Annotated in this window: 59 protein-coding genes (2 of these 59 only partly in view); 29 read left to right on the forward strand and 30 right to left on the reverse strand. The window is 66.5% G+C overall.

What is annotated here, in order from left to right:
* A protein-coding gene (gene rlmD, locus EJP69_RS24230; RefSeq protein ID WP_126472786.1) for a 23S rRNA (uracil(1939)-C(5))-methyltransferase RlmD crosses the window boundary here: on the forward strand, positions 1–411 show its 3' portion. It extends 1,026 nt beyond the left edge of the window; the window shows 411 of its 1,437 coding nt (coding positions 1,027–1,437); the start codon falls outside the window, past its left edge; its stop codon occupies positions 409–411.
* A 48-nt stretch (positions 412–459) separates the two neighbouring features.
* Here the strand turns inward: rlmD and EJP69_RS24235 are convergent, their stop codons facing one another.
* The gene (locus EJP69_RS24235) at positions 460–1,161 is read right to left on the reverse strand and encodes a Bax inhibitor-1/YccA family protein (protein WP_093203380.1); all 702 of its coding nucleotides are present in this window, start codon (positions 1,159–1,161) and stop codon (positions 460–462) included.
* A gap of 177 nt (positions 1,162–1,338) precedes the next feature.
* On the opposite strand from EJP69_RS24235, the gene EJP69_RS24240 reads away from it, so the two are divergent.
* Complete coding sequence (locus EJP69_RS24240; protein WP_019655898.1) at positions 1,339–1,746, forward strand: GlcG/HbpS family heme-binding protein; 408 nt, start codon at positions 1,339–1,341, stop codon at positions 1,744–1,746.
* 184 nt (positions 1,747–1,930) lie between these two features.
* Here the strand turns inward: EJP69_RS24240 and hemP are convergent, their stop codons facing one another.
* The 13 genes from hemP to bfr form a co-directional block, all read right to left on the reverse strand.
* Complete coding sequence (gene hemP, locus EJP69_RS24245; protein ID WP_019655899.1) at positions 1,931–2,143, reverse strand: hemin uptake protein HemP; 213 nt, start codon at positions 2,141–2,143, stop codon at positions 1,931–1,933.
* Between the two features lie 100 nt (positions 2,144–2,243).
* On the reverse strand, positions 2,244–2,657 hold the full coding sequence (locus EJP69_RS24250) for an ExbD/TolR family protein (RefSeq protein WP_093203378.1): 414 nt from the start codon (positions 2,655–2,657) through the stop codon (positions 2,244–2,246).
* A 5-nt stretch (positions 2,658–2,662) separates the two neighbouring features.
* Entirely contained in the window at positions 2,663–3,379 is a 717-nt protein-coding gene (locus tag EJP69_RS24255; RefSeq protein WP_093203375.1) for a MotA/TolQ/ExbB proton channel family protein, read from the reverse strand.
* Positions 3,380–3,401: 22 nt separating this feature from the next.
* A complete protein-coding gene (locus EJP69_RS24260) occupies positions 3,402–4,088 on the reverse strand; it encodes an energy transducer TonB (RefSeq protein WP_371287184.1) in 687 nt (228 codons plus the stop codon).
* Between the two features lie 113 nt (positions 4,089–4,201).
* Complete coding sequence (locus EJP69_RS24265; RefSeq protein WP_093203373.1) at positions 4,202–4,474, reverse strand: (2Fe-2S)-binding protein; 273 nt, start codon at positions 4,472–4,474, stop codon at positions 4,202–4,204.
* Between the two features lie 113 nt (positions 4,475–4,587).
* Positions 4,588–5,268: a Fe2+-dependent dioxygenase gene (locus EJP69_RS24270; RefSeq protein ID WP_126472787.1), complete on the reverse strand. Its 681-nt coding sequence runs from the start codon at positions 5,266–5,268 to the stop codon at positions 4,588–4,590.
* Positions 5,269–5,361: 93 nt separating this feature from the next.
* Entirely contained in the window at positions 5,362–7,755 is a 2,394-nt protein-coding gene (locus EJP69_RS24275; protein ID WP_093303847.1) for a catecholate siderophore receptor Fiu, read from the reverse strand.
* Positions 7,756–7,991: 236 nt separating this feature from the next.
* Positions 7,992–9,362 (reverse strand): sulfite reductase subunit alpha, encoded by a 1,371-nt coding sequence (locus EJP69_RS24280; protein WP_126472789.1) that lies wholly within the window; start codon positions 9,360–9,362, stop codon positions 7,992–7,994.
* Entirely contained in the window at positions 9,359–10,369 is a 1,011-nt protein-coding gene (locus tag EJP69_RS24285; RefSeq protein ID WP_126472791.1) for an FAD:protein FMN transferase, read from the reverse strand. The genes EJP69_RS24280 and EJP69_RS24285 overlap by 4 nt, the downstream gene beginning before the upstream one ends.
* A 38-nt stretch (positions 10,370–10,407) precedes the next feature.
* Positions 10,408–11,220, reverse strand: a complete 813-nt coding sequence (locus EJP69_RS24290) for a DUF4198 domain-containing protein (RefSeq protein ID WP_126472793.1) — start codon at positions 11,218–11,220, stop codon at positions 10,408–10,410.
* A 64-nt stretch (positions 11,221–11,284) separates the two neighbouring features.
* On the reverse strand, positions 11,285–11,785 hold the full coding sequence (locus EJP69_RS24295) for a DUF2271 domain-containing protein (protein WP_371287183.1): 501 nt from the start codon (positions 11,783–11,785) through the stop codon (positions 11,285–11,287).
* Positions 11,786–11,860: 75 nt separating this feature from the next.
* Complete coding sequence (locus EJP69_RS24300) at positions 11,861–12,508, reverse strand: PepSY-associated TM helix domain-containing protein (RefSeq protein ID WP_093203357.1); 648 nt, start codon at positions 12,506–12,508, stop codon at positions 11,861–11,863.
* A 120-nt stretch (positions 12,509–12,628) separates the two neighbouring features.
* The gene (gene bfr, locus EJP69_RS24305; protein WP_056583098.1) at positions 12,629–13,105 is read right to left on the reverse strand and encodes a bacterioferritin; all 477 of its coding nucleotides are present in this window, start codon (positions 13,103–13,105) and stop codon (positions 12,629–12,631) included.
* Between the two features lie 254 nt (positions 13,106–13,359).
* On the opposite strand from bfr, the gene ahpC reads away from it, so the two are divergent.
* The 7 genes from ahpC (at position 13,360) to EJP69_RS24340 (ending at position 21,845) form a co-directional block, all read left to right on the forward strand.
* Positions 13,360–13,932 (forward strand): alkyl hydroperoxide reductase subunit C, encoded by a 573-nt coding sequence (gene ahpC, locus EJP69_RS24310; protein ID WP_126472795.1) that lies wholly within the window; start codon positions 13,360–13,362, stop codon positions 13,930–13,932.
* 91 nt (positions 13,933–14,023) lie between these two features.
* On the forward strand, positions 14,024–15,580 hold the full coding sequence (gene ahpF / locus EJP69_RS24315; protein ID WP_093303859.1) for an alkyl hydroperoxide reductase subunit F: 1,557 nt from the start codon (positions 14,024–14,026) through the stop codon (positions 15,578–15,580).
* A gap of 159 nt (positions 15,581–15,739) precedes the next feature.
* The gene (locus EJP69_RS24320; protein WP_126472797.1) at positions 15,740–17,968 is read left to right on the forward strand and encodes a TonB-dependent hemoglobin/transferrin/lactoferrin family receptor; all 2,229 of its coding nucleotides are present in this window, start codon (positions 15,740–15,742) and stop codon (positions 17,966–17,968) included.
* A gap of 43 nt (positions 17,969–18,011) precedes the next feature.
* On the forward strand, positions 18,012–19,112 hold the full coding sequence (locus EJP69_RS24325; protein WP_126472960.1) for a hemin-degrading factor: 1,101 nt from the start codon (positions 18,012–18,014) through the stop codon (positions 19,110–19,112).
* 14 nt (positions 19,113–19,126) lie between these two features.
* The gene (locus tag EJP69_RS24330; protein WP_093304174.1) at positions 19,127–20,011 is read left to right on the forward strand and encodes a heme/hemin ABC transporter substrate-binding protein; all 885 of its coding nucleotides are present in this window, start codon (positions 19,127–19,129) and stop codon (positions 20,009–20,011) included.
* On the forward strand, positions 20,008–21,042 hold the full coding sequence (locus EJP69_RS24335) for a FecCD family ABC transporter permease (protein ID WP_126472799.1): 1,035 nt from the start codon (positions 20,008–20,010) through the stop codon (positions 21,040–21,042). Before EJP69_RS24330 ends, EJP69_RS24335 begins: the two co-directional genes overlap by 4 nt.
* Positions 21,043–21,062: 20 nt before the next feature.
* A complete protein-coding gene (locus tag EJP69_RS24340; protein ID WP_093304176.1) occupies positions 21,063–21,845 on the forward strand; it encodes a heme ABC transporter ATP-binding protein in 783 nt (260 codons plus the stop codon).
* Between the two features lie 39 nt (positions 21,846–21,884).
* Here EJP69_RS24340 and ppsR read toward each other — a convergent pair whose 3' ends face one another.
* Positions 21,885–22,706 (reverse strand): posphoenolpyruvate synthetase regulatory kinase/phosphorylase PpsR, encoded by an 822-nt coding sequence (ppsR, locus tag EJP69_RS24345; RefSeq protein ID WP_093203586.1) that lies wholly within the window; start codon positions 22,704–22,706, stop codon positions 21,885–21,887.
* Between the two features lie 183 nt (positions 22,707–22,889).
* Here ppsR and ppsA point away from each other — a divergent pair, with 183 nt between their 5' ends.
* The 7 genes from ppsA (at position 22,890) to dnaB (ending at position 29,041) form a co-directional block, all read left to right on the forward strand.
* A complete protein-coding gene (gene ppsA / locus EJP69_RS24350) occupies positions 22,890–25,283 on the forward strand; it encodes a phosphoenolpyruvate synthase (protein ID WP_126472801.1) in 2,394 nt (797 codons plus the stop codon).
* A gap of 145 nt (positions 25,284–25,428) precedes the next feature.
* Entirely contained in the window at positions 25,429–25,878 is a 450-nt protein-coding gene (locus EJP69_RS24355) for a hypothetical protein (protein ID WP_126472803.1), read from the forward strand.
* A 115-nt stretch (positions 25,879–25,993) separates the two neighbouring features.
* Complete coding sequence (gene rpsF / locus EJP69_RS24360) at positions 25,994–26,368, forward strand: 30S ribosomal protein S6 (RefSeq protein ID WP_019655917.1); 375 nt, start codon at positions 25,994–25,996, stop codon at positions 26,366–26,368.
* A 4-nt stretch (positions 26,369–26,372) separates the two neighbouring features.
* Positions 26,373–26,687, forward strand: coding sequence for a primosomal replication protein N (gene priB / locus EJP69_RS24365; protein ID WP_093203337.1), 315 nt, complete (start codon positions 26,373–26,375; stop codon positions 26,685–26,687).
* Between the two features lie 21 nt (positions 26,688–26,708).
* Positions 26,709–26,990: a 30S ribosomal protein S18 gene (gene rpsR, locus EJP69_RS24370; protein WP_007830781.1), complete on the forward strand. Its 282-nt coding sequence runs from the start codon at positions 26,709–26,711 to the stop codon at positions 26,988–26,990.
* 12 nt (positions 26,991–27,002) lie between these two features.
* Positions 27,003–27,455 carry a 50S ribosomal protein L9 gene (gene rplI / locus EJP69_RS24375; protein WP_093203335.1) on the forward strand — a complete coding sequence of 151 codons (453 nt, stop codon included), beginning with the start codon at positions 27,003–27,005 and terminating at the stop codon, positions 27,453–27,455.
* 179 nt (positions 27,456–27,634) lie between these two features.
* Positions 27,635–29,041, forward strand: a complete 1,407-nt coding sequence (gene dnaB, locus EJP69_RS24380; protein ID WP_093203332.1) for a replicative DNA helicase — start codon at positions 27,635–27,637, stop codon at positions 29,039–29,041.
* Between the two features lie 37 nt (positions 29,042–29,078).
* On the opposite strand, the gene EJP69_RS24385 is transcribed toward dnaB, so the two are convergent.
* The 8 genes from EJP69_RS24385 to EJP69_RS24420 form a co-directional block, all read right to left on the reverse strand.
* Positions 29,079–29,843 carry a helix-turn-helix transcriptional regulator gene (locus EJP69_RS24385; RefSeq protein ID WP_126472805.1) on the reverse strand — a complete coding sequence of 255 codons (765 nt, stop codon included), beginning with the start codon at positions 29,841–29,843 and terminating at the stop codon, positions 29,079–29,081.
* Complete coding sequence (locus EJP69_RS24390) at positions 29,843–30,313, reverse strand: MGMT family protein (RefSeq protein ID WP_093203327.1); 471 nt, start codon at positions 30,311–30,313, stop codon at positions 29,843–29,845. The genes EJP69_RS24385 and EJP69_RS24390 overlap by 1 nt, the downstream gene beginning before the upstream one ends.
* Positions 30,310–30,759: a GyrI-like domain-containing protein gene (locus tag EJP69_RS24395; RefSeq protein ID WP_126472807.1), complete on the reverse strand. Its 450-nt coding sequence runs from the start codon at positions 30,757–30,759 to the stop codon at positions 30,310–30,312. Before EJP69_RS24395 ends, EJP69_RS24390 begins: the two co-directional genes overlap by 4 nt.
* Before the next feature lie 13 nt (positions 30,760–30,772).
* A complete protein-coding gene (locus EJP69_RS24400) occupies positions 30,773–31,222 on the reverse strand; it encodes an EVE domain-containing protein (protein WP_126472808.1) in 450 nt (149 codons plus the stop codon).
* A 6-nt stretch (positions 31,223–31,228) separates the two neighbouring features.
* A complete protein-coding gene (locus tag EJP69_RS24405) occupies positions 31,229–31,600 on the reverse strand; it encodes a VOC family protein (protein WP_126472809.1) in 372 nt (123 codons plus the stop codon).
* A gap of 154 nt (positions 31,601–31,754) precedes the next feature.
* On the reverse strand, positions 31,755–33,533 hold the full coding sequence (locus tag EJP69_RS24410; protein ID WP_126472810.1) for a PhoH family protein: 1,779 nt from the start codon (positions 33,531–33,533) through the stop codon (positions 31,755–31,757).
* A 211-nt stretch (positions 33,534–33,744) separates the two neighbouring features.
* Complete coding sequence (locus EJP69_RS24415; RefSeq protein ID WP_019655927.1) at positions 33,745–34,221, reverse strand: peroxiredoxin; 477 nt, start codon at positions 34,219–34,221, stop codon at positions 33,745–33,747.
* A 149-nt stretch (positions 34,222–34,370) separates the two neighbouring features.
* Positions 34,371–34,754, reverse strand: coding sequence for an Mth938-like domain-containing protein (locus EJP69_RS24420; RefSeq protein ID WP_093203314.1), 384 nt, complete (start codon positions 34,752–34,754; stop codon positions 34,371–34,373).
* Positions 34,755–34,864: 110 nt separating this feature from the next.
* Here EJP69_RS24420 and EJP69_RS24425 point away from each other — a divergent pair, with 110 nt between their 5' ends.
* From EJP69_RS24425 to EJP69_RS24455, 7 genes are read left to right on the forward strand one after another with little or no spacing between them, the layout of a single operon-like run.
* Complete coding sequence (locus tag EJP69_RS24425) at positions 34,865–36,097, forward strand: pyridoxal phosphate-dependent aminotransferase (RefSeq protein ID WP_093203312.1); 1,233 nt, start codon at positions 34,865–34,867, stop codon at positions 36,095–36,097.
* Entirely contained in the window at positions 36,094–37,134 is a 1,041-nt protein-coding gene (locus EJP69_RS24430) for a DUF1176 domain-containing protein (RefSeq protein WP_126472811.1), read from the forward strand. Before EJP69_RS24425 ends, EJP69_RS24430 begins: the two co-directional genes overlap by 4 nt.
* A gap of 23 nt (positions 37,135–37,157) precedes the next feature.
* Positions 37,158–38,480 carry a homoserine dehydrogenase gene (locus EJP69_RS24435; RefSeq protein WP_126472813.1) on the forward strand — a complete coding sequence of 441 codons (1,323 nt, stop codon included), beginning with the start codon at positions 37,158–37,160 and terminating at the stop codon, positions 38,478–38,480.
* Positions 38,481–38,502: 22 nt separating this feature from the next.
* Positions 38,503–39,918, forward strand: a complete 1,416-nt coding sequence (thrC, locus tag EJP69_RS24440) for a threonine synthase (protein WP_126472815.1) — start codon at positions 38,503–38,505, stop codon at positions 39,916–39,918.
* A gap of 18 nt (positions 39,919–39,936) precedes the next feature.
* On the forward strand, positions 39,937–40,482 hold the full coding sequence (gene mobB / locus EJP69_RS24445) for a molybdopterin-guanine dinucleotide biosynthesis protein B (RefSeq protein ID WP_126472817.1): 546 nt from the start codon (positions 39,937–39,939) through the stop codon (positions 40,480–40,482).
* Positions 40,475–41,761, forward strand: a complete 1,287-nt coding sequence (locus tag EJP69_RS24450; RefSeq protein WP_126472819.1) for a molybdopterin molybdotransferase MoeA — start codon at positions 40,475–40,477, stop codon at positions 41,759–41,761. Before mobB ends, EJP69_RS24450 begins: the two co-directional genes overlap by 8 nt.
* Before the next feature lie 5 nt (positions 41,762–41,766).
* Positions 41,767–42,018, forward strand: coding sequence for a MoaD/ThiS family protein (locus EJP69_RS24455; protein ID WP_126472821.1), 252 nt, complete (start codon positions 41,767–41,769; stop codon positions 42,016–42,018).
* Here the strand turns inward: EJP69_RS24455 and dapA are convergent.
* Positions 42,005–42,901 carry a 4-hydroxy-tetrahydrodipicolinate synthase gene (gene dapA, locus EJP69_RS24460; protein ID WP_126472823.1) on the reverse strand — a complete coding sequence of 299 codons (897 nt, stop codon included), beginning with the start codon at positions 42,899–42,901 and terminating at the stop codon, positions 42,005–42,007. The genes EJP69_RS24455 and dapA overlap by 14 nt on opposite strands.
* Before the next feature lie 264 nt (positions 42,902–43,165).
* On the opposite strand from dapA, the gene EJP69_RS24465 reads away from it, so the two are divergent.
* Positions 43,166–43,642, forward strand: a complete 477-nt coding sequence (locus tag EJP69_RS24465; RefSeq protein ID WP_126472825.1) for a molybdenum cofactor biosynthesis protein MoaE — start codon at positions 43,166–43,168, stop codon at positions 43,640–43,642.
* Positions 43,643–43,651: 9 nt separating this feature from the next.
* Here EJP69_RS24465 and EJP69_RS24470 read toward each other — a convergent pair whose 3' ends face one another.
* Positions 43,652–44,644 carry a Bug family tripartite tricarboxylate transporter substrate binding protein gene (locus EJP69_RS24470; RefSeq protein ID WP_126472827.1) on the reverse strand — a complete coding sequence of 331 codons (993 nt, stop codon included), beginning with the start codon at positions 44,642–44,644 and terminating at the stop codon, positions 43,652–43,654.
* Between the two features lie 109 nt (positions 44,645–44,753).
* Between EJP69_RS24470 and clpB the strand changes: the two genes are divergently transcribed.
* The 4 genes from clpB (at position 44,754) to arfB (ending at position 49,451) form a co-directional block, all read left to right on the forward strand.
* Positions 44,754–47,375 (forward strand): ATP-dependent chaperone ClpB, encoded by a 2,622-nt coding sequence (gene clpB / locus EJP69_RS24475; protein WP_126472828.1) that lies wholly within the window; start codon positions 44,754–44,756, stop codon positions 47,373–47,375.
* A 6-nt stretch (positions 47,376–47,381) separates the two neighbouring features.
* Complete coding sequence (locus EJP69_RS24480; RefSeq protein WP_093203284.1) at positions 47,382–47,729, forward strand: hypothetical protein; 348 nt, start codon at positions 47,382–47,384, stop codon at positions 47,727–47,729.
* A gap of 124 nt (positions 47,730–47,853) precedes the next feature.
* The gene (locus tag EJP69_RS24485; protein ID WP_093303901.1) at positions 47,854–49,038 is read left to right on the forward strand and encodes an acetyl-CoA C-acyltransferase family protein; all 1,185 of its coding nucleotides are present in this window, start codon (positions 47,854–47,856) and stop codon (positions 49,036–49,038) included.
* A 5-nt stretch (positions 49,039–49,043) separates the two neighbouring features.
* The gene (gene arfB / locus EJP69_RS24490) at positions 49,044–49,451 is read left to right on the forward strand and encodes an alternative ribosome rescue aminoacyl-tRNA hydrolase ArfB (RefSeq protein ID WP_093303903.1); all 408 of its coding nucleotides are present in this window, start codon (positions 49,044–49,046) and stop codon (positions 49,449–49,451) included.
* Here arfB and EJP69_RS24495 read toward each other — a convergent pair.
* A complete protein-coding gene (locus EJP69_RS24495; RefSeq protein WP_338067656.1) occupies positions 49,420–49,812 on the reverse strand; it encodes a hypothetical protein in 393 nt (130 codons plus the stop codon). The two genes, arfB and EJP69_RS24495, sit on opposite strands and share 32 nt — an antisense overlap.
* 270 nt (positions 49,813–50,082) lie before the next feature.
* Between EJP69_RS24495 and EJP69_RS24500 the strand changes: the two genes are divergently transcribed.
* Positions 50,083–50,667 carry a DUF3299 domain-containing protein gene (locus EJP69_RS24500; protein WP_093303906.1) on the forward strand — a complete coding sequence of 195 codons (585 nt, stop codon included), beginning with the start codon at positions 50,083–50,085 and terminating at the stop codon, positions 50,665–50,667.
* Between the two features lie 10 nt (positions 50,668–50,677).
* Here the strand turns inward: EJP69_RS24500 and EJP69_RS24505 are convergent, their stop codons facing one another.
* The 4 genes from EJP69_RS24505 to EJP69_RS24520 all read right to left on the reverse strand — a co-directional run.
* Positions 50,678–51,565, reverse strand: coding sequence for a LysR substrate-binding domain-containing protein (locus EJP69_RS24505; protein ID WP_093203274.1), 888 nt, complete (start codon positions 51,563–51,565; stop codon positions 50,678–50,680).
* Between the two features lie 13 nt (positions 51,566–51,578).
* Complete coding sequence (locus tag EJP69_RS24510; protein ID WP_093203271.1) at positions 51,579–53,297, reverse strand: SulP family inorganic anion transporter; 1,719 nt, start codon at positions 53,295–53,297, stop codon at positions 51,579–51,581.
* Positions 53,298–53,389: 92 nt separating this feature from the next.
* Positions 53,390–53,854, reverse strand: a complete 465-nt coding sequence (locus EJP69_RS24515) for a DUF2501 domain-containing protein (RefSeq protein WP_093203269.1) — start codon at positions 53,852–53,854, stop codon at positions 53,390–53,392.
* Positions 53,855–53,949: 95 nt separating this feature from the next.
* Positions 53,950–54,564, reverse strand: the end of a protein-coding gene (locus EJP69_RS24520) for a M20/M25/M40 family metallo-hydrolase (RefSeq protein WP_093303907.1). The gene runs 750 nt beyond the window's last position; the window shows 615 of its 1,365 coding nt (coding positions 751–1,365); its start codon lies off the right edge, out of view; it ends in the stop codon at positions 53,950–53,952.

Here is a 54,564-nt window from a genome sequence, read left to right on the forward strand (position 1 = left end):
GACACGCTGGTGGCGCGCGCGACCGACAACTTCAAGAGAAACCAGCCGGCCACTTCGGCTCGCCGTGAGCTGTCTTCCGCGACGTTCGTGGCGCGCAACCTGTTCGAAATGACGCCGGAGATGCTGGTGGCCGACGGCAGCGCCGACAAGTGGCTGGTCGATCCGCCGCGCGAAGGGGCGTTCGCGCTGGCGAAGGCCATCGCCGATCTCCATCAGCAGCCCGAACTGCGCACCGACGGCTGGACGCCGCCGAAACGCATCGTGTACGTCAGCTGCAATCCGTCGACGCTTGCGCGCGATGCCGGTTTGCTGGTGCATCAGGCGGGCTATCGCTGCACCTATGCGGGGGTGGTCAACATGTTCCCGCACACGGCGCACGTCGAGTCGATCGCGGTTTTCGAGCAGGAATGAAAAAGGGCCCCTCGGGGCCCTTTCTGTTGGTGCGGTTGATTCGCTCTCTCAGTCGCGTTCGCCGCCGAAGATGCCCAGCAGCGCCAGCAGGCTCTGGAACACGTTGAACAGGTCGAGGTACAGGGCGAGCGTGGCGCTGATGTAGTTGGTTTCGCCGCCGTCCATGATCTGCTTCAGGTCATAGAGCATGTAGGCCGAGAAGATGCCGATGGCGGCAACCGAGATGACCAGCATGCCGGTGGTCGAGCCGACGAACACGTTGATGATCGCGCCGACCATCAGCACCAGCGCGCCGACGAACAGGAACTTGCCCATGCCCGACAGGTCGCGCTTGATGACGGTGGCCAGCGAAGCCATCACGAAGAACACGCCGGCGGTACCGCCGAAGGCCGTCATGATCAACTCGGAGCCGTTCTTGAAGCCGAGCACCATCGCGATCAGGCGCGACAGCATCAGGCCCATGAAGAAGGTGAAGGCCAGCAGCACCGGCACGCCGGCGGCCGAGTTCTTGGTTTTCTCGATGGCGAACATGAAACCGAAGGCGCCGCCGAGGAAGACGATGAGGCCGAGGCCGCCCGTAAGCGAGCGGGTGATGCCGGTGCTGACGCCGACCCAGGCGCCCAGCACGGTGGGCAGCAGGCTCAGCGCGAGCAGCCAGTAGGTGTTGCGCAGCACGCGCTGGCGTTCGGCTTGAGCCAGTGGCTGTCCGTAGCCGGAGGAAGTGTCTAGGGTGGTGACGCGGTCGTTCATGGCCGGAGCTCCTGTGGTTGCTGCATGGATGCAGTTGGGCGCATTCTAGGGGGCTGCAAGAGGGGGTATCGAAAAGACCGTATGCGGGGTGTTCCCAAGCCCCGAGGCCGTCTTGGCCGAATGGCTGCGGCATGGCCGTTATGCTCTTGGGTTTTCAGCAAGCAGAGCTCATCCATCATGAAGACCAAATCCTTTCTCGAACTCGCCGACGTCAAGGCCATCGCAGCAGCGGCCGAGGCCGAAGCCCTCAAGAACAACTGGGCGGTGACCATCGCGATCTCGGACGACGCCGGCAACCTGCTCTGGCTGCAGCGCCTGGATGGCGCCGCCGCGCTGTCCTCGCACATCGCTCCCGCCAAGGCGCATACGGCCGCCATGGGCCGCCGCGAGAGCAAGGTCTACGAAGACATCATCAACGGCGGCCGGACGGCTTTCCTGACGGCGCCCGAAGTGCAGGGCCTGCTCGAAGGCGGCGTGCCGATCGTCAAGGACGGCCACGTGATCGGCGCGGTCGGCGTGAGCGGTGTGAAGTCGAACGAAGACGCGCAGATCGCCAAGGCTGGCATCGCGGCTCTCGGCCTCTGATTCTTTTCTCTCGCACAAAGCAAAACGCCGACTTCGAGGTCGGCGTTTTTGTTTGGGCTGCTTCAGCGTGGAAAAAAAGCTTGGCTAGTCGGCGAACCGTTGGCTAGCAAAAAACGACCCTTCGGAGATGAATCTCCTTGAGTCGCCCCACGATGAAACTTGCGCGAAGGGCGGGCTGGATGACTTACTTGGTCAGGATCAGCTTGCCGAGTTTGGTGGCCTGGAGCCGATAGAGGGAGCCGTTGTGCATGATGCCCACGGTCTTGCTTCCTTTCAGAAGCTCCGTGCTTTCGAGCATCGGCACCGGACGCGTTGCCTGGATGGACGCATGGCCGCCACCCGATTGGTCGAGCGAAGGATGGTTCAGGACAGAGAAGGCATTCGGTGTGGCTGGCATCTGGAGTTCCCTTATCGAAGCGATGAGTGAATGATAATGATTCGCAACAAGAAGTCAATCGCCGCGATCAACTTTTTTTCCTTGTGCCTTTTCCTTCAGATCACTTCGCGTCGGGTTCGGTGATGAAGCCGATCTTGCGCACGCCGGCTTCCCGGGCTTCCGACATCGCCTTGGCCACGCGCTCGTAGCGGACGGCCTTGTCGCCGCGGATGTGCAGTTCGGGCTGCGGTTCCTTGGCGGCTTCCGCGGCGAGGCGGCCGGGCAGCTCGCTGTCGTCGATCTTCTGCTCGTTCCAGTAGTAGGCGCCGTCGGCCGTCACGCTGAACAGGATGTTCTGCGGCTTGGGCTGCTCGGGCTCGCTCGTGGCGCGCGGAAGGTCGATGTTGACCGCGTGCTTCATCACCGGCACGGTGATGATGAAGATGATGAGCAGCACCAGCATGACGTCGACCAGCGGCGTCATGTTGATCTCGTTCATCACCTCATCGGGTTCGTCTTGTGTTCCGAAGGCCATGATGCTCAGCCCTTCTTGAGCGGAACCACGATGGCGTCGCCGCTGCCGCTCTGGACGCGGGCGCCGGTCACGAAGTAGGCGTGCAGGTCGTGGGCGAAGGCGTTGAGCTTGGTCAGCACGAACTTGTTGCCGCGCACCAGCGCGTTGTAGCCCAGCACCGCGGGAATGGCGACGGCCAGGCCGAGTGCCGTCATGATCAGCGCTTCACCGATCGGGCCTGCCACCTTGTCGATGGTCGCCTGGCCGGCCGAGCCGATGCTCATGAGGGCGTGATAGATGCCCCAGACGGTGCCGAACAGGCCGATGAACGGAGCCGTCGAGCCGACCGAAGCCAGGATGGCGAGACCGGTCTGCAGGCGGGCGGTGAAGGCGTCGATGCCATTGCGTAGCGCGCGCGTGATCCAGTCGCTCACATCCAGTGCATCGTGCAGATGAGCCTTGGTGTTGCGGTGGTGCGCTGCCGCTTCGCGGCCTTCGAGGGCCAGTGCGCGGAAGGGGTTGCTGTCGTCCTGACCCAGCTTGTTCAGCGCGGTGGCGAAGTCTTCGCTGTGCCAGAAGTCCTGCGAGTGCTTCGCGAGGCGCTTGTAGCGGATGACGTCGAGTGCCTTGACGATGATCACGATCCACGACGCGAGCGACATGCCGATCAGCAGCACCGCCACGGCCTTGGTGACGAAGTCGCCCTGATTCCAGACGTTCATCAAGCCAAAATGGGAATCCATACGAAGTTGCTCCAGAGAAAAATTAGTTCAGGACGTAGTTGACGGGGGCGTCATAGGACATGGCCTGCACCACGCCGTTGACCTTGCCGGGAACGAACCGGCATTTCATGATGAATTCCACCGCGGCCTCGTCGAGGCGATCGAAGCCGCTGGATTTCTTGACCTCCGCGCTCTTCGGCAGGCCGTCGACGCCCACGAGCACGCGCACGATCACCTTGCCCTGTTCGCCGAGCCGCTTGCTCATGGCGGGGTAGGTGGGCTTCGGGTTTTGCAGGTAGTCGGCGTTGCTCGACGGCAGCTGCACCGCGGGCGGTGCCGGTGGTGCCGGCGGCGGAGCGGGTGGGGCCGGTGGAGCGGGGGGCGCAGGAGGCGTGGCCGGTGGCGGCGGCTCTGTGGTCCCGACGGGCGCCTGGGGAGCCGGGGTGGGCTTCGGCTCGCGAATGGCCTGGGGCCGCGGCGGAGGCGGTGCCTTGGCCTTGGGTTGAGGCGGGGGAGGGGGCGGAGGAGGCGGATCGGCCTTCGGCTTGGGCGGTTCGACGAACTGGCTCAGTATTTCGACGGGAACCACCACTTCGGCGGCGCGGCGCAGCAGGCCGCTCTGGAGCGCCCACAGCGCAGCGGCGTGAAACAGGACGACGCCGCCCGCAATGACGACATTGCGCGAAAGGCCGAAGAGGGAAGGAGGGGGGGCGAAGCGGTCAGACACGATCAACCATTCGAATGCGGGCACCGCCAAAGGTGCCCCGATTGCAGCAAAACCGCTACGAAGACGCCAATGGCGCTACTTGCGAAAGATCCACCAGACCGAACCCGCGACGAGGATCAGGCTGCCGCCGAGGGCCGAGACGAGTTCCATGCTTTGCTTTCCTTGATGGAGTTGGCAAGCTGGATCGCTCTCGGACCCGATTCGCAATTCAAGGCGGCGACCGGGTGCGAAGCGCTGCACTGCGCGACGATATCGCGCGCACAGCCTTCACATTGACCACACTGGGTGGCTACGCCAAGTTCGAACTGGACTTCGTCGAAAGTCATGCCGGCCCGCACGTGACGTGCGATTTCTCGGTCGGAGACTCGGCGGCAGACACAAACGATCATGGCGGTGAAAGCGGCAGTTGGCTGGCTGTTGGATGCGATGATTATAAATAAGAATCCATCGCATTCACAATAACTATGTGTTACTGAGTCATGCAACACCCGGGCGCCTGAAATCAGACTTCCGACCAGAGCCGCAGCAGGTTGTGGTAATGCCCGGTCAGCGCCACCGTTTCCTCGCACTCGCCCAGGCGTGCGCGCAGCTTCTGGATGTTCTGATCCAACTCAAAAAGCATGCCCCGTTGCTGATCGCTGCGCACCATGCTCTGCAGCCAGAAGAACGAGCAGACCCGCGCCCCCTGCGTCACGGGATGAACGCGGTGAAGGCTGCTCGCCGGGTAAAGAATGAGGTCGCCGGCCGGCAGCTTCACTTCATGCGAGCCGTAGGTGTCGATCACTTCCAGCTCGCCGCCCTCGTACTCTTCCGGATCGCACAAGAAAAGGGTGCATGACAGGTCCGTGCGCAGTTGCTGCCCACTGCCAGGCAAAGCCCGCACCGCCCCGTCGACATGAACGCCGTAGTGCTCGCCCCCCTCATAGCGATTGAAAAGCGGCGGTACGAAGCGCGACGGAAGCGCCGCCGAGAAGAACAGCGCGTTGCGCGCCAGCGCGGCGAGCACGATGTTGCCGAGCTCCTTGCCGATCGGTGAATGCTCCGGCAGCTGGCGGTTGCGCTTGACCTGCGCTCCCTGTGCGCCGACCGTCTCGCGTCCGTCGGTCCATTGCGTGGCGTCGAGCGCGGCGCGCAGCTCGCGCACCTGGTCGGGGCTCAGCACTTCGGGCACATGCAGCATCATTTTTCGGGAACTCCGCAATGAGAAAAGCCCCGGCGCGGGCCGGGGCTCGAGTGTCGCACCGCACCGGCCGGGGCCGGTGCGCGCAGGAAACCGTCAGAACGCGAAGTTCGCGGTGATCTTGGCCGAGCGCGGGGTACCCGGCGTGTAGCGGTAGCCGCTCTTGTTGATGGCCGCCACGTAGTCCTTGTTGAACAGGTTGTACACGTTCAGCTGGATGTCGATGTTCTTGTTGATGCGGTAGGAGGCCATCGCATCGAACACCCAGTACGAGTCGACGTACGCCGGCGTGCCCACCGCGCCGTCGGTGCCGCGCTGCAGCTTGCCGTTGTAGCGGGCGCCGCCGCCGAGCGTCAGGCCGAACGGGAACTGGTAGGTGGTCCAGAGCGTGAAGGCCTTCTTCGGCGTGTAGGCCAGGGCGGTCGAGCCGTCCGCCAGCACCGAGGGGCCGCTCAGCACGCGGGTGTTCATGGTGGTGAAGCCCGAGCTCACGCCCCAGTTGTCGGTCAGTGCGCCCGACACGCCGAGTTCGACGCCCTGCACGCGCTTCTTGCCGGTCTGGAAGTACTGCTGCGTGACCGAGTCCTGCACCACCTCGTTGCTCACGTCGGTGCGGTACAGGGCTGCCGTCAGGGCCACGCGCTTGTTCAGCACGTCCCACTTGGTGCCGACCTCGTAGGTCTTGGCCTTCTGCGGCAGGAAGTCGGTGCGCGCGGCGCTGTTGCCGGTGCCGCCGGCGGCCAGCTGGAAGTTGGCGCCGCCCGGCGGCTGGGCTGCGGTGCCGTAGGCCGCGTAGACGCTGCTGTTCTCGGTGGGCTTGTAGACCAGGCCGATCTTGCCGGAGAGCAGGTTGTCCGACAGCTTCAGGTTGGTCGGCGTGATCGTCGAGGTCTGCGGGCCGTTGCCGGTGCGAGCCAGCGTCAGCGCGGTGGCGTTGTACGTGGTCGAGTAGTGGTCGTAGCGCAGGCCGGCGGTCAGCTGCCATTGCTCGTTGAACTTCAGCGTGTCGAAGGCGTAGAGGCCGATGGTGTCGGTGCTGCCGTCCGAGCCGGTGCCGTTGGCGATGCGGTTGTAGCCGCTCACGTACGGATTCGGGTTGTACAGGTTGGCCGCAGGCCACGAACCGGCGGCGGCCAGCGTGGTGCCCACGCTTGCGTAGCCCGGCGCGTAGAAGTTGTTGGCGGTCTGCTTCTCGCGGATGAACTCGATGCCGCCGTTGAACGAGTGGCTGATGCTGCCCGTGTTGAACTTGGCCGACACGCTCGTCTGGTTGGTGAAGATCGTGTTTTCCTGGTCCTTGTTGGTGGGCAGGTTGCGCGTGATCGTCCAGCTTGCCGGGATCGTCGGGATCACGGTGTTCAGGAAGCCGGCCGTCACGGCGGGCAGGGTGCCGACGCCGTTCGTCGACGTCAGGCCGCCGCCCATGAACGACGTCAGCATGTAGTCCTGCGAGGTCTTGCCGTAGCGCGTGGTGTTGCGGATCGTGATGTCGGGCGTCAGGTCGTGCTCGATGCGAGCGGTGAACATGTCGGCCGTGACGTTGTCGAAGTCGGAGCTCGTGCCGTAGAAGTTGCTCGAATCGACGCGCTGCGCGTAGTTCAGGTAGGTGCGGCGGGCCAGGCCGCGGGTGATCGCGGTGGCGTCCGGCGTGGTGTAGCCGGGCAGGCCGATGGTGGGCACGCCGCCGTCGGGAATGTTGTTCTGCTTGACGTGCAGGTAGTCGAGGAAGATGCGCGTCGGGCTGTTCAGGCCGAGGGCCAGCGACGGTGCGATCGCCCAGCGCTTGTTCTTGACGAAGTCGCGGCCGGCAACGCCGCCGTCTTCGCTCACCGCATTCAGGCGGAAGGCCGCGCCTATGCCGTTGGCGCTGCTCAGCGACTTGTTCCAGTCGACGCTGCCGCGCTTGAAGTCGGCGCTGCCGTAGCTCAGCGAGCCCATGAAGCTGTCTTCGAGCTTGGGCTTCTTGGTAACGAGGTTGATGTAGCCGGTCGGCGAGGTGCGGCCCACGTCGGTGCCCGACGGACCCTTCACGACCTCGACCTGTTCGATGTTGAAGACGTCGCGCGACACCGAGCCCAGGTCGCGGATGCCGTCGACGAAGATGGCGCTCGAGCTGTCGAAGCCGCGCATGAAGACGGCGTCGCCCGTGTTGGTGTTGCCGTTCTCGCCGAGGAAGAAGGTGCCCACGCCGGGCGTGTTGCGCAGAGCTTCGGTCAGCGTGGTCGCGCCCTGGTCGCGAATGATCTGTTCCTTGATGACCTGGATGGTCTGGGGCGTGTTGACCAGCGGGGCCGTGAACTTGGGATTCGACGAGTTGTCGGTCTTGTAGTCGGCGGCGGTGGTGTCCTGCACGCGGACTTCGGGAAGGGCGCCTCCCGACTGGGCCAGGGCGCCGGGTGCCGCAATGGCCATCAGCGTGGCGGCGGCAGCGCCTGAGAGATGAGGAACGGCGCGCGCAACGGTGTGTTTGCGGCTCTTGATGTAGGCCATGAAGTTTTCTCCGAAAGGGGCGGGCGGCAGGACTCGACTGGCGATGTCCGGACGGCCTGCGTTCCTTGGTGGGAGAAACGAGGGGGACTGGCTGGGTGAGTCGATTCACGAAGCGTCGTAAATCGCCGCGAATGATATTGGTTCTCAATACCAAAAATACGCAGTCGAACTAAATTAATCCAAAAGTTGTGCCAGATCGTTGCTGTCACGCAACTGATGGGACCGCCGCGGCCGGTTCAGTAGACGTCGCGGCGGTAGCGTCCGCTGGCCGTCAGCTCGCTGACCAGCGTGTCGCCCGCGACCTGCCGCAGAGCGGCACCCACGCCAGACGCCATGCCTTGCAGGCTCCCGCAGACGTAGATGGCCGCCCCGTCGTCCAGCCAGTGCAGCAGGGCGTCGGCCGACTGCAGCAGCCGGTGCTGGACGTAGAAGCGCTCGGCCTGATCGCGCGAGAAGACCATGTCGAGCCGCTTCAGCACGCCATCGGCCTGCCACGCTTCGATTTCTTCGCGATAGAGGAAGTCATGGGCTGCCTGGCGCTCGCCGAACACCAGCCAGTTGTCGTGCCTGCCCGCGACTGCCCGTGCCCGAAGATGCGCGCGCAGGCCCGCGATTCCGGTTCCGTTGCCGACGAGGATCAAGGGCCGCGTCTCGTTGCCTTCCAGCCGGAAGCCCTGGTGCGGCCGCACGCGCAGGGCCACCGTGTCGCCGATGCTGAGCGTGGATGTGAGCAGGCCCGATGCGGCGCCGAGCGTGCCGTCCGGATGCTGCTCTTGCCGCACCAGCAGCTGCAGCTCGCCATCGGCGTGCACCGAGGCGATGGAATAGTCGCGCGGCCGAGTCGGATCGCTCGCCACGGCCACCTGGGCGAGGTCGCCCGAGGCCCAGGGCGGCATCGGGCCCGATTGCGGCACCAGCCCGAGGTGGAAGACCGGCCCGCCCGCGCTACCCGGATTGAGGCGCTCGCGCGCAACGAGCCGCCATTGGGCGAAGCTGTCGGCGGCCGCATCGCCAATGCCGGGTTCCGGCACTTCGCCCCATTGCGCCTGCCACGTAGCCAGCGCGGCCGGGTCGCTGTTGTCGACCTCGATGCGATCGAATTCGCGCCTGGCGCCTGCGGCCTGCAGCCACTCGTCGAGCGCGCGGCCGAAGCCGCAGAAATTGGCGTACTGCCGGTCGCCCAGGGCCAGCACCGAGTAGCTCAGCGAAGGCAGCGCAGGTGGCGAACTCGCCATCATCGTGCGCTCGACGAACACGCTGGCGCCATCGGGTGCATCGCCTTCGCCGTAGGTGCTGGCGATGAAGAGCGCGCGGCGCGTTGCGGCCAGCGTGGGGGCATCCAGTGCGTTCAGTTCCATGACGCGCGCCGGGATGCCCGCAGCGCCCAGCTGCCGGGCTGTCTGCCACGCGATGGCTTCGGCCTGGCCGGTCTGGCTGGCGAACAGCACGAGCACCGGGGGCTCGTCGCTGCTTCCTGAGAGGGTCGCCGAATCGCGCGCGGCCGCGGCTTTTCGCCTGTGCTCGCGCAGGTAGATCGACGCACAGAGCGCCGCATATGCCGCAAGGGTGGAACCCGCGCCGAGCGCGCGCCAGCCGAAGTCGTTCATGTCCCGGCCGGCGCAGGCCATGCGGGCGTGGCCTTTGCAGCGGGCGAAGGAACGCCATGGCTCACGAACAGCGCGGCAATGCCGTGTTGCCGCGCAAAGTCGAATCCTTCATCCGGGCCCAGCACCGTCAGCACCGTGGCCAGCGCATCGGCCTGCATGCATTCGGCGTGCAGCACGGTGACGCTGGCCAGCGCATGCGCGACCGGCTCGCCCGTTCGCGGATCGATGGTGTGCGACCAGCGGCGCCCTTCGTGCGAGCGCTGGTGCCACCGGTCGCCCGAGGTGGCGATGGCCATGTCGGCAAGCGCCACGCGCCTCGCCCCGGCCGGATCGCCGTCGACTAGCACCTGCCACGGTTGCCCACCGGGGCGCTTGCCCATGCCCCGCAGTTCCCCGCCGATCTCGAGAAGCGCGTCCGCGATGCCCAGTGCACGCAAGGCCTCGATACCGTGATCGACAGCGAAGCCCTTGGCAATACCCGAGAGATCCAGCGTGGCGCCCCCGGGCTGCAGCAGCGAGCCATCGGCGGCATCGAATGCCAGCCGCGACCAGCCGACGCGCTCTCGCGCCCCGGCCAGGGCATCCGCGGTGGGCAGGGCGTTTTCAGCCCCGGCTTCAGGGCCGAAGCCCCAGCAGGCGACCAGCGGGCCGACGGTCGGATCGATCGCTCCGCCGCTGGCCGTCGACCACCGGGACGCGCATCGCATCACCGTGGCGAACTCCGCCGGCAGGATGTGGCGCGACCCGGCCTGGGCGCGGTTGAATCGGCTGATGTCCGATTCAGGCTCCCAGTGGCTCATCTGCGCAATCACGCGGCCGAGCGCCGACTCGACAGCCGCGCGCACCTCCGCCAGCGGCTGCATCCGCGGGTTGTCGAAGCGCAGCGACCAGGTGGTGCCCATGGTCTCGCCGCCCAGCTGCTGCAGGGTGGCGGGATCGGCGGGGCGCGGCACGGCCGCATTGGCGTAGCCGCCGGCGCGCCAGGTACTACTGAACGAAAGGCCCAAGGTGGTCCGTCTGCTGTCGCGCAGGAAGCCTCAGGGCTTCAGGGCATCACTTCGAGGGTGGCCGCGTAGTTCAGGCGGCGTTCCTTGGCTTGCGGCACCGTGGTCTTGTTGTCCTTGGTGCTGGCGTCGAGCCAGTACATGCCGGCAGTCGGCCAGGTCACGCTGAACTGGCCCTTGTCGTCGGTCTTGAGCTTGATTTCCTCGAGCTTGTCGCGGTACTGCGTGTTGCCCGCAGTCACCGTCACTTCGAGTCCCTTGGCGGGCTGGCCGTCGAGGTTCAGCGTGAAGGTGGCCTTCTCGCCCTTGACCAGGTCGGTCGGGCTGCCGGCGGCGATGAGCTCCAGGCCCTGGCCGATCGGCTTGAGCGCGGAAGGCTTGCCGACCGTCACGAAGGTCTCGATGCGGCCGGACGACTGGGTGACCGTCACGTCCTGCGCGTCGGCCGGAATTTCCTTGCCGATGGTTTCGGCCGTGCCGCGCGCGCGCTTGGTCTGGCCCGTGGCCTTGTCCTTCCAGCTCGCGAAGGCGCCGGCGTTGATCACCGCGATGCGGTAGGTGCCGGCCTGCGCCACGCTCACGTCGAACACGTTGCGCAGCTTGAGCTTGGCTTCGGTCTCGGGCTTGACGGTGCTGCCGTCGGGCGCGGTGATCTGCAGGCCGTCGAGGCGCAGCGGCGCATGGTTGGCGACGAACAGGTCGTTCGACACGGCTGCGTCGACCGTCACGGTGTCGGCCTTGGAGAACACGGTGGAGGAGGGCAGCAGCCAGGCGTTGTGCGCCTGGGCGAGCGATGCGGCGGCCGACAGGGCAATGGCGAGGGAGGCAACGCGCAGTTTGATGAATCGGGTCATGGCAGTTCCTTGTGTGTGGAGGGCCGGCGGTGAAAGGGCCGTGCGGTACTGGGGCGGATACTGGTCAGGGCTTGAGTTCGAGCTTGATCTCGCCGAGCTCTTCCTTGCCCGTGGCGGTCGGCTGAGCCGCCGCCGTCGGAGGCCACTGGAAGGGAATGCTCACGACCTCGCGGCCGCCGACTTCGCGCGCGGCCTCGACCACGAGCTTGTAGGCGCCCGGAGCGAGCTTGGGCATCGGCGCCGTGCCTTCGGTGAAGCTCAGCTGGTGCTTGCCGGCCGGCTTGGTCGCGCCCGTCACGCCGTCGACCGGCACCGAGAGTTCGCGGCCGCCGCGGCGCCACCACTGGCGCATGTCCTTCAGCCACTTCGTGCCTTCGCCCTCGGGGTTGTTGGTCTTGGTGCGCACGTCGTACCAGACGGCCAGCGTGCCGGCGACGGTGTTGTCCGCGCGTTCGATCCAGGTCGCCACGTAGGGGCGGTGGTACTCGGAGACGTTCAGCCGGGGAATTTCGATGTTGACGGCCAGCCCCGACGCGAAGGCCGGAGCCGCGAACAGCGCCGACATGGCCAGCGGCGCGAGTGAGTAGCGAACGTGCACGGGAAACCTCTTTCCTGGATCTGGATGGATTGATGAACGAAATCAGTGAATGAACAGCAGCGCGAGCAGCACCGGCACGACCAGCCCCATGCCGACCATCGGCCAGGTGAAAGGCCGGTTGCCCGCATGCATCTTGAGAATGAAGAGGCCCGTGATCGAGAAGACCAGGGCGGCGCCCGCGAAGATGTCGATGAACCAGCTCCACGCGGCGCCGGTGTTGCGGCCCTTGTGGAGGTCGTTGAGGTAGGAGAGCCAGCCGCGGTCGGTACGCTCGTATTCGATCTCGCCGTCGGACAGGCTCAGGCGCAGCCAGGCGTCGCCGCCGGGGCGGGGGAGCGAAAGGTAGATCTCGTCGTCGGACCACTCGGCCTCGCGGCCGGAGGTGCCGATGTCCCAGTGCTTCTGCACCCAGGCCTGGAGTTCGGTGGGAAGAGGGGCCTTGCCCTTGAGGGCCTTGGCGGCGGGCAGCTGCTTTTCGAGCTGGGCGCGCAGGGCTTCGTCGATCGTGCCGTTCAGCTTGGTGACGACGGGCTTGGCCTCGATCTGGCTCGCGTGATTGAGGGTGAAGCCCGTCACGCTGAACAGGATCATGCCGATGAGGCAGATCGCCGAACTCACCCAGTGCCATTCGTGCAGGGTCTTGAGCCAATAGGCACGGCGGCGGTTGTCGGGGCGGGTGGCGGCAGTCATCGAAGGCGCGGATTTTATCCGTGCGAATGAGAATGACTGTTATTCGTGGGTGGTTAAGTTACGTAAAGCAATAAAAAACGGGACCGAAGTCCCGTCGATTGGTGAGAGGCAGGCCCCGCCTTATTCGAGTTCGCCCATCTGCGACTGCAGGTAGTTCTGCAGTCCGACCCTGTCGATCAGGTCGATCTGGGTCTCGAGGAAGTCGATGTGTTCCTCGGTGTCGTCCAGGATCTCCTGGAGCAGGTCGCGCGAGACATAGTCGCGCACCGATTCGCAATGCGCGATGCCGTCCTTGATGGTGGCCTGCGCGCCGGTCTCGGCGCCGAGGTCGCAGCGCAGCAGTTCGGGCACGTCCTCGCCGATGTTCAGCTTGCCCAGGTCCTGCAGGTTCGGCAGGCCGTCGAGCATGAAGATGCGGTCCATCAGCTTGTCGGCGTGCTTCATCTCGCCGATGGATTCCTCGTATTCCTTCTTCGCCAGCTTGTCCAGGCCCCAGTGCTTGAGCATGCGGTAGTGCAGGAAGTACTGGTTGATCGCGGTCAGCTCGTTCTTGAGCTGCGCCTGCAGATGTTCGATGACTTTGGGGTCGCCCTTCATGATTTTTTCCTTGTTCTGAAAGCGGTGATTGTCAGAGGCGCAAAGGAGCGTTTGCAAGCAAACCCATGCTGCGCCGGTCTGCATGCGTGTGATGGTGATACACGTTCGTATTGAGGCGGCTGCGAGGGTGTTCCGAAGCCATCGTGAACATAGCGACTTGCAATACTTTTAATAGATATCAACTATCAAAATTATCTGATTGGTAGTTATACTGATGGCTCGCCCTTTTCATCAGCCATCACAAGGAAGCATCAATGTCCCTGATCAATACCGAAATCGTCCCCTTCAAGGCCACCGCTTATCACAACGGCAAGTTCGTGCCCGTCAGCAACGAGAACTTCAAGGGCAAGTGGTCGGTCGTGGTGTTCTACCCGGCTGACTTTACGTTCGTGTGTCCCACCGAACTCGGCGACCTGGCCGATCACTACGCCGAATTCCAGAAGCTGGGCGTCGAGATCTATGGCGTGTCGACCGACACCCACTTCACCCACAAGGCATGGCACGACACCTCGGACACCATCGGCAAGGTCAAGTACCCGCTGATCGGCGACCCGAGCCAGCAACTGGCCCGTGCTTTCCAGGTGCTGATCGAAGAAGGCGAAGACGCCGGCCTGGCCTACCGTGGCACCTTCGTGATCGACCCCGAAGGCAAGATCAAGACCATCGAAGTGCACGACAACGGCATCGGCCGTGACGCCGCCGAACTGCTGCGCCGCGTGAAGGCTGCCCAGTACGTCGCCGCTCACCCCGGTGAAGTCTGCCCCGCCAAGTGGACCGAAGGCGCCGAAACGCTGAAGCCCTCGTTCGACCTCGTCGGCAAGATCTAAGCGCCTCCCGCGCGAAAGCCCGGGCGCTCACGAGGCCCCGGGCTTTTTTGTCCCCAGTTGATAGTTTTCCGTTATCGAAAGAGAGTCCCTCATGCTCGACGCAAGCACCAAAGCCCAATTGAAGAGTTACCTCGAACGCGCCACGCAGCCGATCGAGATCGTCGCCTCGCTCGACGACAGCAAGGCCTCGGGCGAGATGCTGTCGCTGCTGAAGGACGTCGCCGAGTCGTCCCCGCTGGTCAGGCTGACCGAAAGCCGCGACGACAACCACCGCAAGCCCTCGTTCTCGGTCAACCGCCCGAGCGAAAACCATGGCCCGCGCTTCGCCGGCCTGCCGATGGGCCACGAATTCACGTCGCTGATCCTTGCCCTGCTGCAGATCGGCGGCTATCCCCCGAAGGTCGAGCAGGCCGTGCTCGACCAGATCAAGGCGCTCGACGGCGACTTCGAGTTCGAGATCTACGTCTCGCTCACCTGCCACAACTGCCCCGACGTGGTCCAGGCACTGAACCTGATGGCCGTGCAGAACCCGCGCATCCGCACCACGATGATCGAAGGCGGCACTTTCCAGGACGAAGTCAAGGAACGCCAGATCATGGCCGTGCCGACTGTGTTCCTCAACGGCACCGAGTTCGGCCAGGGCCGCATGAGCCTGGAGGAAATCCTCGCCAAGATCGACACCAGCGGCGTCGAGCGCGAAGCGAAGAAGATCGCCGGCAAGGACCCGTTCGACGTGCTGATCGTCGGCGGCGGCCCCGCGGGCGCCGCGGCTGCCGTGTACGCCGCGCGCAAGGGCATCCGCACCGGCGTCGCCTCCGAGCGTTTCGGTGGCCAGGTGCTCGACACCATGGGCATCGAGAACTTCATCTCGATCAAGGAAACCGAAGGACCGAAGTTCGCTCACGCGCTCGAGGAGCATGTGCGCGACTACGACGTCGACATCATGAACCTGCAGCGTGCCAAGGCGCTGGTGCCGGGCAACGGCCTCATCGAAGTGCAGCTCGAGAGCGGCGCTTCGCTCAAGAGCAAGTCGGTCATCATCTCGACCGGCGCGCGCTGGCGCAACATCAACGTGCCCGGCGAGCACGAGTTCAAGAACAAGGGCGTGGCCTACTGCCCGCACTGCGACGGCCCGCTGTTCAAGGGCAAGCGCGTCGCGGTGATCGGCGGCGGCAACTCGGGCGTCGAAGCGGCGATCGACCTCGCCGGCATCGTGGGCCACGTCACTCTGATCGAGTTCGACACGCAGTTGCGCGCCGACGCGGTCCTGCAGCGCAAGCTCAGGAGCCTGAAGAACGTCGACGTGTTCACCAACGCGCAGACCACCGAGATCACTGGCGACCAGAAGGTCAACGGCCTGATCTACAAGGACCGCGCGACGGGCGAGTCGAAGACGGTCGAGCTCGAGGGCGTGTTCATCCAGATCGGCCTGGTGCCCAACACCGATTGGCTCAAGGGCACGGTCGAGCTGTCGAGGCACGGCGAGATCATCGTCGACGCGCGCGGCCAGACCTCCGTGCCGGGCGTGTTCGCGGCGGGCGATGCGACCACGGTGCCGTTCAAGCAGATCATCATCGCGGCCGGCGACGGCGCGAAGGCTGCGCTGGGTGCGTTCGACCATCTGATCCGCACATCGGCCCCAGCATAAGTAAGCATTTGGTTGTTTGGTTGAGAATTATTCTCATAAAATGACCGGCTCGGGCCCCGCAGTGCCGGGGCCCTTCAATGCCAGCCAGGTCACCATGCGCAGCCGCCTGCGCCAAGAGGTCCAGCGAGCAGTTTCTTAACTGTTTTCTGGACCTTTTTCGTGGCCGCCCAAACCAAGCTCCGTCCTTCCCATCGCATTGCCCCTCGCGTTGCTCTTCTGCCCTGCCTGATCGCCTCCGGGCTCGGCCTTGCCGCGCCCTCGTGGGCACAGCAGCGCGTCGCGGCGCTCAACGAAGTGGTGGTGAGCGGCTCGCGCTCCGAGCAGGCGAGGGACGACCTCGCGGTGAGCACCGAGGTCATCGGCCGCGACGACATCGAATCGAAGCAGATCACCGACATCCGCGATGCCGTGCGCGACCTGCCGAACGTGTCGGTCAAGCGCTCTCCCGCGCGCTTCGGCCTCGCGCAGGGCAACACCGGCCGCGATGGCAACGCCGGCTTCAACATCCGCGGCCTCGACGGCAACCGCGTGCTGCTGTTGACCGACGGCATCCGCACGCCGCGCAGCTACGTCTTCAGCGCCAACGCCTTCGGGCGCGACTACTTCGACATCGGCCTCGTCGAGCGCATCGAGATCATCAAGGGCCCCGCTTCCGCGCTCTACGGCTCCGACGGCCTCGCGGGCCTGGTGAACTTCATCACGCGCGATCCGTCGTCCTACCTGCGCGAGGGCAAGAGCTTCGGCGGCAGCGCCAGCATCGGCTATAGCGGCGACGACAACGGCACGCGCGGCGGCGTCACGCTCGCGGGCAAGGCGAACGACACGCTGCAGTGGCTCATCTCGGCCAACGTGGGCCGCTCCAGCGCGCTGGAGAACATGGGCACCAACAACGCAGCCAACGTCGACCGCACCACGCCCAACCCGCAGCGCGACCGCAACAAGGCGCTGCTCGCCAAGGTCATCCTCACGCCCAACGCCGACCAGCGCCACGGCTTCACCTTCGAGCACATCGACAAGACCAGCCGCTACGACCTGCTCTCGGGCGCCTCCAAGCCGCCCTTTTCATCCACCTCGGTCATCGGCCTCAACGCGAAGACCGACCTGCAGCGCGACCGCTTCACCTACGACGGCCGCCTGCGCCTGAACGCCGCCGTGGCCGACAACCTGCTCGCCGTGGTGAGCTACCAGAAGGCGAAGTCGCGCGAGTTCATCTACGAAGACCGCTACACCGCCGCCGACCGCACGCGCGACGTCACCTACGACGAGAGCACGTGGCAGCTCGGCCTGCAGGCCGACAAGACCATCCGCATGGGTGACTGGGCGCAGAAGATCACCTACGGCTTCGATTACACCCGCACCAACGTCGAGAATCTGCAGACCGGCCTGGTGCCGCCGACCGGCGAGAGCTACCCGCTCAAGCGCTTCCCCGACACGCGCGAGACCTCGTCGGCGTTCTACGTGCAGGACGAGTTCATCCACGACCGCTGGAGCATCACGCCCGGCATCCGCTTCGACCGCTTCTCGCTCGACGCCAAACAGGCCGGCTTCAATGCACAGGCCGTGTCGCTCTCGGGCTCGGCCGTGTCGCCCAAGCTGGGCGTGCTGTTCCGCGCCACGCCGCAGTGGAGCGTGTACGGCAACTACGCCTCGGGCTTCAAGGCGCCCAACGCCTTCCAGGTGAACAATTTCTTCGAGAACGTGATCTCGGGCTACAGGACGATTCCCAACCCGAACCTCAAGCCCGAGAAGAGCCAGAACATCGAACTCGGCCTGCGCGGGCGCACCGGCATCCTGAGCTTCGACGTGGCCGCCTTCACCGGCGACTACAAGGACCTGATCGAGAACGACCGCCAGGTCGGCGGCGTGTTCGGCTCGCGCACCAACCCGGCCACCTTCCAGTCGGTCAACATCGGGCGCGCACGCATCAGCGGCTTCGAGATCAAGGGCGAGCTCGATTTCACCAACGACGGCAACGGCTTCACTGTGCCCTTCGCCTACGGACAGACGCGCGGCCGCGACCGCACCAACAACCGGCCGCTCAATTCGATCGACCCGAGCAAGGCCAGCGTCGGCGTCAAGTACCAGGCGCCGGTGTGGAGCGTGCGCCTCGACGCCGTGAACCACGCGCGCAAGAAGTGGTCCGATATCGACGGCACCGAGGTCACGACCGGTACCCAGTTCCAGACACCCGCTGCCACCACCTTCGACCTGAGCGCGCAGTGGCGAATCCGCAAGGACCTGCGCCTGAACGCATCGATCACCAACCTCACCAACAAGCGCTACTGGATGTGGAGCGACGTGCGCGGCCTGACCTCGACGTCGAACATCCGCGACGCCTACACCCAGCCGGGGCGCAGCTTCAACGTGTCGCTGGTGGCGGACTTCTGATCGCCGCTTCGCAACGCTTTCTCCACAACAAGGAAACCCGATGATGACCGCCGAAGACATCCGAGCCCGTTTCGCCGAACTGCGTGCCAAGGGCATGCGCCACAAGGACGCCGCCGCGGCCATGGGCCTGTCCGAAGGCGCGGCGGTGGCCGCGCACGCAGGCACGCACGACAGGGCTCTGCGCGCCACGCGCCTGCGCGGGCCGTGGGTCGAACTGCTGCAGGCGCTGGAGCTGTGCGGGCCCTTGCTCGCGCTCACGCGCAACGAGACCACCGTGCACGAGAAGACCGGCGTCTACGAGAAGGTGTCGGGCAGCGAGGCGATGGGGCTCGCGCTGGGCGAGGCCATCGACCTGCGCCTGTTCTTCAGCCGCTGGCATGCGGGCTTCGCGGTGAGCGAGGCCGCCGCGAACCCTGGTGTGCCGCCTTCGCTGAGCCTGCAGTTCTTCAATACGGAGGGCGTGGCCGTGCACAAGATCTTCGTGCGCGAAGCCACCGACCGCGATGCGTTCCAGTCGGTAGTCGAAGGCTTCACCGCACCCGACGAGCCAGTGGCGTTCGCTGCGCTCGAGGAGAAGGCCGCACCGCGCGACGACAGAGCCATCGACACGACCGGCCTGTCGAAGGCCTGGCGCGGCATGCAGGATACGCACGAGTTCTTCGGCTTGCTGAAGAAGTTCGACGTCGAGCGCCAGCAGAGCTTTCGTCTCACCGAGGGCGAATTCACGCAGCGCGCCGATGCGAGTGCCATTCGCGGACTGCTGCACGAGGCCGCGTTCGACGGCACGCCGATCATGGTGTTCGTCGGCAGCCCTGGCTGCATCCAGATCCATACCGGCCCGGTGATCCGCATCGAGCCGATGGAGATGAAGAACCCCGACGAGAACGCTCCGCCAATCCGCTGGCTCAACGTGCTCGACCCGGGCTTCAACCTGCACCTGCGCGAAGACCGCATCGCCAGCGTGTGGATCGTCGAGAAGCCGACCAGCGACGGCGTGGTGACCTCGGTCGAGGCCTTCGACCAGCATGGCGAGCTGATGGCGATGTTCTTCGGCGCGCGCAAGCCCGGCGTGCCGGAGCGCGAAGAATGGCGGCGCATCGTGCGCGAGCTTCCGCGTCTTCAACCTACGGCACAGAACCAATGACCGGCTTCGACGAAATGTCCCACCGCCTTCCCCAGCGCCGCGACGTGCTGCGCCTGCTCGGCGCATCGTCGCTCAGCACCACCGTACTGCCGCTGTTCGCGCAGGATGCGAAACTGCCGAAGCTCGTGACCGTCAGCGGCGCGATCACCGAAGTCGTGTACCTGCTGGGCGCGCAGGCCCAGCTCGTCGGCACCGACACGACCAGCCTCTATCCCGCGGCCGCGCGCTCCACGCCCAAGGTAGGCTACATGCGCCAGCTCTCGGCCGAGGGCCTGCTGTCGCTCAAGCCCGACGCGATCATCGCCACCAACGAGTCGGGTCCGGCCGTGGTGCTCGACCAGGTCCGCAGCGCGGGCGTGAAGGTCGAGATCATCGAGGCCGACCACAGCTGGGGCGAGGTGCAGCGCAAGGTGCAGGCCGTCGGCCGCGCCGCTGCGCGCGAGGCGCAGGCGCGCGAACTGCAGGCACGGCTCGATGCCGAGTGGAACCAGGTGCAGCAGCGAGTGGCCGCCGCCGCTGGAAAGGGGCGCAAGCCGCGCGTGCTGTTCGTGCTCTCGCACAGCGCGAGCCCGCAGGTCTCGGGCGAAAAGACCGCCGCGCATTCGGTGATCGGCTTCGCCGGCGGCGTCAATGCGCTCGGCGGCTTCCAGGGCTACAGGCCGATGACGGCCGAGGCCATGGCCAGCGCCGCGCCGGACATCATCCTCACCAGTACGCAGAGCATCGAGGCCCACGGCGGCGTCGACAGGTTCTGGGAGCGGCCCGAGCTCGCGCTCACGCCGGCGTTCAGGAAGCGCAGCCTCATCACGCAGGACGCGCTGCTCCTGCTGGGCTTCGGCCCGCGCATGCCGTCGGCCGTTGCGGAGCTGCACGAGAAATTCCTGGCCGCGCTGGCATGACGCAGCGCTTCACGGCCCGGGCTGTGCTGGGCGGCAGCGCGCTGCTGCTCGTCGCGGCCCTCGTGGTGGGGGCGGTGTCGGGCGCCTATGCCATCAGCCTGCCGCAGCTCTGGAATGTGCTGGCGACGCTGGGGCAGGGCGCCGACAAGTCGCCCGAGCACCTCGTGTTCCTCAACATCCGCCTGCCGCGCCTCGTGCTCGGCGTGGCGGCCGGCGCGGGCCTCGGCATGGCGGGCACGCTGATGCAGGGGCTGTTCCGCAACCCGCTGGCCGATCCGGGGCTGGTGGGCATCAGCAGCGGCGCGGCGCTTGCGGCGGGCATGACGATCATCCTCGGCGCGTGGTTCTGGCCGGTGCTGCCGCGCACGCTCGGCAGCTGGACTCTGGTGCTCATGGCCTTCGGCGGCGGGCTGTCGGTGACCCTGCTGATCTACACCCTGTCGCGCAGCGAGGGCGGCACGCGCATGGCGCTGATGCTGCTCGCTGGCATTGCGGTGAATGCGCTGGCGAGCGCGGGGCTCGGTTTTCTCAGCGTGATGGCGACCGACGAGCAGTTGCGCAGCCTGCAGTTCTGGCTGCTGGGCAGCCTGGGCGGCGCGCGCTGGAGCGCCGTGCTGCTGGTCGGCGCGGCGGTGCTGCTTGCGTGCGTGGCGGCGCGATCGCTGGCGGCACCGCTCAATGCCATCGCGCTGGGCGAGGCGCAGGCGGCGTTGCTCGGCGTGGACGTGGAGCGCGTCAAGCGGCGCGCCATCCTCGTCACGGCAGTGGCCGTGGGCGCGGTGACGGCGACGACCGGGATCATCGGCTTCATCGGCCTGATCGCGCCGCACTGGGTGCGCATGGTGGCGGGGCCGGATCACCGTGTGGTGCTGCCGGCGTCGGCGCTGCTCGGTGCTGCGCTGGTGCTGGCCGCCGATACCGTGGCGCGCACGGCGATGGCACCGGCCGAGCTGCCGCTGGGCGTGCTCACGGCCTTCATCGGCGTGCCGATGTTCCTCTGGATGCTGCGGCGCTTCAGGGGGCGCATATGACTGCGGTGCAACGCGATCCGATGGCCTTGTGCTGCTCCGACGTGGAGGTCCAGGTGGGCGGCAAGACGCTGCTGGCCGGCGCCTCGGTCCATCTCGCGCCGGGCAGGGTGACCGCCATCCTCGGGCCCAACGGCGCGGGCAAGTCGACGCTGCTTTCGGTGCTGGCCGGCCAGCGCGCACCGACCCGGGGCAGCGTGTCGCTCGACGGCCGCCCGCTCGCGGAACACGGCATGCCCGAACTGGCGCTGCGCCGGGCGCTGATGCCGCAGGAGAGCGCGGTCGCCTTCGACTTCACCGCGCAGGAGATCGTGGCGCTGGGCCGTTACCCGCATCGCCGCGCGCCGGGGCTGGACGAGGACGCGATCGTCGACGAGGCGATGTCGCTGACCGACGTGTCGGCGCTGGCGCCACGCATCCTCAACACCCTGTCGGGCGGCGAGAAGGCGAGGGCGCACATGGCGCGGGCGCTGGCCCAGCTGTGGCATCCGAGGCACGACGGCGCGAGCCGCTGGCTGCTGCTCGACGAGCCCACGGCGGCGCTGGATCTCGCCCATCAGCACTCGGCGATGCGCCTGCTGCGCGACTGGGCCGCTCGCGGCGTGGGCGTGGTGGCCGTGCTGCACGACCTGAACCTGGCGCGGCGCTATGCCGACGAGGTGGTGGTGCTCGGCGGAGCCTCGGGTGGGCTGGTGCAGGGCGCGGCGGCCGAGGTGCTGCAGCCGGGGCTGATCGAAGCCGTGTGGGGCACGCCATGCCAGCCCGTAACCAGCACGGACGGCACGGTCCAGTATCTCTTCGGCTAGGGCCGCCGGATGCCGTTTGCTATTTGAAAGATAGCGAGCTCAGTAGACCAGCCGCTCCGGCCGCAGCTCCTGCAGGATCGTGGTGGCGATTTCCTCGATCGACTTGGTGGTGGTCGAGAGCCAGCGGATGCCCGCGCGCCGCATCATCGCCTCGGCCTCGGCCACCTCGTGGCGGCAGTTCTCGATGCTGGCGTAGCGCGAATTGGGCCGCCGCTCGTTGCGGATCTCGCTGAGCCGCTCGGGCTGGATGGTCAGGCCGAAGATCTTCTTGCGATGCGGAATCAGGGCCGGCGGAAGCTGGCGGCGGTCGAAATCTTCCGGAATCAGCGGGTAGTTGGCCGCCTTCAGGCCGTGCTGCATCGCCAGGTAGAGCGAGGTGGGCGTCTTGCCGCTACGGCTCACGCCCACCAGGATCACGTCGGCACCCTCGAGATCGCGGTTGCTCTGGCCGTCGTCGTGCTGCAGGCTGAAGTCGATCGCGGCGATGCGGTCGTTGTATTCCTTGCTCTTGCTGACGTCGCTGAAGCGGCCGATGCGGTGGTTCGACTTCATGGCCAGCTCGATCTCGAGGGGGCGCACGAAGGTGCCGAACATGTCCAGCAGCATGCCCTTGCAGCCGGTTTCGATCACTTCCAGCACATCCATGTTGGCCAGCGTGGTGAAGACGATGGGCCGGACGCCCTCGATTTCGGCGGTGTGGTTTATTTGCCTCACCGCCTGGTGGGCCTTGTCGACCGTGTCGGTGAAAGGCAGCCGCACGTGGCGCGGCTTCATCTCGAACTGGGCCAGAACGGCGTTGCCGAAGGTCTCGGCGGTGATGCCGGTGCCGTCTGAAACAAAGAAAACAGTGCGTGAATGCATGGTCATGCGGCCTTGTCCTGCGGCAGGGACAACCTTGCCCCGCCTACAATCAGGGCCATTATCGGGAATCCGCTTTCCCAACCCAATTCTCTCCATGCACACCGCGCCCGCACCCAAAGCAACGAGAACGATCGTGCCGCGCCGTCTGCATGCGGCACAGGTTTCAACTTCTGGAGCTTTCCCATGTCTGCACTTTTCGACGCGACCGCCCTGGTCGTACCGTTTGAAAACCTGAGAATGACCGACGTCGAGGCGGTTGGCGGCAAGAACGCCAGCCTCGGCGAAATGATCTCGCAGCTGCCACAAGGCGTGCGGGTGCCCACCGGTTTCGCGACCACGGCCCACGCATTCCGCCAGTTCCTGGCCCATGACGGCCTGGCCGACAAGATCAGCAAGCGCCTGGCCGCCCTGAACGTCGAAGACGTGCGCGCTCTTGCCGCCGCCGGCGCCGAGATCCGCGGCATGGTCGAGGCCCAGCCGTTCCCGGCCGACCTGCAGAAGGCCATCACCGAGGCTTTCGCCACGCTGAGCGCCGGCAATCCGTCGGCATCGTTCGCCGTGCGTTCCTCGGCCACCGCTGAAGACCTGCCCGACGCCTCCTTCGCTGGCCAGCAGGAAACCTTCCTGAACGTGGTCGGCATCGACGACGTGCTGCACAAGATGAAGGAGGTGTTCGCCTCCCTCTACAACGACCGCGCCATCAGCTACCGCGTGCACAAGGGCTTCGAGCACGACGTGGTCGCGCTGTCTGCCGGCGTGCAGCGCATGGTGCGCTCCGACCTCGGCGCCGCGGGCGTGATGTTCACCATCGACACCGAGTCGGGCTTCGAGGACGTGGTGTTCATCACCTCCAGCTACGGCCTGGGCGAGACGGTGGTGCAGGGCGCGGTGAACCCCGACGAGTTCTACGTGCACAAGCCGACCCTGAAGGCCGGCAAGAAGGCCGTCATCCGCCGCAACCTCGGTTCCAAGCTGATCCAGATGGAGTTCGCCACGCCTGAAGAAAAGAAGGCGACCGGCAAGCTGGTGAAGACCACCGACGTCAAGGCCGAGCAGCGCAACCGCTACTCGCTGACCGACTCCGAGGTCGAGCAACTGGCCAAGTACGCGCTGGTGATCGAGCAGCACTACGGCCGCCCGATGGACATCGAGTGGGGCAAGGACGGCACCGACGGTCAGCTCTACATCCTGCAGGCCCGTCCCGAGACGGTGAAGAGCCAGCAGCAGGGCAAGGCCGAGCAGCGCTACAAGCTGCTGGGCAAGGGCGCGGTGCTGGCCGAAGGCCGCGCCATCGGCCAGAAGATCGGCACCGGCCCCGTGCGGCTCGTGCACAGCATCAGCGAAATGGACCAGGTGCAGGCTGGTGACGTGCTCGTCACCGACATGACCGACCCCAACTGGGAACCGGTGATGAAGCGTGCCTCGGCCATCGTCACCAACCGCGGCGGGCGCACCTGCCATGCGGCCATCATCGCGCGCGAGTTGGGCATTCCGGCCGTGGTCGGCTGTGGCGACGCTACCGACCTGCTGAAGGACGGCACGCTGGTCACGGTGAGCTGCGCCGAGGGCGACACCGGCTTCATCTACGACGGCCTGCTCGAGACCGAAGTGACCGAAGTGCAGCGCGGCGTGATGCCCGAGATCGACATCCAGCTGATGATGAACGTGGGCAACCCCCAGCTCGCCTTCGACTTCGCGCAGCTGCCGAACCATGGCGTGGGTCTGGCGCGGCTCGAGTTCATCATCAACAACAACATCGGCGTGCACCCGAAGGCGATCCTCGACTACCCGAACGTCGACAACGACCTGAAGAAGGCCGTCGAATCGGTGGCCCGAGGCCATGCCTCGCCGCGCGCCTTCTACGTCGACAAGGTGGCCGAGGGCATCGCGACCATCGCCGCGGCCTTCTGGCCGAAGAAGGTCATCGTGCGCCTGTCGGACTTCAAGTCGAACGAGTACCGCAAGCTGATCGGCGGCAGCCGCTACGAGCCGGAGGAAGAGAACCCGATGCTGGGCTTCCGCGGCGCCGCGCGCTACCTGAGCGCCGACTTCGGCGAGGCCTTCGCCATGGAATGCGAGGCGCTCAAGCGCGTGCGCAACGACATGGGCCTGACCAACGTGCAGATCATGGTGCCCTTCGTGCGCACCCTGGGCCAGGCCGAGCGCGTGACCGGCCTGCTCGCCGAGCACGGCCTGAAGCGCGGCGAGAACGAGCTCAAGCTGATCATGATGTGCGAGGTGCCAAGCAACGCCGTGCTGGCCGACGAGTTCCTGGAGTACTTCGACGGCTTCTCGATCGGCTCGAACGACCTGACCCAGCTCACGCTGGGCCTGGACCGCGATTCGGGCCTCGAACTGCTGGCCGCCGACTTCGACGAGCGCGATCCGGCTGTCAAGGCGCTGCTGAGCCGCGCCATCAAGGCCTGCAAGGCGCAGGGCAAGTACGTCGGCATCTGCGGCCAGGGCCCCAGCGACCATCCCGACTTCGCGCTGTGGCTGGCGGAGCAGGGGATCGAATCGATTTCGCTGAACCCCGACAGCGTGATCGACACCTGGCAGCAGCTCGCCAAGCGCTGAGCAAGCAGGTCGAAGGCCGAAGCTCCTGGATTGCGGTAATCCCCATGGGGGGATTCCCGCGACCCGGGAGTGTGATTGAAACAAATTGCGTATTTGATGCCAGACTGGCGGGACTCACGGGCGTATCCCGGAAGGGAAGACCACCATGATCCTCGTCAAGACAGAAGCCGGCCACCAGGCACTGAAGGACCGCTCGGTCCCGCTGTCGCCACGCCAGCGCTCGGCGTTCATCCTGTTCGACGGCAAGCGCTCGGTCGATGACGTGCTGGCTGCCGGCATGGGCATCGTCCGCGAAGACATCGACCAGATGGTCGCTCTGGGTGTGCTGGAGCAGGCGGCGGGAAGCGCGGCGCCTTCTGCGGAGAGTGCCGCGCCTGTCCAGGGCTCTTCCGGTCGCAGCAAGCAGCAGCGCTATAAGGATGCCTATCCCATCGCGACCCAGCTGACCGGCGGCCTGGGGCTGAAGGGCTTCCGGCTCAACCTCCAGGTCGAGGCCGCGACGGGATACGACGACCTGCTGGCGCTGGCGCCGAAGATCCGCGCGGCCGTCGGCGCCGAGAAGGCCGCGCCGCTCGACAAGGCGCTCAACGACTGAGCAACTTGCCGGATCGCTTCCGGCAGGGCTATAATTGCCGGCTTTGCCTTGCCACACTGCGCCCGACGCTGCAGGTGGCTTTTCCTCTTCCTCGGAAGAATCCACAAGGAGTGCCATGCGTCACTACGAAATCATTTTGCTGATCCACCCGGATCAGAGCGAACAAGTTCCGGCCATGCTGGAGCGCTACAAGGGCCTGATCACGGCCGGCGGCGGCAAGGTCCACCGCGTTGAAGACTGGGGCCGCCGTCAGCTGGCCTACCAGATCAACAAGCTCAACAAGGCCCACTACCTGTGCGTCAACATTGAAGCTGAGCAAACCGTGATGGGCGAACTGGAACACGCGTTCAAGTTCAACGACGCCGTTCTGCGTCACCTGACCGTCCAGAAGAAGAAGGCCGAAACCGGTCCTTCGTCGATGATGAAGACGGTCGAGCGCGAAGAGGCCCGCAAGGCCCAGCAGGCCGAGTACGCCGCCAACAACAACTGATGGCGTGACTGCCGCCGCTGCGGCAACCGGGGTCAACCAGCTTCTGCTGACCGCCTCCGTTGCCGAACTCGGAACCCTGCGATTCACGCCAGCCGGCTTGCCAGCCATAGACCTGAAGCTCGAACACGAGTCGACGCTCCAGGAGGCAGGAAAGCCCAGGCAGGTGAAGACGGCCCTCAAGGCCGTTGCCTTCGGCGCCATCGCCGAACGGCTCGCAAGACAGTCGATGGGAAGTCTCTGGCGTTTTCAGGGTTTCCTCGCGACACCGGGCAACGGCAAGCATCCGGTCCTGCACATCCAGGATTTTCAGCAAGATTAATTTTCGACAAGAGGTCCCGAAATGGCCACGTTCAAGAAATTCAACAAAGACAAGCGCCCGAAGCGCAACACCCAGTCGCTGCTGTTCAAGCGCAAGCGCTTCTGCCGCTTCACCGTCGCTGGCGTCGAGGAAATCGACTACAAGGACATCGACACGCTGCGTGACTTCATCAGCGAAAACGGCAAGATCATCCCCGCACGCCTGACCGGCACGCGCGCGATCTACCAGCGCCAGCTGAACACCGCCATCAAGCGCGCGCGCTTCCTGGCCATGGTGCCGTACAGCGACCAGCACCGCGTCTAAGGAGTCGACACCATGCAAATCATTCTTCTGGACAAGGTTGTCAACGTCGGTGCCCTGGGCGACATCGTCAAGGTCAAGGACGGCTACGCACGCAACTTCCTGATCCCGTCGGGCCGCGCTCGCCGCGCCACCGCCGCCAACAAGGCCGAATTCGAAGCCAAGCGCGCCGAACTCGAAAAGGCTGCGGCCGCCAAGCTGGCTGAATCGCAAGCCCAAGGCGAAAAGCTCGGTGGCACGACCATCAAGCTGACGCAAAAGGCTGGCGTCGACGGCCGTCTGTTCGGCTCGGTCACCAACGGCGACATCGCCGAAGAACTGGGCAAGCAAGGCTACAAGGTTGCCAAGGCGCAAGTGCGCCTGCCCAACGGTCCGATCAAGATCGTTGGCGACAGCACCGTGAGCGTTGCCCTGCACACCGACGTGGTGGTCGACATCACCGTGACGGTCTACGGCGAAACCGCCTGATCTTCCACAGCGCCTCGTGCGCTGCACAAAAGCCGCCTTCGGGCGGCTTTTGTTTTTCCGGGAGCGAGTTGTCCCGTCTTTTCCAGCCGATTGCACTGGAAGATCACCGTTTATTCACAACCTTGTCCACACGCGCATCGACCTGCGCGGCTTAGCATGCAGGGTTGCAAGGGAAGTCCATGTCCGCCGTTTTCTCCTATGCCGACAACGATCCGTCGGCAGACCGCCAAGTCGCTCAACTGCGCATTCCGCCTCACTCCATCGAGGCCGAATCGAGCGTGCTCGGCGGCCTGCTGCTCGACAACGGCGCCTGGGACCGCATGGGCGACCTGCTGGTCGACGGCGACTTCTACCGCCATGAGCACAAGCTGATCTACGCGGCCATCGGCGGGCTGATCAACGCCAGCAAGCCGGCCGATGTGATCACCGTCTACGAGCAGCTGCAGAACCTCGGCAAGGCCGACGAGATCGGCGGGCTGGTCTACCTGAATTCGCTCGCGCAGTACGTGCCCAGCGCGAGCAACATTCGCCGCTATGCTGAGATCGTGCGCGAGCGCTCCATTCTTCGCAAACTGGTTTCCGCCAGCGACGAGATCGCCACCAACGCCTTCAATCCGCAAGGCAAGGCGGTGGACAAGATCCTCGACGAGGCCGAGCAGAAGATCTTCAACATCGGCGAGGAAGGCACGCGGATGAAGCAGGGCTTCCAGAGCATGGATGCCCTGGTGGTCGACCTGCTCGACCGCGTGACGGAGATGGCCGAGAACCCGAACGACATCACGGGCGTTCGCACCGGCTTCAACGACTTCGACAAGATGACTTCGGGCCTGCAGCCGGGCGACATGATCGTGCTGGCCGCGCGTCCCTCGATGGGCAAGACCTCACTCGCAATCAACATCGCCGAGCACGTGGCGCTCGACGAAGGCCTGCCGGTGGCCGTGTTCTCCATGGAAATGGGCGCCGCCCAGCTGGCGGTGCGTATCGTGGGCTCCATCGGCCGAATCGACCAGGGCCACCTGCGCACCGGCAAGCTCACTGACGAGGAGTGGCCGCGGCTCACCGAGGCCATCGAGAAGCTGCGCACCGTGTCGCTGCACATCGACGAAACGCCGGGCCTGTCGACCAGCGAGCTGCGCGCCAACGCGCGCCGCCTGGCACGCCAGTACGGGCGCCTAGGCCTGATCGTGGTCGACTACCTGCAGCTCATGTCGACCAGCAGCTCGGGCGACGAGAACCGCGCCACGGCCGTGGGCGAAATCTCGCGCGGCCTGAAGATGCTGGCCAAGGAACTCAAGTGCCCGGTGATCGCGCTGTCGCAGCTCAGCCGCGGCGTGGAGAGCCGCACCGACAAGCGCCCCATGATGAGCGACTTGCGCGAATCCGGCGCCATCGAGCAGGACGCGGACATCATCATGTTCATCTACCGCGACGACTACTACAACAAGGAGTCGAAGGAGCCGGGCGTGGCCGAGGTGATCATCAGCAAGCACCGTAACGGGCCGACCGGCACCGTCAAGCTGGCCTTCCTGAAGCCGCTCACCAAGTTCGAGAACCTGGTCGGCTACAGCAACAACGACGAGTACTGATCCGGCGTCGCCAAGGCGTTGAAGAAGAAGAGGGCCGTCAGCCCGTGTTGTCGTTCTTGCCGCTGCCGTTGTTCCACGGCGGCGGCGTGCCCGGCTTCTGCGGCACCACCTTGCCTTGCGCCGTCTCGGCGTTGACCTGTCGCAGCAGGTCGGCCAGCGTCTTGCCTGCTTCGTCGCGAAATCGATCGGGCAGCACTTCGATTGCATCCATGCGGTCCAGGCGAAAGCCCCGGAAGTCGTCGCGCAGCTCGCACCAGGTCGACAGCGTCCAGACCTTGCCCCAATAGAAGCAGCCCAGCGGACGTACCGTGCGCTCGCTGGCGTCGCCGGAAACATCGCGGTAGTGCAGCCGCAGCTTGTTGTGCGACTGCGTCGCCTCGCGCAGCGTCTGCAGCCGCACGCGCAGGGTGTCGTCCAGGCCCAGTCCCGGGGCATAGAGCGCCAGCGCCTCGGCCGAGACGCGCGCCGCGGGCGGCAGCACCGACAGGATCTTGCCCAGCCCGGTCTCGATGTCGCGCGCCAGTGCCGGATCGACCCAGCTCTGCGCGAGCCGCGCCGCGGCCACGAGCGCCGCGGCCTCGTCCTGCGTGAACATCAGCGGCGGCAGTTCGAAGCCCGCGCCCAGCCGGTAGCCCACGCCGGCCTCGCCCTCGATGGGCACGCCCTGGTGCTGCAGGTCGGCGATGTCGCGATACACCGTGCGCTCCGACACCTCGAGGCGTTGCGCCAGGAATGCGGCCGTGGTCAGCCGGCGTCCGCGGATGAGCTGCACGAGCTGGAAGAGGCGGTCGGCGCGGCGCATCAGCGGGCTCCGGTGAGCTTCTTTGCGAAGTCTTCGACGAAATAGCGCTTGCCGCGCTGCACGACCGTATGGCCCTCGGCCTCGAGCCTCGACATCTGCGCCTCGATGCCGCCGGGGTACTTGGCATTGAGCTCGCCGCCGACCTTGAGGGTGCGCCACCAGGGCGCCGCGCTTTCCGTCTTCGGTGTTTCCTCGGCGGCGTGCGCGACCATGTGCGCGAAGATCGCCGTGGTCACGGTGCAGCCGATGGTCGCCTGGTGGCGCAGCGCGATGTCTTCGCCGATGCCCATCACCGTCGCGAGCCGGCCCTCGGGAATGCTGCGCATCGCGGCCTCCACCTCCTGTGGCGATGGCGTGGCGATGGTGCCCTCGCCGTGCCGGGAGCGCATGGCGGCGGGAATCTCCTTGACGCTCGGCAGGTGGGGGTAGCTGGCCAGCCGGTCGCGCCAGCTCTTCTTCGTGGTGCTCATGAAACTCCGATGTGGATCGCCACCTTGTCCGGCCCTTCATAGGCTTCGAAGTCGCTGCGATACCGGCGGGCAACCTCGGGGTGCGCCTCGAAATACTGCCAGATGCGCTCCCAGGTGGCGATCACCATCTGCGGCATCTGGCCCTGGCCGTTGAAGACCAGATAGTCGCCGGCCTCCACGGGAAGGCTGCCATCGCCGCCGGAGACGGCGACGCCCGCCGTCACGTCGAAGGCGCTGTGGGCGTCCGATTCGTAGGCCGAGTAGACGCTGAAGATGCGGGCGTCGCCGGTGCGGTCCGGCGTCGATGCATAGGTTTCCTCGCCGAAGAAGCGGCCCCACAGCTTTCCGATGCGTGCCGTGGCCGGGTCGCTCTCCTCGCGGTTGGTCGTGCGGATGGTGAGGCCTGCGACGCGGAATGCATCATGGTGCTGGCGAACTGGTTCCATTTGGTTTTTCTCCTCAGAGCAATAGTGTTTTCAGGTCGGCCTTCATGGCCTGGGCGATCAGTTTCATGTCGGCGTCGGTGACGTCGAACATGCCGAAGCGGAACTTGTAGCCCCACTGCTTTGGGTTCTCGATGAAGGCCAGCCGCTCGATCAGCGGGGCGATAGGCGTCTCGTGCCCGGCAGCGTAGACCATGTCGCGCCGCCACGGCACGAAGCCGTTGCCCATGTCGAATTCGTACGGCTCGCCCGGCTGCACGATGCCGATCGACACGAAGCTCTGCAGCTTGTCCGTGCCTCCGAACACCGAGGCCGGCGAGTAGTAAGCCACGCGGTCGCCCGCCGAGAGCCGCTTGAGCGGCGCGTGCTTGCCGTGGCCGACCTGCATGTAGCCGAGCGGCCGGTGGTCGCGGCCGCGCCGTGCATGCTCGGCGCTGGCCACGGCGATCCAGTTGCGCTGTGCCACGGTGGATCACTCCTGCGCGTGCAGGCCGACTTCGTTGCCCTCGGTGTCGCGCAGATGGGCAATGAAGCCCAGGCCGGGCGGCAGGGCGGACTTGGGCGCCACGATCTGCCCGCCGGCCGCCTCGACGCGTGCCAGCACGGCGTCGATGCTGGGATTGCAGTCGAGATAGATGCGGATGCCCGTGCCGGCGCGCGCACTGCCATTGGCGCCGCCTTGCAGCGCGCCGCCGGTGGCTGGCTTGTCGTGCGGGAAGATGGCGAGTGTCTCGCCGCCGAAGTCTTCGCGGCGCAGCTTGCGTGCGAGCACGGTCTCGTAGAAGGTCTGGGCGCGGTCGATGTCGGCGACCGGGATCTCGAACCAGGTGATGGCGTTTTGCATTCGGGGCTCTCTTTCTTTCGTTGCGTTGGAAGGAGCCCGGATGGTGCTGCCGGCCTACTGACAGCGTCTTGTCAGTAGCCTGTCACCACGGATGAAAAAAGCCCGCGCTGCTCGGAGAGCATGCGCGGGCTCGCGTGGGGCCGTACCCCGTGGATCAGAGCACGTCGCTCGCGAAGTCGGCCAGGCGCGAGCGTTCGCCGCGCGCCAGCGTGATGTGCCCGCCGTGCGGCCAGCCCTTGAACTTGTCGACCGCGAAGGTCAGGCCCGAGGAACCTTCCGTGAGGTACGGCGTATCGATCTGCGCAAGGTTGCCCATGCAGATGATCTTCGTGCCGGGGCCGGCGCGGGTGATCAGCGTCTTCATCTGCTTGGGCGTGAGGTTCTGTGCCTCGTCGATGATCACGTACTTGTTGAGGAAGGTGCGCCCGCGCATGAAGTTCATGCTCTTGACCTTGATGCGGCTGCGGATCAGCTCGTTGGTGGCCGCGCGGCCCCATTCGCCGGCGCCGCCGCCGTCGCCCTTGGCCAGGAACTCGAGGTTGTCGTCGAGTGCGCCCATCCAGGGGCCCATCTTTTCCTCTTCGGTGCCGGGCAGGAAGCCGATGTCCTCGCCCACGCTCACGGTGGCGCGAGTCATGATGATCTCGGTGTAGCGGCGGTCGTCCAGCACCTGCGTGAGGCCGGAGGCCAGTGCCATCAGGGTCTTGCCGGTGCCGGCGGTGCCGGTCAGCGTGACGAAGTCGATCTCCGGGTCCATCAGCAGGTTCATCGCGAAGTTCTGCTCGCGGTTGCGGGTGTTCACGCCCCAGACGGCGTTCTTGCCCGAGCTGTAGTCCTTGAGCGTCTTGAGCACCGCCGTCTTGTCGCGGATCTCGGTGACGCGGGCATACATGCTCGGCTCGCCGGGGGCCTCGAAGTACACGAACTGGTTGATGAACAGGTTGGGCACCAGCGGGCCGGTGATCCGGTAGAAGGTGTTGCTGCCGCTCTGCCAGCTTTCGATGGTCTTGCTCTGGCGAGTCCAGAAGTCGGCCGGCAGCGCCAGCGAACCCGCGTAGAGCAGGTCGCCGTCTTCCAGCGTCTTGTCGTTCTGGTAGTCGTCGGCGGCCAGGCCCAGCGCGCGCGCCTTGACGCGCATGTTGATGTCCTTCGACACCAGCACCACTTCCTGCTTCGGCCGGCCGGGGCGGTCCTTGGCGTATTCGTCGCGCAGCGCGTGCACCACGCCGAGGATCTGGTTGTCGGCCTTGCCCTGGGGTAGGCTGATCGGCAGGGAGTAGTCGAGCGGGGCGGTCTGGAAGAACAGCCGGCCGCCGGCCTCGCGGTGGCCGGTGGTATCGAGCTTCAGGCCCTTGTCGATGTCGGCGTCCTGGGCGGCGGCCAGCGCGTCGAGCGTGCGGCTGGTCTGGCGGCCGTTGCGGGCGACTTCGGTGGTGCCCTTCTTGTGGCCGTCGAGCTCCTCCAGCACGATCATCGGCAGGAAGATGTCGTGTTCCTCGAAGCGGAACAGGCACATCGGGTCGTGCAGCAGCACGTTGGTGTCGAGCACGAACAGCTTGGCCGGACCGGTCGATTTGCTGCGCTTGGCGCGCGCCGGAGGCAGTGGTGCTGCTGCGGGCGCCGAGACGGGCTCTGCGGCGGGCACCTTGGTTTCGACCTGCACGAGCGCCTGCGGCTGCGGTGCGCTCACGGGTGCGGGCGTGGATTTCGACGATTTGGCCCGGCGCGCCGGGCGCACGGCCTCGCCGCCGCCAGCGCCTTCGGCGCCGAGGCTGTCGAACAATTCCAGTGGCTGCGGACTGCGCGCCACGGCTTCGTCGGCGCGCGAATCACCGGAGCGTCGCGAGCCGCGGTGCGAGGACCGGGCGGGCGCGTCGAGTGCGTCCGGCGAGAGCAGTGCAGCGCGTTTCGTGGGTGCGGGAGGCAGTGGCATGTGTCAGATCGCTCGCAGAAAGTGGGAACCAGAAAACGAAAAAGCCGCCTGAAGACCAAGGCGGCTTTGTTCGGAGGATGCGGTCGTGGAGCTCAACGGCATGAGGCCATTATGCACACCGCGGATGACGCGCCGGAGGCTCTTTACGCACCGCGTTGGGCAATTCCCACGCGGAAGCGGAAAAGCGCACGACCGGCTTGCCGGACGGCGGTCAGGCGGCCTTCTTGAGTGCCTTGACGGCCTTGAGCACGTCGTCGACATGGCCGGGAACCTTGAGCCCGCGCCATTCGGCCTTCAGGATGCCGTCGGCGCCGATCAGGAAGGTGCTGCGCTCGATGCCCTTGACCTTCTTGCCGTACATGATCTTGTTCTTGACCACGCCGAACATGTGGCACATTTTTTCTTCGGTGTCGGCGATGAGCTCGAAGGGCAGCTCGAGCTTGGCCTTGAATTCGTCGTGCGACTTCATGTTGTCGCGCGACACGCCGAACACGGTGGCGCCGGCCTTTTCGAAGTCCTTGTAACGATCGCGGAACTGCATCGCTTCGGTGGTGCACCCCGGAGTGTTATCTTTCGGGTAAAAATACATGACCAGCACGTGGCCGAGATGCGAGGTGTTCGAGACCTTGATGCCGCCCGTGGCGTTGGCGTCGAATTCAGGAATGGGTTTGTTGACAACGATCGCCATGAAACTTGTTTTCTCCGTTAGATTCCGTTCCCGAGCCCTCTCGCCCTGTTTCGCCCAGGGCTTGCTCAAGGAATGGAGGATTGGTCGTTGCTAACTTTGGGGTAGCCGGCCTGTTCGCAACCCGGTATTTTACCCCGAAAACACCTCTATCAGCCACCCGCCGGGCTCTCGACCAGCAGGGCGGCGATCACGTGCCGGCCTTCTCCGGCCAGGATGTTGTAGGTCCGGCAGGCTGCCGCCGTATCCATGGTTTCCACGCCGGTGCGCTGTGCCATCAGCGGCTTCAGCCAGGCGGGTTGGGGGAAGCGGATGCGGTTTCCGCTGCCGAAAATGATCAATTCGGCGCCCAGGGCCGCCAATTGAGCGAAATGTTCGGCGCCGAGCTGGTCGAAGCTCGAACAATTCCACTCGAAGCGCTCGCCGCGCGAGCCAACCACTACGCTGCCTTCTACTTTTTCGTTGTTGATCGCCACCCAGCCTGGGCCGTGTGCTGTGAGCGATTGAGCGTCGGATTTGTCGGGCTGGAGCTTCATCTGGGCGCTGGGAACTGTGGTCAAATTATAGGTTTTCCCTAGTGCCACGGGGCTCGCAAGGGCCTTTGATTCCGCGTAAGCAAACTCTAACCCGCGCCCGGGAGGGCCCTTTGAAGCAGCTCAAGAAATCGGCCAAGCTGGCCAACGTCCTCTATGACATCCGCGGTCCCATCATGGACGCGGCCAAGCAGATGGAAGAGGACGGCCAGAAGATCATCAAGCTCAACATCGGCAACCTCGCCGTGTTCGGCTTCGATGCTCCGGAGGAAATCCAGCAGGACATGATCCGCAACCTGCCCACCTCGGCCGGTTACTCCGACAGCAAGGGCGTCTTCGCGGCACGCAAGGCGGTGATGCACGAGACGCAGAAGCAGGGCATCGCGGGCGTCACCCTCGACGACATCTACCTGGGCAACGGCGCCAGCGAGCTGATCGCCATGTCCACCAACGCGCTGCTCAACGACGGCGACGAGCTGCTTCTGCCGGCCCCCGACTACCCGCTGTGGACCGCCTCCACCAGCCTCTCCGGCGGCACGCCGGTGCACTACCTGTGCGACGAGGCCAACGGCTGGATGCCCAACCTCGACGACATCCGCGCCAAGATCACGCCGCGCACCAAGGGCATCGTGGTCATCAACCCGAACAACCCGACCGGCGCGCTGTACTCCGACGCGCTGCTCAAGAGCATCGTCGGCATCGCGCGCGAGCACGGCCTCGTGATCTTCGCCGACGAGGTCTACGACAAGGTGCTCTACGACGGCGCGAAGCACACGGCCATCGCCAGCCTGTCGACCGACGTGCTCACGCTCACCTTCAACTCGCTTTCCAAGAGCTACCGCTCGTGCGGCTACCGCGCCGGCTGGCTCGTGGTGTCGGGCGACAAGCGCAGCGCGCAGGACTACATCGAGGGCCTGAACATGCTCTCGAACATGCGCCTGTGCGCCAACGTGCCGGGCCAGTGGGCCATCCAGACAGCGCTCGGCGGCTACCAGAGCATCAACGACCTCGTCTGCGATGGCGGCCGCCTGCGCCGCCAGCGCGACCTGGCCTACGAGCTGATCACCGCCATCCCGGGCGTGAGCTGCGTCAAGCCGACCGCTGCGCTCTACATGTTCCCCAAGCTCGATCCGGAGGTCTATCCGATCGAGGACGACCGCCAGTTCTTCCTCGAGCTGCTGAAGGAAACCCGCGTGATGCTGGTGCAGGGCACCGGCTTCAACTGGGCCACGCCCGACCACTTCCGCATCGTGTTCCTGCCCCATGAGGACGACCTGCGCGAGGCCATCAACCGCATCGCGAAGTTCCTGGAGCAGTACCGCTTGCGCCGCAAGTCACGCCAATGATCCCTGCCCGCATCGCTGCCGCAGCGGCGCTGTCGTTCGCCGCACTGTCCGCCGGCGCCGCCGGCAAGGACGGCGTCTCGTTCTCGCACAACGACTGGGAACTGGCCTGCGACAACACCCGTACCTGCCGTGCCGCCGGCTACCAGTCCGAAGGCGCGGACATCACGGAACCGGTGTCGATGCTCATCACGCGCAAAGCGGGCCCGGGCACATCCATCGAAATCGAACTCCAGACCGGCGGCGAGAAGGCAACCAAGGGCCCCGTGCGCTTCAAGGTCGGCAAGGCCGCCTTGTCCGGCCTCAAGGACAGCTCCACCAGCCTCGACCAGGACCAGGTCCGCGCGGTGCTCCCCGAGTTGCTCAAGAACGACGATGCCACGCTCATGGACCGCGGCGGACAGAAATGGGTTCTCTCGCTCTCCGGCCTCAATGCCGTGCTGCTGAAGATGGACGAGGTCCAGGGCCGTGTCGGTACGCCGGGCGCGCTCGTGCGCCGCGGCAGCAAGCCCGAATCCACGGTGCTGCCACCGGTGCCAGCGCCCGTCGTGCACGTGGTCGTGCCGCCGAAGGCGCGCCCCGGCGATGACGGCCTGGCCGCGCGCATCTTCCCGTCGCTGAAGCAGTCCGATGCCAAGGACGGTTGCAACAACCACGACGACTTCAACGCCAAGTCGCTGAACGTCTCGCGCCTGACCGATCGCAAGGTGCTGCTGTCCTTCGGCTGCGGCATGGGCGCCTACAACTACTCCAGCCTGCTCTGGATCGCCAACGACAAGCCGCCCTATGCGCCCGTCGCCATCGAGGCCAACGGCGACTTCGACGAGAAGGACGGCAGCGTCACCTCCTCGATGAAGGGCCGCGGCATCGGCGACTGCTGGTCGAGCGAGACCTGGAGCTTCAACGGCAAGGACTTCGTGCGCACCGCCGCCGCGGGCGACGGCATGTGCCGCGGCTTCGCGGGCGGTGCCTGGAGCCTGCCGCGCTATGTCACCCGCGTGGAGCTTTCCGAGCCGTCCGCCACCCCATCCAAACCATGAACGCCATGAGTGCGATCCTCCCAATGAAACCCATCCAAGTAGGCCTGCTCGGTGCAGGCACGGTCGGCAGCGGCACCTTCAAGGTGCTCCAGCGCAATCAGGAAGAAATCAAGCGCCGCGCCGGCCGCGGCATCGAGATCACCATGGTGGCCGACCTCGACACCGCCCGCGCCCGCGAAGTGGCAGGCGAGGGCGTGAAGGTGGTCAGCGATGCGCGCGAAGTCATCGCCAACCCCGAGATCGACATCGTCATCGAGCTCATCGGCGGCTACGGCATCGCCAAGCAGCTGGTGCTCGAGGCCATTGCGGCCGGCAAGCACGTGGTCACGGCCAACAAGGCGCTGCTCGCGGTGCACGGCACCGAGATCTTCGCGGCCGCGCACGCCAAGGGCGTGATGGTGGCCTTCGAGGCCGCGGTGGCCGGCGGCATCCCGATCATCAAGGCGCTGCGCGAAGGCCTCACGGCCAACAGCATCCAGTGGCTGGCCGGCATCATCAACGGCACCACCAACTTCATCCTCTCGGAGATGCGCGACAAGGGCCTGGACTTCGCGACCGTGCTGAAGGAAGCGCAGCGCCTGGGCTACGCCGAAGCCGACCCGACCTTCGACATCGAGGGCGTGGACGCGGGCCACAAGGTCACGCTGATGAGCGCCATCGCCTTCGGCATCCCGGTGCAGTTCGACAAGGCGCACATCGAGGGCATCACCAAGCTCGCCGCGCAGGACATCAGGTACGCCGAGCAGCTGGGCTACCGGATCAAGCTGCTGGGCGTGACCAAGCGCACCGTCAAGGGCATCGAGCTGCGCGTGCATCCCTCGCTGGTGCCGTCGAAGCGTCTGCTGGCCAACGTCGAAGGCGCGATGAATGCGGTGGTGGTGCACGGCGACGCCGTGGGCACCACGCTCTACTACGGCAAGGGCGCGGGCAGCGAGCCGACCGCCAGCGCCGTGATCGCTGACCTGGTCGACATCACCCGCCTGCACACGGCGGACGCCGCGCACCGCGTGCCGCACCTGGCCTTCCACCCCGACGCGATGAGCGACCTGAAGGTGCTGCCGATGTCGGAAGTCGTCACCAGCTACTACCTGCGCCTGCGCGTGGCCGACCAGGCCGGCGTGCTCGCGAAGGTCACGGGCCTGCTCGCCACCGCCGGCATCAGCATCGACGCCGTGCTGCAGCGCGAAGCCGACGAGGTGGGCGGTGAAGGCTCGACGCAGACCGACCTGATCATCCTCACGCACGACGCGCGCGAAGGCACAGTCAACGACGTGCTGGCCGAGCTGCAGGCGCTGCCGACCGTGCTGGAGCCGATCGTGCGCATCCGCAAGGAAGAGCTGTCCTGAGGACGGCCCAAGAGAGAACAACGTGAACTACCTGAGCACCCGCGGCCACCCCGACCGCAAGCGCTTCTGCGAAATCCTCCTCGAAGGCCTTGCGCCCGATGGCGGCCTCTACCTGCCCGAGCAGTACCCGCAGATCGACACCGCCACGCTCGCCAAGTGGCGCAAGCTGCCGTACGCCGAGCTGGCCTTCGAGATCCTCTCGCTCTACATCGACGACATTCCGCCGGCAGACCTGAAGGCGATCTGCGCGAAGACCTACACCGCCGAGGTGTTCGGCACGGACGAGATCGTTCCGCTGCGCGAGCTGGAAGACGGCGTGTACCTCGAAGCCCTGTCCAACGGCCCCACGCTGGCCTTCAAGGACATGGCGATGCAGCTGCTGGGCAACCTGTTCGAGTACGAGCTGGCCCGCCGCGGCGCCGAGCTCAACATCCTGGGCGCCACCAGCGGCGACACCGGCAGCGCGGCCGAGTACGCCATGCGCGGCAAGAAGGGCGTGCGCGTCTTCATGACCTCGCCCGACGGCCGCATGAGCCCGTTCCAGCAGGCGCAGATGTTCAGCCTGCAGGACGCAAACATCCACAACATCGCCATCACCGGCGTGTTCGACGACTGCCAGGACATCGTCAAGGCGGTGTCGAACGACCTGGCCTTCAAGCGCAAGTACCGCATCGGCACGGTCAACTCGATCAACTGGGCGCGGCTGCTGGCGCAGGTCGTCTACTACTTCGCCGGCTACTTCCAGGCCACCGCGAGCAACGACAAGCCGGTGAGCTTCACCGTGCCCTCGGGCAACTTCGGCAACGTCTGCGCGGGCCACGTGGCCCGCTCGATGGGCCTGCCGATCCACACGCTGGTGGTCGCCACCAACGAGAACGACGTGCTCGACGAGTTCTTCCGCACCGGTGTCTACCGCGTGCGCGCCGCGGTCGATACGCACGAGACCTCCAGCCCGTCGATGGACATCAGCAAGGCCAGCAACTTCGAGCGCTTCGTGTTCGACCTGGTCGGCCGCGATCCCGCCAAGCTGCGCAAGCTGTTCGTGGACGACCTGGGCCTGAACGGCAGCTTCGACCTGAGCGCCGATCCGGCGTTCGCACAGGCCGCCGGGCGCTTCGGCTTCCGCAGCGGTCGCAGCACGCATGCCGACCGTCTGGCCACCATCCGCGACACCGACAAGCGCTTCGCCACGCTGGTTGATCCGCACACGGCCGACGGCCTCAAGGCCGCGCGCGAGCAGCTCACCCCCGGCGTGCCGATGGTGGTGCTCGAGACCGCGCTGCCGATCAAGTTCGCCGCCACGCTGGTCGAGGCGCTGGGCGAGGAGCCCGCGCGCCCGAAGAAGTTCGAAGGCATCGAGGCACTGCCCAAGCGCGTCGTCAAGCTGCCGGCCGACGCGGAAGCCGTGAAGGCTTTCATCGCAGAAAACTGTGACTGACGGCGGCGGCTCTCCGGCATGAAGGTCGTCGGTTTCGCCGGCTATTCGGGCGCGGGCAAGACCACGCTGCTCGAGCGCCTCATTCCCGCGCTCAAGCGGCTCGGCCAGCGCGTGTCGGTGGTCAAGCACGCGCACCACAAGTTCGACATCGACCATCCCGGCAAGGACACGTACCGCCATCGCGAGGCAGGTGCCTTCGAGGTGGTCGTCGCTTCCGACAAGCGGCTGGCGGTGATGCGCGAGTTCGAGGTTCCCGTCGAGCTCAGCGTGCACCAGCTGCTGGCCGAGGCGCATCCGGCCGCCGACTGGGTGCTGGTCGAGGGTTTCCGGCACAGCGACCTGCCCAAGATCGAGATCTGGCGCGAGCCGGGGGCGGGCGAGGCTTCGCGCCCCGTGCTGTACCCCGACGATCCCTTCGTCGTCGCCGTGGCCACCGATGCGCCCGCCGGCCTGCCGCAGCCCACCGAGCGGCCGCTCTTCGACCTCAACGATGCCGAGGCCATTGCGAAGTGGTTGATCGACAGCGGCGACCGCTTCGAATACAACCCCGATCACCATGGCTGATTCACCCGTTCCCTTCGCCGCTTCGTCCTCCCGCCCGCCGCTGATGCCTCTCGACGAGGCGATCGCGACGCTGCTCGCGAAGGCGGCGCCGGTGCTGCCCACCGAAAGCGTCGGCACCTTCGACGCCGATGGCCGCGTGCTGGCGCAGGATCTCGTTTCCGGCCTCACGGTGCCGCCGCGCGACAACAGCGCGATGGACGGCTACGCCGTGCGCTTGGCCGACTGCGCCGCGCCGGGCGCGGAGCTGAAGGTGGCCCAGCGCATTCCCGCCGGCACCGTGGGCACGCCGCTCGTGGCCGGCACCGCGGCGCGCATCTTCACCGGCGCGCAGATCCCCGAGGGCGCCGATGCCGTCGTGATGCAGGAAGACACCGCCGCCACGCCGCAGGAAGGCAGCCTGGGTTCGGTGCGCATCGCCATCGTCCCGGCAGCCGGCCAGTGGATTCGCCGCGCCGGCGAGGACGTGGCCTCCGGCGATGTCGTGCTGAAAAAGGGCGAGCGCCTGACCCCCGCCGCGCTGGGCCTCGCGGCCAGCGTCGGTTTCGACCGCCTGCAGGTCGCGCGCAAGCCGCGCGTGGCCATGCTCTCCACCGGCGACGAGCTGGTGATGCCCGGCGAGGTCGCCCCCGACGCGATGAAGCCCGGCGCCATCTACAACTCCAACCGCTTCTTCATGCGGGCCCTGCTGCTCCGCCTGGGCTGCGAGGTGAACGACCTGGGCATCGTGCCCGACAACCGCGAAGCCACCATCGTGGCGCTGCGCGACGCGGCCGAGGCGAGCGACCTGATCATCACGACCGGCGGCGTTTCCGTCGGCGAGGAAGACCACATCCGCGCGGCGCTGCAGTCGCTGGGCGAGCTGCAGCTGTGGTCGCTGTCGATGAAGCCCGGCAAGCCTTTCGCCTACGGCTCCATCGCGCGCAGCAGCGGGCAGGGCGCCTGCCATGTGACGGGGCTGCCGGGCAACCCGGTGTCGAGCTTCCTCACCTTCCTGATGCTGGTGAGGCCCTTCCTGCTGACGCTTCAGGGCGCCACGCGCGTTGCGCCCGAGTCGGTGAAGATCCGCGCCGATTTCGACTGGCCGCGCGCCGACAAGCGCCGCGAGTTCCTGCGCGTGCGGCGCAATGCGGCCGGCGGCCTCGATCTGTTCGGCAACCAGAGTTCGGGCGTGCTCACCTCGATGGTCTGGGGCGACGGCGTGGTCGACAACCCGGCGGGCAGGACGATCAAGTCGGGCGACATCGTCGACTTCATTCCCTTCGCATCGCTGCTGGGCTGAATCGCATGAAAGTCCAGGTCCGTTATTTCGCCTCGGTGCGCGAGGCGCTTTCCAGCAGCGGCGAAGCCGTCGAGACGCGAGCCGAAACGCTGTCGGCCCTGCGCGACGAACTCATCGGCAGGGGCGGCGCCTACGCCACCGCGCTTGCTCGCGGCAAGGCGGTGCGCATGGCGCTCGACCAGGTCATGAGCGACGAAGCCGCGGCCCTGCGAGAAGGCTGCGAGGTCGCCTTCTTCCCGCCCGTTACGGGCGGTTGAGCCGGGCGTCCAGCGCCACGAGGCGCTCGCGCAGGTTGTCGGACGCACGGGTCATCGGCGAGCGCAGTTCGTCGCGCATTTCGCCGGCGTGGGCCAGCAGGACCTTCACCGGGCCGGGATTCGGCTCGGCGAAGAGCAGCTCCACCAGCGGCTGCAGCGCCTGCCATTCGGCGCGGGCCTCCGCCAGCCGGTTGGCAGCCAGCAGCTTCACCAGCTGCACGAAGCGCCGCGTCTGCACGTTGCCGCTGGCCGCGATGGCGCCCACGCCGCCTTCGGCCATGGTGCCGAAGATCTGGTGGTCCTCGCCCGTCAGCACCTGCAGCCGGCCGTCGGCAATCACGGCGCGCGTCTTGGCCATGTCGCCGCCGCAGTCCTTGATGCCGCGGATGCGGGGATGCTCGGCCAGCGCCAGCAGCGTCTCGCGGGCGATGCTGACGCCTGTGCGGTAGGGAATGTCGTAGACCAGCACGGGCACCGAGCTGGCGTCGGCGATGGCATGGAACCATTCGAGCAGACCGGCCTGCGAGGGGCGAACATAGTGCGGCGCGGCCACCAGGAGGCCCGCCAGAGGCCGTTCGGAGAGCCTGCGGGCCCAGGCCGTGGCCTTGCCCAGGTGATAGCCGGAAATCCCCATCACGACCGGCAGGCCGCCGGCCGCGCCCAGCACCGTGTCGAGCACGGCCAGCTGCTCGGTCTCGTCGAGCGCGGCGGCCTCGCCGGTGGAGCCGCAGGGCACGAAGCCCGTCACGCCGTCGTCGGCAAGGCGCCGGACCAGCGAGGCGAGGGCGGTGTGGTCGACCGCGCCGTCGCGGAACGGAGTGACGAGGGCCACCCAGAAACCGGAAAAGTCGGGGGTGTCGGGGCTTGGTTGTTGTTGAGGCACGCGGGCTTCCTTTCAGGAATCGACCGATGGAAAGAACCACCGTCCGATGCGCGCGCAACCCAGGAGGGGCCAAAGCCTTCTGCAGGTTCCGTCGCTCATCCGACGACGGAACCTCGGCTCCGGTCAGACGAGCTTTGGTTTTTTGGCTTTGTTGCTGCTGCCTTGGCCTGCGCGGCGGCCTTCAGGGTGCGAAGGCACCGGGAAGAGCGTGGGCGTGGCGAGGCAGGGCATCGGCACAGTCTATCGCGATGCCACAATTCGGACATGAGCGTTGCGCGTGTTTCGATCCAGACGAACGATTTCGACCTCTCGCGGGAGGTCGCCACGTTGCGCGACGGCGACAAACGCGTGGGCGCCATTTGCAGCTTCGTCGGCACGGTGCGCGACCGCAACGACGGCAGCAGCGTCTCGTCGATGGAGCTGGAGCACTACCCCGGCATGACCGAGAAGGCCATCGAGGCCATGATCGACGAGGCCCATCGCCGCTTCGACATCCTGGGGGCGCGCGTGGTCCATCGCGTCGGGCTGCTGCAGCCCGAGGACCAGATCATGATGGTGGCGGTGGTCTCGGCCCATCGCGGCCAGAGCTTCGAGGCCTGCGAGTTCCTGATGGACTACCTCAAGACCCAGGCGCCCTTCTGGAAGAAGGAGCAGACGCCCGAAGGCGCCCGCTGGGTCGATGCGCGCGTAGCCGACGACGCGGCCCTGGCGCGCTGGGGCATCAGCGCCCCGAACGCCTGAGAACCCTGTTCAGAGTGGCTTGAAGCCGCTCGATTGAATGATTTTTTCCCAGGTCTGCGTGTACGTGCGCACGCGCCCCGCGAACTGGCCCTGCGGCTCGTAGCCCACCGTCAGGCCCATCGTCGTGAGCTTCTGCTTCACGTCGGGCATGGCCAGCACCTTCTGCAGCGCGTCGCCGTACTTGTCGATGATCGGTTGCGGCGTGCCCACGGGCGCGAAGATGCCGTAGTAGGGCAGGTCCTCCAGATTCGAGAAGCCCAGCTCGGTGAAGGTCGGCACGTTCGGGATCACCGCCTGCCGCTTGGAACCGATGGAGGCCACGATGCGCACCTTGCCCGCCTTGTGGTTCTCGATGAAGTCCGGCACCGAGGCGATGCCCGCGGTGATCTGGTTGCCCAGCATGTCGGCCGTCATGGGCGCGCTGCCGCGGTAGGGCGCGGGCTGCACGTCGATCTTGTACTTGTCCGAGATCATCTTCACCAGGAACTCCGGAATCGATGCCGGCGCCGGAATGCCGATGGTTTCCTTGCCGCCTTTCTGCGTGCGGACCCACTTCACGTACTCGTCGATGCTCTTGGCCGGTGTGCCGCCCGACACCGCCAGCACGTTGGCGAAGGTAGCGAAGCCGGCCACGGGCACGAAGTCGGTGGCGGGGTTGAAGCCCGGGTTCTTCACCACCTGCGGCAGGATCGAGATGGTGTGGTCGTGCGACAGGAACAGCGTATGACCATCGGCCGGCGAAGACTTCAGCACCGTCGCCGCGATCTGCCCGCCTGCGCCGGCACGGTTCTCGACCACCACCGGCACGCCCAGCACGTCCTTGAGTTTTTCGCCCAGCGTGCGTGCAATGGCGTCGGTGCCGGCGCCGGCGGGGAAGCCCACCAGCAGGCGGATCGGCGTGCCGCTCTGGGCGTGGGCCGGTGCCAGCGCGGCACCCGACAGACCCAGCGCCAGCAGCATTTGCACCCCGAGCGACACGACATTGCGCCTTGAAAAGGACATGATGGACTCCAAAAACAGCAGAAGTGGAAAGAACAAGAAAAAGCCCCGCAAGCGTTTTCGCACTTGAAGGGACGGCCGACGTCCCTATTTTGAATGCAGGAATCAAGCCATGCGACAAGACAAACTCACCACCAAATTTCAGGAAGCACTGGGCGACGCGCAGTCGCTCGCACTGGGCAACGACAACGCCTACATCGAACCAGCCCACCTGCTGGTCGCGATGCTGCGCCAGGACGATGGCCCGCGCGCCCTGCTGGAGCGTGCCGGCGTCAACGTCCCGGGCCTGACGCAGGCGGCAGAGGCCGCCATCAAGAAGCTGCCGCAGGTGCAGGGCCACGACATCGTGCAGGTCGGCCCCGAGCTCGGCAAGCTGCTGCAGGCCACCGAGAAGGAAGCCATCAAGCGCAATGACCAGTTCATCGCCGGCGAACTCTTCCTGCTGGCGCTTGCCGACAGCAAGGCCGACATCGGCAAGATCACCAAGGAAAACGGCCTGAGCCGCAAGTCGCTCGAGGCCGCCATCGACGCCGTGCGCGGCGGGCAGGGCGTGAACAGCGCCGACGCCGAAGGCCAGCGCGAAGCCCTCAAGAAATACACCCTCGATCTCACCGAGCGCGCCCGGCTGGGCAAGCTCGACCCGGTCATCGGCCGCGACGAGGAAATTCGCCGTGCCATCCAGGTGCTGCAGCGCCGCACCAAGAACAACCCAGTGCTCATCGGCGAACCCGGCGTGGGCAAGACCGCCATCGTCGAAGGCCTGGCGCAGCGCATCGTTGCGGGCGAAGTGCCCGATTCGCTCAAGGGCAAGCGCGTGCTGTCGCTCGACATGGCCGCGCTGCTGGCCGGTGCCAAGTTCCGCGGTGAATTCGAAGAGCGCCTGAAGACCGTGCTCAACGAGCTTGCCAAGGACGAAGGCCAGACCATCGTCTTCATCGACGAGCTGCACACCATGGTCGGCGCCGGCAAGGCCGAGGGCGCCATGGACGCGGGCAACATGCTCAAGCCGGCGCTCGCGCGCGGCGAGCTGCACTGCGTGGGCGCCACCACGCTCGACGAGTACCGCAAGTACATCGAGAAAGACGCCGCCCTGGAGCGCCGCTTCCAGAAGATCATCGTGGGCGAGCCCAGCGTGGAGGCCACCATCGCCATCCTGCGCGGCCTGCAGGAGAAGTACGAAGTGCACCACGGCGTGCAGATCACCGACCCGGCCATCGTGGCCGCGGCTGAGCTGAGTGACCGCTACATCACCGACCGCTTCCTGCCCGACAAGGCCATCGACCTGATCGACGAGGCCGCGGCCAAGATCAAGATCGAGATGGACTCCAAGCCCGAGGTCATGGACCGCCTCGACCGCCGGCTGATCCAGCTGCAGATCGAGCGCGAAGCCGTGCGCCGCGAGAAGGACGAGGCCTCGCAGAAGCGCCTCGGCCTGATCGAGGACGAGATCGAGAAGCTGCAGAAGGAGATCGCCGACTACGACGAGATCTGGCAGGCCGAGAAGGCCCAGGCCCAGGGCAGCGCGCAGGTGCGCGAAGACGTGGACAAGATCAAGTTCCAGATCGAGGAATGGAAGCGCAAGGGCGACTTCAACAAGGTCGCCGAGCTCCAGTACGGCCAGCTGCCGGCGCTCGAGAAGCGCCTGAAGGAAGCCGAGGCCAGCGAGGCCACCAAGGGCAAGTCCAGCGCGCCCACGTTGCTGCGCACGCAGGTCGGTTCGGAAGAAATCGCCGAGGTCGTGGCTCGTGCCACCGGCATTCCGGTCGCCAAGCTGATGCAGGGCGAGCGCGACAAGCTGCTCGTGATGGAAGACAAGCTGCACGAGCGCGTGGTCGGCCAGGACGAGGCCATCGGCGCGGTCGCCAACGCGATCCGCCGCTCGCGCTCGGGCCTCTCCGATCCGAACCGCCCGACCGGCTCGTTCCTGTTCCTCGGCCCCACGGGCGTGGGCAAGACCGAGCTGTGCAAGGCGCTCGCGGGCTTCCTGTTCGACAGCGAAGACCACCTGATCCGCATCGACATGAGCGAGTTCATGGAGAAGCATTCGGTCGCACGCCTGATCGGCGCGCCGCCGGGCTACGTGGGCTACGAGGAGGGCGGCTACCTCACGGAAGCCGTGCGCCGCAAGCCCTACAGCGTGGTGCTGCTCGACGAGGTCGAGAAGGCCCACCCCGACGTGTTCAACGTGCTGCTGCAGGTGCTCGACGATGGCCGCCTCACGGACGGCCAGGGCCGTACCGTGGACTTCAAGAACACCGTGATCGTGATGACGAGCAACATCGGCTCGCCCATCATCCAGGCCATGGTGGGCAAGCCCTCGGAAGAGATCAAGGAAGCGGTGTGGGACGAGCTGAAGAACTACTTCCGCCCCGAGTTCCTGAACCGCATCGACGAGACGGTCGTGTTCCATGCGCTCGACGCGAAGAACATCGAATCGATCGCTGCGATCCAGCTCAAGGTGCTGCAGGCGCGGCTCGCGAAGATGGACCTGGGCCTGGAGGTGTCGCCGGCGGCGCTGGCGGAGATCGCCAAGGTCGGCTTCGATCCGGTGTTCGGCGCGCGTCCGCTGAAGCGCGCGATCCAGCAGCGCATCGAGAACCCGCTGTCGAAGCTGCTGCTCGACGGAAGCTTCGGGCCGAAGGACACGATCGAGGTCACGACCGACCCGATCCAGTCGCCCGGCCAGTTCGCCTTCCGAAAGGCGGGGGAACCAACGGCGGTCGCTTCGGCCTAAAGTCGGATGATGAACTTCGTAATACGCGTCATTCTTCTGCTCCTGGGGCTGGTTTTCGCGGCCAGCCTGGCTGTTGCGGTCATGCTGCTGGCGGCCGTCTGGGGCGTTCGCTACGCCTGGGGGCGCCTCACGGGCAAGCCCGTGACGCCCTGGATGGCTTCGATGGGCGGGCGCTTCAATCCCCGCTCGGGCTTCGACCGATTTCGCAATGCGGCACAGCCGGCCGAACCGACCGCTGCCGACGTTGCCAACGCCCGGGCACGCGGCGAATCGGTGGAGCGCCCGGTGCGCATCCGAGGCAGCGCCAGCGACGTGACCGACGTTTCGCCCAAGTCGGTTTCTCCGCGCGGCTGACCGGCCGGCATCCGGCGCTATTTCGAGCGCGACAGCCGGTCGCGCCGTTCGCCGTCAGAATCGTCCTCCTGGAGCCGCGGCTCGCCAGCCGCGGCTTTTTGCTTTCATCCAGGAGAGACACCCAATGACTTCGCGCGACATCTTCGTGGTCGGCATCGCCCGCACCGCCATCGGCACCTTCGGCGGCTCGCTGAAGGACGTGCCCAACACCCAGCTTGCCACCACCGCCGTCAAGGCAGCCATCGAGCGCAGCGGCGTCGCAGCCGATGCCATCGGCCACGTGGTCATGGGCAACGTGATCCCCACCGACGTGAAAGACGCCTACCTGAGCCGCGTGGCGGCCATCGACGCGGGCTGCCCCATCGAGACGCCGGCCTTCAACGTCAACCGCCTCTGCGGCTCGGGCCTGCAGGCCATCGTGTCGGCCGCGCAGGCCATCGCATTGGGCGACTGCGACATCGCCATCGGCGGCGGCTCCGAGTCGATGAGCCGCGGTCCGTATTTCGACACCTCGGCACGCTACGGCGCTCGCATGGGCGATGCGGTGCTGGTCGACTACATGCTCGGCATCCTCCACGACCCGTGGGAGAAGATCCACATGGGCATCACGGCCGAGAACGTGGCCGCGCGCTATGGCATCACGCGCGATCAGATGGACGAACTGGCGGTGAGCAGCCAGCAGCGCGCGGCAGCCGCCATCGCGGCGGGCCGCTTCAAGGAGCAGATCGTTCCGGTCGAGGTGAAGACGCGCAAGGGCGTCGTGCTCTTCGACACCGACGAGCACGTGCGTGCCGACACCACCGTCGAGACGCTGTCGAAGATGAAGCCCGCGTTCAAGAAGGACGGCCTCGTCACCGCCGGCAACGCCTCGGGCATCAATGACGGCGCGGCCGCAGTGGTGCTGGCCAGCGGCGAGAGCGTCAAGGCGCGCGGGCTGAAGCCGCTGGCGCGCCTGGTGGGCTATGCGCACGCCGGCGTCGAGCCTGCGTACATGGGCATCGGCCCGGTGCCGGCCACGCGCAAGGTGCTGGAGCGCACCGGCCTGAAGGTGAGCGACTTCGACGTGATCGAGTCGAACGAAGCCTTCGCGGCGCAGGCCTGCGCCGTCATCAAGGAACTGGGCTTCGATCCGGCCAAGGTCAATCCGAACGGCTCGGGCATTTCGCTGGGCCATCCTGTGGGCGCGACCGGCGCGATCATCACGACGAAGGCGATCGCCGAGCTGCAGCGCACTGGCGGTCGCTATGCGCTGGTCACGATGTGCATCGGCGGCGGGCAGGGCATCGCGGCCGTCTTCGAACGCGTCTGAGCCGCATGCTCCGTCCGCTCGTCCTGATCGACCCTGACGAGGTCGACTTCAGCGCCATCCGGGCGCAGGGCGCGGGCGGGCAGAACGTCAACAAGGTGTCGAGCGCGGTGCACCTGCGCTACGACATCCATGCCAGCTCATTGCCGGCCGACGTGAAGGAACGGCTGCTCGCGCTGCGCGACAGCCGCATCACGCAGGAAGGCGTGTTCGTGCTCAAGGCGCAGCAGCACCGCACGCAGGAGATGAACCGTGCCGACGCGCTCGCGCGCCTGCAGGCGGTGGTCGACAGCGTGGCCGTCGCTCCTCGCGTGCGGCGCGTGACCAAGCCCACCTACGGCTCGAAGCAGCGCCGGCTCGAAGGCAAGAGCCAGCGCTCGCAGATCAAGAGCCTGCGCGGGCCGGTTCGGGACTGAGCGTTCCGGCACCGCCGCGCAGCCGGCGAATCTGCAGGCCGACGCCGATCAGGTACAGCACGAACAGCACGCCCGTGATCGCCTTGAGCTCCGGCGCGTCGGCATTCGGCAGCAGCGGGGCGCCGAGCGGCAGGCGCGTGAGCGTTTCGGTGAAGGCCGGGATCCAGTGGAACAGGAAGCTCGCCGAGAACGCGATGGCCTCCACGTAGCGCGCCCACTTGCCGAAGAGCACGCCACGCCCGGCGAGCGCGCCCACGGCCAGCGCGAGCAGCGTGATGATGCCCAGCGCATGCGGCTTGCCGAAGCCGCCGTGCTGGAAGATGCCGAAGCCCGTGAGGCAGGTCAGCACGGTGGTCCACACGAAGAGCCGGCCCAGCCCGGGTGCGCATCGTGATTTCCTTGTAGCGGAACAGGGCCAGGAGCCCCGCGACGACGGCGATCAGGCTGATCGCGGTGTGAACGATACCCAGGGACGTGAGCCCCAGCCATCCTGTCGGTGCCATGCGGACCTCCTCGTGATCGTGGTGCGGCATTCTGGCGCTTTGTTTCAAATTTGCCGAATCTGGGATGAATTGAGTGCCAAAGGCCCTGCTTTACGGGTCTGAAACATCTCCCAAGCACAATCGTATTCATGAGAAGAGTTCTCTTTCCGCGTGCGAGGCTTGCTGCAGCGCTCCTTTTGGTGCCGCTGGCCGTGCTGCTGAGCGCCTGTGGCCCGGGCGTGGCCGGGCCGGTGCAGAGCACCGCCGCGGCGCCCGAGCTCAAGTGGGAAGAGCTGATCCCCAAGAGCTGGGACCCCACCAGGCGCTACCGCAACATCAGCCTCGAAGCCCTGCGCGACAACGATCCGCGCGCGATCCAGATGCTCGACGAGATGCGCGCCGTCTGGGACAACGCGCCGGTCAACGTCGCGCTCGACGGCAAGGCGGCCAAGCTCGCCGGTTTCGTCGTCCCGCTGGACAACACGCAGGAGGGCATCCGCGAATTCCTGCTGGTGCCGTACTTCGGCGCCTGCATCCATACCCCGCCGCCGCCCGCCAACCAGATCGTGCGCGTGGTCGCGGCCTCGACCGTGAAGGGCCTGCACGCGATGGACACGGTGTACGTCAGCGGCACGCTGAAGGCGGCGCGCTACTCGTCGGCGGACATGGGCGTGAGCGGCTACGAGATCAAGTCGGCCGCGGTCGAGCGCTTCGTGCCGAAGCAGCCGCAGTGAGCGGCCGTGCTCAGCCGCCCATGCGGCGAGACAGGAAATCCAGGAACGACGTGATGCGCGCCGACAGCTGCGTGTTGCGGTAGTACACGGCATTCACCGGCTGGCGCACGTCCGCCGTCTCCTTTGCCAGCACCTGCACCAGCGCGCCGCTTTCGCGGTCGGCGCCCGTCATGAAGTCCGACAGGCAGACGATGCCCACGCCCGCCAGCGCCAGCTGACGCAGCGTTTCACCGCTCGACGCCACCAGCGTGGGCGCGATGTTCCATTCGTCGCCGTGCACGCCGCGCAGGGGCCAGCGGTTCAGCGATTCGGGTTGCGTGAAGCCCAGCAGGGTGTGGTCGGCCAGGTCGGCCACCTTGCGCGGCTTGCCGTGCGCCTCGAGATACGCCGGGCTCGCGAGCACGCGCAGCCGGTGCGTGCCCAGCGGGCGCGCATGCAGCGTCGAGTCGCGCAGCGGGCCGATGCGGATCGCGATGTCGGTGCGGCGCTCCAGCAGGTCGATGGGCAGGTCGTCGGTGTCGAGCTCGAGGCTGATCTGCGGATAGAGGCTGCGGAACTCGGGCACCAGCGGCACGATGGCATGCAGCATGAAGGGCGAGGCCGCGTTCACGCGCAGCCGGCCCGCAGGCTGCTGGCGGCGCGCGGCCATGTGCTCCTCGGCGTCGTCGATGGCATCGAGGATCGCGCGCGTGCGCTGCAGGAAGGCCGCGCCTTCCTCCGTGAGCTCGAGCCGCCGCGTGGTTCGGCGAAGCAGCGTGGTGTCGAGCTTCTGCTCGAGCCGGCTCAGCGCGCGGCTGATGCCCGAGACGGTCTGCGACAGCTGCTCCGACGCGGCCGTGATCGAGCCCGTGTCCACCACCGTGCGGAACGCGACGAGTTCTTCGATGGTGGTCTTCATGGGGGCTGGCGTGTCAGGCGGCGGCTTCATGCTCCGCAGGCACCTCGACGCGCGGCATCAGTGCAGCGAGCGCCTCGCCGTCGGTGCGATAGCTGAACAGCATCGGCCCCGGCGCCAGCAGCCCGGCGCTTTCCAGCACCTGCATCGCGGGCAGCTTCATCCCGCTCAGGTGAAGGCGGATGCCCTTGGATTCCATCATCCGGCGGATCGAGCCGAACACTTCGGCGCCGGTGATGTCGATGCGGTTGATGGGCTGCGCGAACAGGCACACGTCGGTGAGCCCGGGCTGCTCGGCCACCGCCACCGTGAGTGCGCGTTCCAGCGTGGAGGCGGAGGCGAAGTCGAGTTCGGCGTCCATGCGCAGCGCATAGAGATTCGGCGCCAGCGGCGGCAGCTTCCACAGGTGGCGGTCGCGCAGGCTGCCGTCGGGGTGCAGGCCCACCTCGATGATGCGCGGGTGCAGGTGCCGGTACATGTAGTGCGCCAGGGCGGCAAGCAGCCCGCCGAGAACGCCCCAGTAGATGCTCGGCGCGGTCGCGATGGTCAGCACGAAGGTGCCGAAGGCGATGCCTGCCTCGATGCGCGAGATGCGCCACAGCGCGGTGAAGCTCGCCGGCTTCACCAGCCCGAGGATGGCCGTGACCACCACTGCCGCCAGCACCGCCTGCGGCACGTGATAGAGCAGCGGCATCAGCCACAGCAACGCACCGGCCACCACGACCACGCTGAAGAGCGTCGCCCAGCCGGTCTGCGCGCCCGCGTACAGCGTGATGGCCGAACGCGAGAAGGACGAGCTGGTGGGAAACGCACCCGTGAAGCCCGATGCCAGCTTGGCCAGGCCCTGGCCGATCAGGTCCTGGTTTTCGTTCCAGAGCGTGCCGGCGCGCGCGTTGTCGACCTTGGCGCTGGACGCCGTCTCGAGAAAGCTCACCAGAGTGATCATCAGCGCCGGCAGCACCAGCGCGCTGAAGGTGCTCAGCGGCAGCAGGCCGGGCCAGTAGAACGAGGGCAGGCCCGAGGGCAGGGTGCCCACCACCGCGCCGCCGCGCAGCGCGTAGTCGACCAGCCAGCTGATGGCCGCCGCGCCGGCCACCAGCGCCATGGTGGTCGGAAAGCGCGGCAGCAGGCGCTTGCCCAGCCACAGCACCGCAATGCTGCCGAGGCCGAATGCGATGGCCACGAGGTCGGGCAGCGGCCCGCCCTGCAGCACCTGCGGAATGGTCCGCCCGGTGAAGCCCAGCAATGCCGGCAGCTGTGAAATGGCGATCAGCACCGCCGCGCCCTGCGTGAAGCCGATGAGCACCGGCGAATTCACCAGCCGCAGCAGCCAGCCGAAACGTCCGGCGCCCAGCACGATCTGGATCGCGCCCGACATCAGCGTGAGCCACACCGCCATCGCCACCCACTCGGCGCTGCCTGCCACGGCCAGCGGCGCGAGCGAGGCGCCGACCAGCAGGCTGGTGAGCGCCGTGGGCCCCACCGACAGCCGCTGCGAGGAACTGAACATCACCGCGATCAGCGCCGGGAACAGCGCCGCGTACACGCCCGTGACCAGCGGCATGCCCGCCAGCGCCGCATAGGCCACGCCCTGCGGAATGACCATCAGCGCCACGGTGATGCCGGCCATCGCCTCGTTGCGCAGCAGCGCTGCGGAAGGACGGGGCCAGGCCAGGCAGGGAACCCAGCGGGACAGGCGCTGGCGCAGGGAAGGAGAGGGGGCAGCCGGGGTCATGGATGTTTGCGGGCGCACGGGAGAGAACTGCAGGCACATGCGCGGTGCGCCGCGCGGGAGCGATGCGGAATGCGGGGCGAGGTCAGATCAGGTCAGATCAGTGAAGTGGCGTTCTTGAGCACGTAGTCGCAGGCCTTTTCCTTGACCTTCGACGACAGGCCCTTGAAGTTCAGCGACTTGCCGTCGCCGCCCTGCAGCAGGCCCTTGGCGCCGCTGGCGAAGCCGGTCTCCTGCTTCTTCTGCCCGGTGATCTTGGCGAGCAGCTTGTCCTTCACCGAGGCGGCGTCGCCGCCCAGGTAGTTGTTCTTCACGCAGTACTGCAGCACGCCGGCCGCGTTGCCCATGGTGCTGGTGCCGATGGCCGGCATCTTGAAGCCAAGGCTGCTGCCCAGGTTGCCGAGCGCCGATCCGCCTGTGCTGCTGCCTGCGCCGCCTTGCGAGTTGGCGGTGGCCGCCTCGCCGGCCTTTTCCTTCAGCTGGTCGAGCAGGTTGTTGGCTTGTGCCGAGGCGCCTGCGGCGAGCAGCGCCAGGGCGATGAGGGTGGAACGGGCGTGCATGTTGTCCTCCTGTCGGTAGCGTGGTGGAAAGCGGCCACCAGCATAACGGAGACGCCGGGGCGAGGCCCCGGCTGCAGTCGCCCTCGCGCCTGTGCTTACTTCGAACGCGGCGGGCGCTTTTCGAGCAGCGGTGCGCTGGTGCCTTGCACGCCGACCAGGCCGAGCACCGTCACCAGCGAGTTCTGCGCGCCCTTCCAGCCGTCGGTCACGTCGATCCACTCGCTGAGCGCGTGGAAGCCGCCGGTCTTGCCGCCGCCGCCGATGATGATGGCCGGGATGCCCAGCGACATCGGCACGTTGGCGTCGGTGCTCGCGCCGGTCAGCAGCGTCTTGTGGCCGAAGGCCGCGTTCGAGCGCGTTGCGGCCTCGACGATCACCGTGTCAGACTGCGTGCGGCCGCCCGGACGGTCGCCGATGAGCTTGGTGCTCACGCTCAGCGTGTTGACGTTCCAGCGCTTGTTCTCCTCGACCACGGCTTCGTCGATGGCGGCCAGGATCTTCTTCTCGGTCTCGAGCAGCGGCGCCATTTCGTCTGAGCGGATGTCGACCGCCATGCGCGCGTCGGGCGCGATGGTGTTCACCGAAGTGCCGCCGCCGACCGTGCCGACCGTGAACGTCGTCTTGGGGAAGCTCGGCGTGCGGATGTCGGCGATCTTCGCGATGGCGCGGCCCATGCCGTGAATGGCGCTCGGCACCTGGCCGAAGGCGCC

The sequence above is a fragment of the Variovorax gossypii genome (genome assembly GCF_003965815.1).
Taxonomy (GTDB): Bacteria; Pseudomonadota; Gammaproteobacteria; order Burkholderiales; family Burkholderiaceae_C; genus Variovorax; species Variovorax gossypii.

Bases quoted from the DNA above. Each gene is read 5' to 3' on its own strand.
- EJP69_RS24235 (WP_093203380.1), bottom strand. From the start codon at position 1,161: ATGAACGACCGCGTCACCACCCTAGACACTTCCTCCGGCTACGGACAG.
- EJP69_RS24240 (WP_019655898.1), top strand. From the start codon at position 1,339: ATGAAGACCAAATCCTTTCTCGAACTCGCCGACGTCAAGGCCATCGCA.
- hemP (WP_019655899.1), bottom strand. From the start codon at position 2,143: ATGCCAGCCACACCGAATGCCTTCTCTGTCCTGAACCATCCTTCGCTC.
- EJP69_RS24250 (WP_093203378.1), bottom strand. From the start codon at position 2,657: ATGGCCTTCGGAACACAAGACGAACCCGATGAGGTGATGAACGAGATC.
- EJP69_RS24255 (WP_093203375.1), bottom strand. From the start codon at position 3,379: ATGGATTCCCATTTTGGCTTGATGAACGTCTGGAATCAGGGCGACTTC.
- EJP69_RS24265 (WP_093203373.1), bottom strand. From the start codon at position 4,474: ATGATCGTTTGTGTCTGCCGCCGAGTCTCCGACCGAGAAATCGCACGT.
- EJP69_RS24270 (WP_126472787.1), bottom strand. From the start codon at position 5,268: ATGATGCTGCATGTGCCCGAAGTGCTGAGCCCCGACCAGGTGCGCGAG.
- EJP69_RS24275 (WP_093303847.1), bottom strand. From the start codon at position 7,755: ATGGCCTACATCAAGAGCCGCAAACACACCGTTGCGCGCGCCGTTCCT.
- EJP69_RS24280 (WP_126472789.1), bottom strand. From the start codon at position 9,362: ATGAACGACTTCGGCTGGCGCGCGCTCGGCGCGGGTTCCACCCTTGCG.
- EJP69_RS24290 (WP_126472793.1), bottom strand. From the start codon at position 11,220: ATGACCCGATTCATCAAACTGCGCGTTGCCTCCCTCGCCATTGCCCTG.
- EJP69_RS24295 (WP_371287183.1), bottom strand. From the start codon at position 11,785: ATGTCGGCGCTGTTCGCGGCTCCGGCCTTCGCGTCGGGGCTGGCCGTC.
- EJP69_RS24300 (WP_093203357.1), bottom strand. From the start codon at position 12,508: ATGACTGCCGCCACCCGCCCCGACAACCGCCGCCGTGCCTATTGGCTC.
- bfr (WP_056583098.1), bottom strand. From the start codon at position 13,105: ATGAAGGGCGACCCCAAAGTCATCGAACATCTGCAGGCGCAGCTCAAG.
- ahpC (WP_126472795.1), top strand. From the start codon at position 13,360: ATGTCCCTGATCAATACCGAAATCGTCCCCTTCAAGGCCACCGCTTAT.
- ahpF (WP_093303859.1), top strand. From the start codon at position 14,024: ATGCTCGACGCAAGCACCAAAGCCCAATTGAAGAGTTACCTCGAACGC.
- EJP69_RS24325 (WP_126472960.1), top strand. From the start codon at position 18,012: ATGACCGCCGAAGACATCCGAGCCCGTTTCGCCGAACTGCGTGCCAAG.
- EJP69_RS24330 (WP_093304174.1), top strand. From the start codon at position 19,127: ATGTCCCACCGCCTTCCCCAGCGCCGCGACGTGCTGCGCCTGCTCGGC.
- EJP69_RS24335 (WP_126472799.1), top strand. From the start codon at position 20,008: ATGACGCAGCGCTTCACGGCCCGGGCTGTGCTGGGCGGCAGCGCGCTG.
- EJP69_RS24340 (WP_093304176.1), top strand. From the start codon at position 21,063: ATGGCCTTGTGCTGCTCCGACGTGGAGGTCCAGGTGGGCGGCAAGACG.
- ppsR (WP_093203586.1), bottom strand. From the start codon at position 22,706: ATGCATTCACGCACTGTTTTCTTTGTTTCAGACGGCACCGGCATCACC.
- ppsA (WP_126472801.1), top strand. From the start codon at position 22,890: ATGTCTGCACTTTTCGACGCGACCGCCCTGGTCGTACCGTTTGAAAAC.
- EJP69_RS24355 (WP_126472803.1), top strand. From the start codon at position 25,429: ATGATCCTCGTCAAGACAGAAGCCGGCCACCAGGCACTGAAGGACCGC.
- rpsF (WP_019655917.1), top strand. From the start codon at position 25,994: ATGCGTCACTACGAAATCATTTTGCTGATCCACCCGGATCAGAGCGAA.
- rpsR (WP_007830781.1), top strand. From the start codon at position 26,709: ATGGCCACGTTCAAGAAATTCAACAAAGACAAGCGCCCGAAGCGCAAC.
- rplI (WP_093203335.1), top strand. From the start codon at position 27,003: ATGCAAATCATTCTTCTGGACAAGGTTGTCAACGTCGGTGCCCTGGGC.
- dnaB (WP_093203332.1), top strand. From the start codon at position 27,635: ATGTCCGCCGTTTTCTCCTATGCCGACAACGATCCGTCGGCAGACCGC.
- EJP69_RS24385 (WP_126472805.1), bottom strand. From the start codon at position 29,843: ATGCGCCGCGCCGACCGCCTCTTCCAGCTCGTGCAGCTCATCCGCGGA.
- EJP69_RS24390 (WP_093203327.1), bottom strand. From the start codon at position 30,313: ATGAGCACCACGAAGAAGAGCTGGCGCGACCGGCTGGCCAGCTACCCC.
- EJP69_RS24395 (WP_126472807.1), bottom strand. From the start codon at position 30,759: ATGGAACCAGTTCGCCAGCACCATGATGCATTCCGCGTCGCAGGCCTC.
- EJP69_RS24405 (WP_126472809.1), bottom strand. From the start codon at position 31,600: ATGCAAAACGCCATCACCTGGTTCGAGATCCCGGTCGCCGACATCGAC.
- EJP69_RS24410 (WP_126472810.1), bottom strand. From the start codon at position 33,533: ATGCCACTGCCTCCCGCACCCACGAAACGCGCTGCACTGCTCTCGCCG.
- EJP69_RS24415 (WP_019655927.1), bottom strand. From the start codon at position 34,221: ATGGCGATCGTTGTCAACAAACCCATTCCTGAATTCGACGCCAACGCC.
- EJP69_RS24420 (WP_093203314.1), bottom strand. From the start codon at position 34,754: ATGAAGCTCCAGCCCGACAAATCCGACGCTCAATCGCTCACAGCACAC.
- EJP69_RS24430 (WP_126472811.1), top strand. From the start codon at position 36,094: ATGATCCCTGCCCGCATCGCTGCCGCAGCGGCGCTGTCGTTCGCCGCA.
- EJP69_RS24435 (WP_126472813.1), top strand. From the start codon at position 37,158: ATGAAACCCATCCAAGTAGGCCTGCTCGGTGCAGGCACGGTCGGCAGC.
- mobB (WP_126472817.1), top strand. From the start codon at position 39,937: ATGAAGGTCGTCGGTTTCGCCGGCTATTCGGGCGCGGGCAAGACCACG.
- EJP69_RS24450 (WP_126472819.1), top strand. From the start codon at position 40,475: ATGGCTGATTCACCCGTTCCCTTCGCCGCTTCGTCCTCCCGCCCGCCG.
- EJP69_RS24455 (WP_126472821.1), top strand. From the start codon at position 41,767: ATGAAAGTCCAGGTCCGTTATTTCGCCTCGGTGCGCGAGGCGCTTTCC.
- EJP69_RS24465 (WP_126472825.1), top strand. From the start codon at position 43,166: ATGAGCGTTGCGCGTGTTTCGATCCAGACGAACGATTTCGACCTCTCG.
- EJP69_RS24470 (WP_126472827.1), bottom strand. From the start codon at position 44,644: ATGTCCTTTTCAAGGCGCAATGTCGTGTCGCTCGGGGTGCAAATGCTG.
- clpB (WP_126472828.1), top strand. From the start codon at position 44,754: ATGCGACAAGACAAACTCACCACCAAATTTCAGGAAGCACTGGGCGAC.
- EJP69_RS24480 (WP_093203284.1), top strand. From the start codon at position 47,382: ATGATGAACTTCGTAATACGCGTCATTCTTCTGCTCCTGGGGCTGGTT.
- EJP69_RS24485 (WP_093303901.1), top strand. From the start codon at position 47,854: ATGACTTCGCGCGACATCTTCGTGGTCGGCATCGCCCGCACCGCCATC.
- arfB (WP_093303903.1), top strand. From the start codon at position 49,044: ATGCTCCGTCCGCTCGTCCTGATCGACCCTGACGAGGTCGACTTCAGC.
- EJP69_RS24500 (WP_093303906.1), top strand. From the start codon at position 50,083: ATGAGAAGAGTTCTCTTTCCGCGTGCGAGGCTTGCTGCAGCGCTCCTT.
- EJP69_RS24505 (WP_093203274.1), bottom strand. From the start codon at position 51,565: ATGAAGACCACCATCGAAGAACTCGTCGCGTTCCGCACGGTGGTGGAC.
- EJP69_RS24510 (WP_093203271.1), bottom strand. From the start codon at position 53,297: ATGACCCCGGCTGCCCCCTCTCCTTCCCTGCGCCAGCGCCTGTCCCGC.
- EJP69_RS24515 (WP_093203269.1), bottom strand. From the start codon at position 53,854: ATGCACGCCCGTTCCACCCTCATCGCCCTGGCGCTGCTCGCCGCAGGC.